General features: G+C 40.6%; 44 protein-coding genes and 1 tRNA gene (2 of these 45 running past the window's edge). 26 read left to right on the top strand and 19 right to left on the bottom strand.

What is annotated here, in order from left to right; genetic code table 11:
- On the top strand, window positions 1-2,057 hold the 3' portion of the coding sequence (locus ABJF11_RS16960; protein ID WP_348121269.1) for a M3 family metallopeptidase. Its footprint begins 1 nt before the window's first position; the window shows 2,057 of its 2,058 coding nt (coding positions 2-2,058); the start codon is cut by the window's left edge — 2 of its three bases fall inside, at window positions 1-2; the stop codon is at window positions 2,055-2,057.
- An 18-nt stretch (window positions 2,058-2,075) separates the two neighbouring features.
- Here ABJF11_RS16960 and ABJF11_RS16955 read toward each other — a convergent pair whose 3' ends face one another.
- A complete protein-coding gene (locus tag ABJF11_RS16955; RefSeq protein WP_348121268.1) occupies window positions 2,076-4,121 on the bottom strand; it encodes an OmpA family protein in 2,046 nt (681 codons plus the stop codon).
- Between the two features lie 192 nt (window positions 4,122-4,313).
- Here ABJF11_RS16955 and lon point away from each other — a divergent pair, with 192 nt between their 5' ends.
- From lon to ABJF11_RS16935, 4 genes are all read left to right on the top strand, one after another.
- A complete protein-coding gene (gene lon, locus ABJF11_RS16950; RefSeq protein ID WP_348121267.1) occupies window positions 4,314-6,788 on the top strand; it encodes an endopeptidase La in 2,475 nt (824 codons plus the stop codon).
- A 34-nt stretch (window positions 6,789-6,822) separates the two neighbouring features.
- A complete protein-coding gene (gene porQ / locus ABJF11_RS16945; RefSeq protein WP_348121266.1) occupies window positions 6,823-7,836 on the top strand; it encodes a type IX secretion system protein PorQ in 1,014 nt (337 codons plus the stop codon).
- Between the two features lies 1 nt (window position 7,837).
- A complete protein-coding gene (gene hslU, locus ABJF11_RS16940; protein ID WP_348121264.1) occupies window positions 7,838-9,232 on the top strand; it encodes an ATP-dependent protease ATPase subunit HslU in 1,395 nt (464 codons plus the stop codon).
- A 394-nt stretch (window positions 9,233-9,626) separates the two neighbouring features.
- The gene (locus ABJF11_RS16935) at window positions 9,627-12,644 is read left to right on the top strand and encodes a two-component regulator propeller domain-containing protein (RefSeq protein ID WP_348121263.1); all 3,018 of its coding nucleotides are present in this window, start codon (window positions 9,627-9,629) and stop codon (window positions 12,642-12,644) included.
- Here ABJF11_RS16935 and ABJF11_RS16930 read toward each other — a convergent pair.
- Complete coding sequence (locus ABJF11_RS16930) at window positions 12,641-13,186, bottom strand: DUF4494 domain-containing protein (protein ID WP_348121262.1); 546 nt, start codon at window positions 13,184-13,186, stop codon at window positions 12,641-12,643. The two genes, ABJF11_RS16935 and ABJF11_RS16930, sit on opposite strands and share 4 nt — an antisense overlap.
- Before the next feature lie 198 nt (window positions 13,187-13,384).
- Here ABJF11_RS16930 and ABJF11_RS16925 point away from each other — a divergent pair, with 198 nt between their 5' ends.
- Window positions 13,385-14,680 carry a hypothetical protein gene (locus tag ABJF11_RS16925; protein WP_348121261.1) on the top strand — a complete coding sequence of 432 codons (1,296 nt, stop codon included), beginning with the start codon at window positions 13,385-13,387 and terminating at the stop codon, window positions 14,678-14,680.
- 74 nt (window positions 14,681-14,754) lie between these two features.
- Window positions 14,755-15,360: a short chain dehydrogenase gene (locus ABJF11_RS16920; protein WP_348121260.1), complete on the top strand. Its 606-nt coding sequence runs from the start codon at window positions 14,755-14,757 to the stop codon at window positions 15,358-15,360.
- 5 nt (window positions 15,361-15,365) lie between these two features.
- Here the strand turns inward: ABJF11_RS16920 and ABJF11_RS16915 are convergent, their stop codons facing one another.
- Window positions 15,366-16,166, bottom strand: coding sequence for an energy transducer TonB (locus ABJF11_RS16915; protein WP_348121259.1), 801 nt, complete (start codon window positions 16,164-16,166; stop codon window positions 15,366-15,368).
- Between the two features lie 210 nt (window positions 16,167-16,376).
- Here ABJF11_RS16915 and ABJF11_RS16910 point away from each other — a divergent pair, with 210 nt between their 5' ends.
- Entirely contained in the window at window positions 16,377-16,787 is a 411-nt protein-coding gene (locus ABJF11_RS16910) for a hypothetical protein (RefSeq protein ID WP_348121257.1), read from the top strand.
- A gap of 2 nt (window positions 16,788-16,789) precedes the next feature.
- Here ABJF11_RS16910 and rsmG read toward each other — a convergent pair whose 3' ends face one another.
- The 3 genes from rsmG to ABJF11_RS16895 are packed head-to-tail and all read right to left on the bottom strand — an operon-like array spanning window position 16,790 to window position 19,158.
- Window positions 16,790-17,428, bottom strand: coding sequence for a 16S rRNA (guanine(527)-N(7))-methyltransferase RsmG (gene rsmG, locus ABJF11_RS16905; RefSeq protein ID WP_348121256.1), 639 nt, complete (start codon window positions 17,426-17,428; stop codon window positions 16,790-16,792).
- A gap of 36 nt (window positions 17,429-17,464) precedes the next feature.
- Entirely contained in the window at window positions 17,465-18,076 is a 612-nt protein-coding gene (locus ABJF11_RS16900; protein WP_348121255.1) for a sigma-70 family RNA polymerase sigma factor, read from the bottom strand.
- On the bottom strand, window positions 18,064-19,158 hold the full coding sequence (locus ABJF11_RS16895) for a glycosyltransferase (protein ID WP_348121254.1): 1,095 nt from the start codon (window positions 19,156-19,158) through the stop codon (window positions 18,064-18,066). Before ABJF11_RS16895 ends, ABJF11_RS16900 begins: the two co-directional genes overlap by 13 nt.
- Window positions 19,159-19,243: 85 nt before the next feature.
- Here ABJF11_RS16895 and tgt point away from each other — a divergent pair, with 85 nt between their 5' ends.
- Genes tgt through ABJF11_RS16880 form a run of 3 tightly spaced genes read left to right on the top strand, consistent with a single transcriptional unit; the run spans window position 19,244 to window position 22,408 of the window.
- Window positions 19,244-20,374 carry a tRNA guanosine(34) transglycosylase Tgt gene (tgt, locus tag ABJF11_RS16890; protein WP_348121253.1) on the top strand — a complete coding sequence of 377 codons (1,131 nt, stop codon included), beginning with the start codon at window positions 19,244-19,246 and terminating at the stop codon, window positions 20,372-20,374.
- Between the two features lie 10 nt (window positions 20,375-20,384).
- A complete protein-coding gene (locus ABJF11_RS16885; RefSeq protein ID WP_348121252.1) occupies window positions 20,385-21,461 on the top strand; it encodes an LptF/LptG family permease in 1,077 nt (358 codons plus the stop codon).
- Window positions 21,462-21,481: 20 nt separating this feature from the next.
- Window positions 21,482-22,408: a DMT family transporter gene (locus ABJF11_RS16880; protein WP_348121251.1), complete on the top strand. Its 927-nt coding sequence runs from the start codon at window positions 21,482-21,484 to the stop codon at window positions 22,406-22,408.
- Between the two features lie 168 nt (window positions 22,409-22,576).
- Here ABJF11_RS16880 and ABJF11_RS16875 read toward each other — a convergent pair whose 3' ends face one another.
- From ABJF11_RS16875 to ABJF11_RS16860, 4 genes are read right to left on the bottom strand one after another with little or no spacing between them, the layout of a single operon-like run.
- Window positions 22,577-24,475, bottom strand: coding sequence for a CocE/NonD family hydrolase (locus ABJF11_RS16875; RefSeq protein ID WP_348121250.1), 1,899 nt, complete (start codon window positions 24,473-24,475; stop codon window positions 22,577-22,579).
- 4 nt (window positions 24,476-24,479) lie between these two features.
- Window positions 24,480-24,854 (bottom strand): fluoride efflux transporter CrcB, encoded by a 375-nt coding sequence (gene crcB, locus ABJF11_RS16870; protein WP_348121249.1) that lies wholly within the window; start codon window positions 24,852-24,854, stop codon window positions 24,480-24,482.
- Entirely contained in the window at window positions 24,851-25,288 is a 438-nt protein-coding gene (locus ABJF11_RS16865) for a hypothetical protein (RefSeq protein ID WP_348121248.1), read from the bottom strand. The genes crcB and ABJF11_RS16865 overlap by 4 nt, the downstream gene beginning before the upstream one ends.
- On the bottom strand, window positions 25,285-25,878 hold the full coding sequence (locus ABJF11_RS16860; RefSeq protein WP_348121247.1) for an ACP phosphodiesterase: 594 nt from the start codon (window positions 25,876-25,878) through the stop codon (window positions 25,285-25,287). The genes ABJF11_RS16865 and ABJF11_RS16860 overlap by 4 nt, the downstream gene beginning before the upstream one ends.
- Window positions 25,879-25,941: 63 nt before the next feature.
- On the opposite strand from ABJF11_RS16860, the gene ABJF11_RS16855 reads away from it, so the two are divergent.
- Window positions 25,942-26,337 carry a TerB family tellurite resistance protein gene (locus ABJF11_RS16855; protein WP_348121246.1) on the top strand — a complete coding sequence of 132 codons (396 nt, stop codon included), beginning with the start codon at window positions 25,942-25,944 and terminating at the stop codon, window positions 26,335-26,337.
- Here ABJF11_RS16855 and ABJF11_RS16850 read toward each other — a convergent pair.
- Window positions 26,299-28,407, bottom strand: a complete 2,109-nt coding sequence (locus ABJF11_RS16850) for a ComEC/Rec2 family competence protein (protein WP_348121244.1) — start codon at window positions 28,405-28,407, stop codon at window positions 26,299-26,301. The genes ABJF11_RS16855 and ABJF11_RS16850 overlap by 39 nt on opposite strands.
- Window positions 28,408-28,475: 68 nt before the next feature.
- Entirely contained in the window at window positions 28,476-29,417 is a 942-nt protein-coding gene (locus ABJF11_RS16845) for a PhoH family protein (RefSeq protein WP_348121242.1), read from the bottom strand.
- A gap of 70 nt (window positions 29,418-29,487) precedes the next feature.
- Between ABJF11_RS16845 and ABJF11_RS16840 the strand changes: the two genes are divergently transcribed.
- From ABJF11_RS16840 to ABJF11_RS16785, 12 genes are all read left to right on the top strand, one after another.
- A complete protein-coding gene (locus ABJF11_RS16840; RefSeq protein WP_348121241.1) occupies window positions 29,488-30,276 on the top strand; it encodes an SAM-dependent chlorinase/fluorinase in 789 nt (262 codons plus the stop codon).
- Window positions 30,273-30,569 carry an antibiotic biosynthesis monooxygenase family protein gene (locus ABJF11_RS16835; RefSeq protein ID WP_348121239.1) on the top strand — a complete coding sequence of 99 codons (297 nt, stop codon included), beginning with the start codon at window positions 30,273-30,275 and terminating at the stop codon, window positions 30,567-30,569. The genes ABJF11_RS16840 and ABJF11_RS16835 overlap by 4 nt, the downstream gene beginning before the upstream one ends.
- A 109-nt stretch (window positions 30,570-30,678) precedes the next feature.
- Window positions 30,679-30,760 (top strand) — tRNA-Leu (locus ABJF11_RS16830).
- Window positions 30,761-30,848: 88 nt separating this feature from the next.
- Window positions 30,849-32,336: a hypothetical protein gene (locus ABJF11_RS16825; RefSeq protein WP_348121238.1), complete on the top strand. Its 1,488-nt coding sequence runs from the start codon at window positions 30,849-30,851 to the stop codon at window positions 32,334-32,336.
- Window positions 32,337-32,616: 280 nt separating this feature from the next.
- Window positions 32,617-33,051 carry a cupin domain-containing protein gene (locus tag ABJF11_RS16820; RefSeq protein WP_348121237.1) on the top strand — a complete coding sequence of 145 codons (435 nt, stop codon included), beginning with the start codon at window positions 32,617-32,619 and terminating at the stop codon, window positions 33,049-33,051.
- A gap of 57 nt (window positions 33,052-33,108) precedes the next feature.
- On the top strand, window positions 33,109-33,807 hold the full coding sequence (locus ABJF11_RS16815; RefSeq protein ID WP_348121236.1) for a DUF2490 domain-containing protein: 699 nt from the start codon (window positions 33,109-33,111) through the stop codon (window positions 33,805-33,807).
- 878 nt (window positions 33,808-34,685) lie between these two features.
- Window positions 34,686-36,416, top strand: coding sequence for a hypothetical protein (locus tag ABJF11_RS16810; RefSeq protein WP_348121235.1), 1,731 nt, complete (start codon window positions 34,686-34,688; stop codon window positions 36,414-36,416).
- A 137-nt stretch (window positions 36,417-36,553) separates the two neighbouring features.
- A complete protein-coding gene (locus tag ABJF11_RS16805; RefSeq protein ID WP_348121234.1) occupies window positions 36,554-37,219 on the top strand; it encodes a DinB family protein in 666 nt (221 codons plus the stop codon).
- A 586-nt stretch (window positions 37,220-37,805) separates the two neighbouring features.
- On the top strand, window positions 37,806-38,183 hold the full coding sequence (locus ABJF11_RS16800) for a carboxymuconolactone decarboxylase family protein (protein WP_348121233.1): 378 nt from the start codon (window positions 37,806-37,808) through the stop codon (window positions 38,181-38,183).
- Between the two features lie 541 nt (window positions 38,184-38,724).
- On the top strand, window positions 38,725-41,388 hold the full coding sequence (locus tag ABJF11_RS16795; protein ID WP_348121232.1) for a carboxypeptidase-like regulatory domain-containing protein: 2,664 nt from the start codon (window positions 38,725-38,727) through the stop codon (window positions 41,386-41,388).
- Between the two features lie 3 nt (window positions 41,389-41,391).
- Complete coding sequence (locus tag ABJF11_RS16790) at window positions 41,392-42,513, top strand: DUF4249 domain-containing protein (protein ID WP_348121231.1); 1,122 nt, start codon at window positions 41,392-41,394, stop codon at window positions 42,511-42,513.
- A gap of 265 nt (window positions 42,514-42,778) precedes the next feature.
- Window positions 42,779-43,576, top strand: a complete 798-nt coding sequence (locus tag ABJF11_RS16785; protein WP_348121230.1) for a hypothetical protein — start codon at window positions 42,779-42,781, stop codon at window positions 43,574-43,576.
- Between the two features lie 126 nt (window positions 43,577-43,702).
- Here ABJF11_RS16785 and ABJF11_RS16780 read toward each other — a convergent pair whose 3' ends face one another.
- Window positions 43,703-44,299: a luciferase family protein gene (locus ABJF11_RS16780; protein ID WP_348121229.1), complete on the bottom strand. Its 597-nt coding sequence runs from the start codon at window positions 44,297-44,299 to the stop codon at window positions 43,703-43,705.
- 177 nt (window positions 44,300-44,476) lie between these two features.
- Complete coding sequence (locus ABJF11_RS16775) at window positions 44,477-45,562, bottom strand: acyl-CoA desaturase (RefSeq protein ID WP_348121228.1); 1,086 nt, start codon at window positions 45,560-45,562, stop codon at window positions 44,477-44,479.
- Window positions 45,563-46,001: 439 nt separating this feature from the next.
- On the opposite strand from ABJF11_RS16775, the gene ABJF11_RS16770 reads away from it, so the two are divergent.
- Window positions 46,002-46,859, top strand: a complete 858-nt coding sequence (locus ABJF11_RS16770; RefSeq protein WP_348121227.1) for a hypothetical protein — start codon at window positions 46,002-46,004, stop codon at window positions 46,857-46,859.
- A 477-nt stretch (window positions 46,860-47,336) separates the two neighbouring features.
- The gene (locus tag ABJF11_RS16765; RefSeq protein ID WP_348121225.1) at window positions 47,337-48,830 is read left to right on the top strand and encodes an ATP-binding protein; all 1,494 of its coding nucleotides are present in this window, start codon (window positions 47,337-47,339) and stop codon (window positions 48,828-48,830) included.
- Window positions 48,831-48,941: 111 nt separating this feature from the next.
- On the opposite strand, the gene ABJF11_RS16760 is transcribed toward ABJF11_RS16765, so the two are convergent.
- The 5 genes from ABJF11_RS16760 to ABJF11_RS16740 all read right to left on the bottom strand — a co-directional run.
- Window positions 48,942-49,433 carry a hypothetical protein gene (locus ABJF11_RS16760; RefSeq protein ID WP_348121224.1) on the bottom strand — a complete coding sequence of 164 codons (492 nt, stop codon included), beginning with the start codon at window positions 49,431-49,433 and terminating at the stop codon, window positions 48,942-48,944.
- Window positions 49,434-49,442: 9 nt separating this feature from the next.
- Window positions 49,443-51,530 (bottom strand): DUF3352 domain-containing protein, encoded by a 2,088-nt coding sequence (locus ABJF11_RS16755; protein WP_348121223.1) that lies wholly within the window; start codon window positions 51,528-51,530, stop codon window positions 49,443-49,445.
- Between the two features lie 94 nt (window positions 51,531-51,624).
- The gene (locus ABJF11_RS16750) at window positions 51,625-52,395 is read right to left on the bottom strand and encodes an SH3 domain-containing protein (RefSeq protein WP_348121222.1); all 771 of its coding nucleotides are present in this window, start codon (window positions 52,393-52,395) and stop codon (window positions 51,625-51,627) included.
- Window positions 52,396-52,551: 156 nt separating this feature from the next.
- Window positions 52,552-54,849, bottom strand: coding sequence for a penicillin-binding protein 1C (pbpC, locus tag ABJF11_RS16745; protein WP_348121221.1), 2,298 nt, complete (start codon window positions 54,847-54,849; stop codon window positions 52,552-52,554).
- A 31-nt stretch (window positions 54,850-54,880) separates the two neighbouring features.
- Window positions 54,881-57,671 carry the 3' portion of an MG2 domain-containing protein gene (locus ABJF11_RS16740; RefSeq protein ID WP_348121220.1) on the bottom strand. The gene runs 2,630 nt beyond the window's last position, so 2,791 of the gene's 5,421 nt are visible here — the last part of the coding sequence; its start codon lies beyond the right edge, outside the window — the gene reads right to left on this strand; it ends in the stop codon at window positions 54,881-54,883.

The following is a 57,671-nucleotide window of genomic DNA, read 5'->3' as shown; positions in this document are numbered from 1 at the left end:
TGAAATTCTTCCTTCCCCTTTTGCTGGCAGTTGCTATTTACTCTTGCCAGCCAGCTGATGAAAAACCTGAAACGAACACAAATCCATTTGTTGGCTCTCTTAATGAGCCTGTAGATTATGCAAATGCTACTGCGGACGACTTGGAAAAATACGCCCTGAGTACATTAGAAGAGGCTGCCGACGATATGGAAAAAATCGCCAAAGTAGTGTCACCCACATTTGATAATGTATTCGCAGCTATGGATGATATCAACAATCAGCTCACCAAGGCATCCAACAATTGTTTTATGCTTTATTGGGTTTCACCCGATTCACTCACCAGAGTCAAAGGATTGGCAGGATATAAAAAGGTCGACTCACTGTTTACCATGATTTATTCTAACAAAGCACTTTATGATCAAATGGTTTCCTTTAGCCAATCAGAAAAATATGAATCACTAGAGCAGAAAAAAAAGAATCTGGTTGATGATCTTATAGATAGCTTCAAAAGGTCCGGAGTGAATTTAAATGCAGAAGACCTTGCCACATACAAAAGACTCAACAAGGATATTAATGATCTCACCGCCAGGTATTCCAATAATATGAATTCGTCTAGTGAGATATTAACTCTGGATGAAGCAGGCGCTAAAGGGTTACCAAAAAATTTCAAGAATACCTATGCTACAAGTGAAGGTGTCTATGAGGTGCCTATCATTAATGCGACGAGAGGGCCTGTGATGAAAAATGCCTCATCTGAATCGACAAGACGAGCGTACTATATGAAGTTCAACAATCGGGCGGCAGACAAAAATCTGGATATTCTCGATACGCTGGTACAGAAAAGATATGAGCTGGCACAGCTGATGGGATATGATACCTACGCAGCCTATAATCTCACTCCCAAAATGGCTAAAAATCCAGAAACCGTATGGGACTTCATCAATAATCTGGTAGATGCAACAAAAGAAAAGGCAAAAATGGACTTAGAGCTACTCGCTGCTCAAAATTTAAAAGATACGAATCAGACCAACCCTGGACTCGATGTATGGGATATTTCATACTATAGAAACGAACTTTTGAAAACAGAATACAATGTGGACTCGGAAAAAATCCGAGGATATCTGAGCATGGACAAATGCCTGGCTGGGATGTTCGCGCTATATCAAGACTTGTTGGACCTGGAGTTTAGAAAAGTAGAAAACGGATCTGTTTGGCATGAAGAGGTAGAGATGTATGAAGTATTTGAGAATGATAAATTGAAAGGCAGATTCTATCTCGATCTATATCCCAGGCCTAATAAAGAGTCCTGGTTCTATGGAGTGCCTATCGCAGATGGAAAACAAAAAGAAAATGGCTATGAAGTCCCGGTTTCCATGCTTCTGGGCAATTTTACACGCCCCACAGAAAGTTTGCCTTCACTATTGAGTCATGGTGAGTTGAGTACCTTGTTTCATGAATTTGGCCATATTGTAGATGGGATGTCTTATGAAGGAGAATTTGCACTACAAGCCGATTCGAAGTCAGATTTCGCAGAAGCCATGTCACAAATATTTGAAAACTGGATCTGGGATTATGAGACCTTGAGCTCGTTTGCCACACACTATGAAACCGGAGAAGTCCTGCCAAAAGAACTATTCGATAACATGGTCAGAGCAAAAAACATCTCTTCTGGTCTCTATGCAATCGGAAGCCTGCGTAGATGTATTTATGATTTGAACCTCTATGACCTATACGATCCGGCCAACAAAATACCTACTGATGATATCTGGAGAAAAATTGATAAAGAGATGGGTTTGATGGATTCGTTTGTAGAAGGTACACATCCACAGTCCAGCTGGATTCATATCAATACCCATCCGGTATACATGTATGGTTATCTGTGGTCAGATGTCTATGCGCAAGACATGTTTAGTGTATTCGAGAAGAATGGCATGCGGGATCAGGAGACAGGCAAGAGATATAGAAAACTTATTCTGGCCAATGGCACGCAGCGCGATGTGGTAGAAGCTGTAGAAGAGTTTCTGGGGAGACCTTCTGACAATTCTGCCTACATGAAAAGTTTGGGACTTGGAGATTAAAAAATGGCGATTGGTTGATTATTGATCTTCGAACTGACTGTCTATATTCTGTTCTTTGACAATGGCAGGACGGTAGATCTCAAATTCTACCCGACGGTTTAGTTTGCGATCTTCTTCAGTCACCTCCTCCACTATCGGTTGGCTGCTACCGTATCCATTGTACTCGACACGATTAGAGCCTACTCCTCCGAATATCACAATGTAATCTCTAATCGTCTGTGCCCGATCTTTAGAAAGCTGAAGGTTGAGGTCTTTTGATCCATACTTATCCGTATGGCCTGATATGCGTAAGTAAAAATCCGGGTTGTCGTACATGAAATTGATGATCTTGTTCAAATCACCATACATTTCCACCTTTAGATTGGCCTTGCCAGCATCAAACTCAATAGACTCAAACTTTACCTTACTCGCAATTGGCTCCGTCACCTCATGAAACTGAACAGGACCATCGAGGTAAAACATTTCTTCGATTCTGAAATACTCGTCACCCTGGATAATGAGCAAATAGTTTCTATGATTGATCAAGTCGAACTCAAAACTCCCGTCCGATTTTAGATATTTAGGAGCCACTGCGGTACCTTCATCGAGATCTATGACAGAGACGATTCCAGTGAATGGCTTGCCGGTCAGAGAGTCTGTCAACGAACCTGATATTTGAGTGAGTGCTTCGGGTTGCGCTTCCATTGGTAAGGGAAAAGAATATAAATCGAGCATATTTAAGTCTCTTGTAGCCGACCTTGAATAGAAGAGATCCTTGGATTCTGAGTCAATCGAAAAGTAAAACTCGCTTCCTCGTCCATTGACCAATGGACCAATATTGATGGGTTCGCTCCATTGATCATTTTGGTGATAAGTCTTATAAATGTCGAATTCTCCAAATTTGAATAACTGGCCATTAGAACTAAAAAATAGAACCTCATGATTAGGGTGATAAAAAGGGCTAACCTCGTTTTTACGAGTATTTACTACCGGCCCCAGGTTCTGTGCCGGCATCCAGGCTCCTTTTTCATTTTTGTAGGTAAAATAAATATCAGAAAGCCCAAATCCCCCAATTCGATCGGAGGCAAAGTATAGAGTATCTTCTGTGTGAGATAAACTTGGATGTGAATCCCAGCTCACACTATTCACCGAAAAGCCAATATTTTCTATATCAGTCCAGACACTATCTTCATTGAGTTTAGCGACAAAAATGTCGCAGTTACCCATAGAGCCGGGAGACTCACAACGTGAGAAATACAGCGTCCTTCCATCCTTGGAGATACAAGCCGAGCCTTCATTATATTGAGTGTTTATCTCTCTCAGGTCAGTACTTAAATCCCAATACCCATCTTTTTTTGTAGAGATAAACAGGTCTTCATTTTTTCGATATCTCAACCCTTGCAATTGCTCATTTCGCTTGGAGGTGAAAATCATGATCTCATTATTCATACCCAATGTAGGAGCATAGTCAGCCTGTCGCGAATTGATTTTCCTGCCCATATTCAGAAGAACCCCACGTGGTGGGCGGATGGTATCAATCGCCTTTCTGTGTTCTACCAATTTGTAGTAATAATCCAACGGTACAAAATTGTCCACCTCTTGGGTATTCAATGAATCATAGTATAGCTCAATTTCTCTAACATCTATGTCTTGATGATGATGTCTCAAGGAGAGTTTGTATAGCGAACGCGCCTCTTCTTCTGTGCCATATATCTCTGTCAATTTGGCCAGTCTCCATATCCAGTAAGTGTCAATGTAAAAATTTCTAATCCCAAACTGCATGACATATTCTTGCAACGCCGGGTAGAGTTCTGACCATCTCTTTTCTGCCTCAAGTTTTTTGATATGCTGCATCTTACCTTTGTCATAATATTCATTGATGACGTTGATATTTTTGAAATTGTAGACGCTAAATTGACCTTCAGTGCCGAGGGTATCTACTTGCAAAACAGCCGTACTTTCCTTCTTCTTGCCCAGAAATTGCCCATTCGAGGTATGGGATATCAAAATGGAAAAGAGGAGAAATAAAAAGATATTTTTGAATGAGAAGTTTATCAATGAAAATTCCTTTTTCGTTACAACCACATCAGCTATCTTAAGAAATCGTAGGATCGCACTGCGTTTTTCAAATTTAGTGCAGACAACTTGGATAACGAATTAAAGCTGCGAATAAATATACTTACTTTGGCATGCTCATTGTAATTTATGTAAGCCTAAAAAATATTGCGGTTGTCCTATTGCATTTGTGCCAATATGACAGCCTTGCTTGAATAGTCTATGGAGTTGAATAATTTTTATAATTCTTATCTTTTTTCAGAATTGGCAGATGAAGATGCCGAAGAACTCATCCCACTTGATCTGACAGGTGAAGACGATGAACTCGACCCGAAGGATTTACCTGACGATTTGCCAATACTTCCACTAAAAAATGCCGTCCTTTTTCCAGGTGTGGTGATTCCAATCACCGTTGGAAGACAGAAGTCGATCCGATTGGTGAAGAAAGCCTACCGTACGAATAAAATCATCGGAGTGGCCGCTCAGAAAAATTCTGAGGCAGAAGATCCGGGCGAAAAAGAAATATATAAGGTTGGTACTGTTGCCAAAATACTAAAAATGCTCGTGCTGCCTGATGGAAATACTACCATCATTATTCAAGGCAAGAGTCGCATGGAGATTCAGCAAGTCGTGCAGGAGAATCCGTATCTGACAGCCAAAGTGAATCTACTGGATGAGAACTTCGTAGAGGACGAAAATAAGGAAACTGTAGCCATCATTTATTCTCTGAAGGATGCTGCCAAGAAAATATTAAAGCTTAATCCGGAAATTCCTAAAGAGGCGCAGGTTGCCTTGGAAAACATCAATAGTTATAAGTTTTTGACTCATTTTCTATCTTCAAACATCAATTCTGAAGTAAAGGATAAACAAAAATTGCTTGAGATCAACGACGGCAACAAAAGAGCAGAGGCACTATTAAAATATATGCTCAAAGACATTCAGGTACTTGAGCTTAAGCACGAAATCCATAATAAAGTAAATACCGACATTGATCAGCAGCAACGTGACTACTATTTGCGTCAGCAGATGAAAGTCCTGCAAGATGAACTTGGGCATGGTGGTGTCGAACAAGAAGTGGACGAACTTCGATCCAAGGGACTAACAAAGAATTGGCCAGAAGAAGTAGCACAGCATTTTGACAAGGAACTGAGCAAAATAGAGCGAATGAACCCGATGGCGGCGGAATATCCTGTCGCTATGAACTATGCAGAATTGCTCATCGAATTGCCTTGGAATGATATATCCGAGGACAATTTTGACCTAAAGAGGGCAAAAAAGATTCTGGACAAGGATCACTTTGGACTTGAAAAAGTAAAGGACAGAATTATAGAATATCTGGCTGTAAGAAAACTGAAAAATGACCTGAGAGGACCAATACTTTGCCTGTTTGGACCTCCGGGAGTAGGGAAAACCTCTTTGGGTAAGTCCATAGCAAAAGCATTGAACAGAGAATATGTCAGAATGTCTCTTGGTGGAGTACATGATGAAGCCGAAATCAGAGGTCATAGAAAGACCTATATCGGAGCCATGCCTGGCAAAGTGATCCAAAATATAAACAAGGCCAAGACCTCTAATCCGGTCTTTGTTCTCGATGAGATAGACAAAGTTTCATCGGACTTTAGAGGGGATCCTTCTTCCGCGCTGCTTGAAGTACTGGATCCCGAACAAAATGAGTCGTTCAAGGACAACTTTCTTGAAGTTGAGTACGATCTCTCAAAGGTCTTGTTTATTGCTACCGCCAATTCTCTGGATACTATCCAGCCAGCCTTGCGCGACAGAATGGAAATCATTCAAATCACTGGCTATACCCTGGAAGAGAAGATTCAAATTGCTAAAAAGCATCTCCTGCCTAAGCAGCTGGAAGAGCATGGAATGAAATCTAATCAGCTCTCCTTGGATCAAAAAGCATTCGCAAAGCTGGTTGATGATTATACACGAGAATCAGGTGTAAGAAATCTGGAACGAAAAATAGGCGCGGTGGTAAGAGATGCCGCCAAGTCTATCGCAATGGAAGATGAATATGCCAAGAAAATAACAACTGAGGAAATTCGCAGAATACTTGGTGCTGAAGTCTTTGACAAAGAGCTATATCAGGACAATTCACATGCAGGAGTAGTGACAGGTTTGGCGTGGACTTCGGTCGGCGGTGAAATTTTGTTTATTGAATCAAGTTTGAGTCGAGGTAAGGGCAAACTCACCTTATCAGGCCAACTGGGCGATGTCATGAAAGAATCCGCGATGACTGCACTTTCTTATCTCAAGTCCAATGCAGACAGTCTTAATCTTGACTATAGAATCTTTGATAACTACGACCTTCACGTTCATGTGCCGGCCGGAGCAGTACCAAAAGATGGGCCATCGGCTGGTATTACCATGCTCACATCATTAGCGTCAGTTTTCACTCAGCGCAAGGTGAAGCAAAAGTTAGCCATGACAGGTGAGATTACCCTTCGGGGAAAAGTGCTACCTGTAGGCGGCATAAAGGAGAAAATATTAGCCGCCAAGAGAGCTGGTATCAAGGAAATTATTCTTTGTCAGAAGAATAAAAACGATATTGATGAAATCGATGAAAGGTATCTCAAAGGGCTTGAGTTTCACTTTGCGGAAACAGTCAATCAGGTGTTAGAAGTAGCATTATTACCACAGAAGGTGAAAAATGCGCTGAAGTTGGTGACTTTCGAGAAGAAGGAAGCATAGTTCAGTATTTGCATCAGCCATAAAAATTATTAATATGAAGAAACCTGCCATTGTTATTCTTATCTGGATACAAGCAGGGCTGTTGTTTGCGCAACTTGACAATTCATTTAAGTTTTTGAATATTCCTGCAGGGGCACGAGTGGCAAGTTTGGGTGGGTCAGCAATTTCTTCTACAGACTACGACGTCAACTTATTTATTTCTAATCCGGCTCTACTCGATTCGGCTGACGACAACCATGTATCTCTTAGCTATATGGGATTCTACGCTGACGTAAAGTATAGTTCCCTGGCCTATGCGAAAACCTTTAAAAAAGCAGGCACCTTTGGACTAGGAATACAGCATTTGGGTTATGGTTCAATAGATAGTTATGACCCTTCGGGTGTGGCAATAGGCAGTTTTAATGCCAACGAAACGGCTGTAGTTATATCTCACAGCCATCAGGTAAGTGTGTTTAAAATGGGAATTAATCTAAAATTTATCAACTCCAATATTTACACCTATAGCTCTTCAGCGTTTGCAATGGACATAGGCGGTGTTTTTAGACATCCGGAAAAAGAATTTATGGTATCTGTCCTTTTTAAAAATCTTGGGTTTGTGCTTTCTGATTTTACTGCATCGTCAGAATCCAGCCTGCCTACAGATTTGCAGATCGGCATTACCTTCAAACCCGAGCACATGCCCTTTAGATTTACGTTTACCGGACACAATCTTTTTAATCCGAATCAGGTCTACAATGCTCAGCTATTTGATGCCAATGAGAAAGCGGCAGGCATTGGGGATAAGATATTTAGCCATTTAAATATTGGGACTGAGATCCTCTTTAGTCGAAATTTTAATATTAGACTAGGTTATAACCATCAGGTCAGAAATGAGTTGAAACTGAGTGAAAAATCTGGATTGTCGGGGATATCTATGGGACTGATGTTTAGAATCAAAGCCTTTGAACTGGCCTATACACTGACGACCTATCATGTAGATAGCGGACGTAGTTACTTTACGATCACCAGCAATTTGAATAAAGTGTTTAAGAAAAAGTCAATCATATAAGATGTTATCAAAAGATCAATACCTGACCCCCAAGCAAATAGTAGCGGAGCTAGACAAATACATCATCGGTCAGAATGATGCTAAGCGCAATGTGGCCATAGCACTACGAAACAGATGGAGAAGAATGAATGTAAAAGAAGACATTCAGGGAGATATCGTTCCCAACAATATCTTGATGATAGGAGCTACGGGTGTGGGGAAAACAGAAATAGCTCGTCGACTAGCAAAAGTGGCCGATGCCCCATTCGTGAAAGTAGAAGCCTCCAAGTTTACAGAAGTAGGATATGTAGGTCGGGACGTAGAGAGTATGGTGAGAGACCTCGTAGAACAAGCCGTAAGCTTGGTGAAACACGCCAAAAAAGAAGAGGTAAAAGAGAAAGCAGAGGAGGTTGTAGAAAATATCATTCTGGATGCGCTCATTCCGCCAATTAAGAAGCCAAGCACAAACTTCAGTAGCCAGAATGACGATTCAGTGGCCATCCCGGTAGATGATGCCGAGCTCAACGAAAAGACCAGAGAGCGATTCCGCGATAAAATCAAGAGTGGAGAAATGGATGATCGTAAAATCGACATTAGCGTCAGTCAAACTTCAACCGGTGGCATTGGAATGGTCGGTGGTGGAGGAATGGATGAAACATCTATGATGAACATCCAGGAAATGATCGGGCAGATGATGCCGAAGAAAAGTAAGAAAAGAAAAGTCACCATAGCAGAAGCCAGAAGAATACTCTTCGAAGAAGAATCTTCACGTCTGATAGATATGGATGAGGTAAAAGATGAAGCCATTGCTAAAGCTGAGAATACAGGAATCATCTTTATAGATGAGGTGGATAAAATTGCGGTGGGCGCTTCTAAAAAAGGTGGGCCTGATGTTAGCAGAGAAGGTGTACAACGTGATCTCTTACCAATCGTAGAAGGCAGCGCTGTCAATACCAAATATGGAGTGATCAATACAGATCATGTACTGTTCATAGCGGCAGGGGCGTTTCATTTTGCCAAACCTTCCGATTTGATTCCAGAGCTTCAAGGCAGATTCCCGATCAGGGTGGAGCTCGAAAACCTGACCAAAGAGGACTTTGTTCGAATCCTTAGCGAGCCAAAGAATGCCCTGACCAAACAGTATAGAGCATTGATAGGAGCAGAAGATGTTGATATCACGTTCAATGATGAAGCCATAGATGAAATCGCCTCGATTGCCTTTGGTATCAACGCCGAGATCGAGAACATCGGCGCCAGAAGACTACATACCGTGATGAGTAGACTACTCAACGATATCCTTTTCGATATTCCGGATATCATAGGGCCAAATGCAAAAATAGTCATAGACAAAGCCAAAGTTCAGGAAAAACTCGACGGCATGGTTGAGAATAGAGATCTCAGTCAGTTTATACTCTAGGATGTATAGCTATTGGGAAATGAGAGGATAGTTGAATCAATGATATTTAGCCTTTTTGTTCAATTATTAATCAAATCCACTTCTAGCTCCATATTGTCCTATTCCATGGCATAATTGTAAAACTTAATCTCAGCCCATTTTTATTAAAGCAGAATTTATTTATCTTATTGATTAACTGAATTAGGTTGGAATGTGCTTAAGCGATAGATTACTTGTCCCAAAGCCCCTAAAAACCACCAAAGGCATCCAATTTTTTTCCTACCAAAAGACAATAGTCTTTGTTTTGGTTATTTTGTTTGGTGTATTTCCGGGCTGCAATGAAATGAGACAGGGTAGGGTAGACCTACCCCAACAAGACACATACGGGCTTTTCAAACCTGCCAATGTTGCAAGTATGCATAGTCCCCAGGAAGTCCAACTAGGAGAGTTGATTTCCACACCAGCCAGAGGCACGAAAGTAAAGGCGGGAAAACCTCAACGCAGGCCAATCACCCCATTTAACATCAAAAGTAAAGACCCCGAAATAATCCCTCTAAATAGGGCTCAATTTGATGTGATAAACTTCGATAGCACTGTGGATCACACCACCAAAATCGATTCAATCTTTCCGCAATTGATTTCACAGCCTATTCCCATCAAATCATTGCCCATGCGGTTCAAAGATGGAGCGCAATTTAACATTCAATATCTCGATGTAGAACAAGGAATATCTTCTTCTTTTGTCTATTCCATCTATGAAGATAAAAAAGGAAACCTTTGGTTTGGCACATATGGAGGTGGACTTTGTCGCTATGATGGCAAAAATGTCCATAACTATACCGATATAGAAGGCCTCTCAAATAATCGAATTCGCGTGATTTTGGAGGATCAGTCTGGCAACTTATGGATTGCTACTAATGGGGGAGGAGTCATAAAATACAACGGGCAAAACTTCATCAACTATTCTACAGACAATGGGCTGGAAGACAATAGAGTATACGCGTTATTTGAAGACAAGAAGGGAAAAATATGGATGGGCTTTGCCAATGGCAGTGTAAGCAGATTTGATGGAGATTCTTTTTTTACGCTGACCAATAAGGATGGTCTGGGTGGAGAAAGAGTATATGCCATACTTGAGGATCGAGGGGGAAATATGTGGTTTGGGTCTGATGGCGATGGAATTTCGATCTACAACGGTGAAAGCATTACAAGCTTCAAAGCCAAGGATGGGCTGCCAAGTAATCAAATCCGCGAAATCCTGGAAGATGAATTTGGGGATATATGGATCGCAACTAACAATGGTGGACTTTGCAAGTATGATGAGAAGACCTTGAGCTTATACGGCGAGGAACAGGGGTTGCCTAATGGAAAAATCCTCTCGATGATACAGGATAGCAACGGAAATTTTTGGATGGGTACTTATGGCGGTGGAGCAATCAAATTTGACAAGCAGCAGTTTAGCCACTACACCGAGACTGACGGACTGTCAAATAATACAGTCCTTAGCATTCTTGAAGATCGGAGCAACAATATTTGGTTTGGTACCAATGGTGGAGGAGTGAGCAAACTCAAGGAGAATTCGTTTAACAGCTATCTTGGCAAAGACATACTTGAAAACAATACTGTACGATCTATTATTCAAGACCGAAGAGGAAATATCTGGTTTTGTACAGACGGCGCAGGCATGACCAAGTTCAACGGCAGAGAGTATGAAACCTATAATGAGGAGACAGGCCTTCCCAACGGCAATATCTATTGTATGCTGGAAGACAAAAACGGTACCTTTTGGTTTGGAACTAGAGGTGGCGGAGTATTCTCGTTCGATGGCAAATATTTTGTGAACTATACTGATGAAGACGGTTTGGCAAACAACAACGTCAGGAGCATGCATGAAGATATCAACGGCAATCTTTGGTTTGGTACCTATGGTGGTGGTGTGAGCAAATTCGATGGACAATCCTTTACTACCATCAATGAAGAAGTGGGGCTGGGTAAAAATATTGTCAGGTGTATTACCGAAGACAAAAAAGGCAATTTATGGTTTGGTACAGATGGCGGAGGAGTGACACGCTTCGATGGTAAATCCCTCATGAATTTTACGGAAGAGTCCGGGTTGCCAAGCAACATCGTAATGACCATATTTGAGGATAGCAAAGGCAACATGTGGTTTGGAACCTGGGGCGGTGGGCTTTGTAAATTTGATGGTAATAATTTCGAACATTATACTAAAGAAATCGGGTTGACGCACGACTTAGTATTGTCTATAGTGGAAGATAGAAATGGCAATATGTGGGTAGGTACGGAAGCCGGAATAAGTGTACTTCAAAAATCAGATTCAAACCAATCATTTACACATACCAGCATGACCAAATGGGATGGGTTGAAGCGACTTGACCTTGCAGTCAACGCCATCTGTCTGGATAGAAGTAATCAAATCTGGTGGGGGCATGGCAAGGGGATTACCAAACTTGATCTTAATTCGTTTGCGGTGAGTGGCAAACAACCAGAGGTACAGCTCAACTATGTAGAAATCAACCAGAAATTCGTAGACTTTCGGAGACCATCAGATGATGACTGTCAGGATTGTATCAGTTTAGATCTAATGAGTGAAAAGGAACTCTCTGTAACCCCCTTCTACAATTATCCCGAAAACTTACGATTGCCACACGATTTGAATCATCTTACCTTTCATTTTTCTGCAATAGACTGGACCGCGCCACACAAACTTAAATATCAATATAAGCTCAAAGGATTTGATGAGTCATGGAGTTCGCTCAAGACCGATGGCGTCGCAGAGTATCGAAATATACCATCTGGGAGTTACATTTTCGATTTCCGTGCCATTGGCGAGTCCAATGTTTACAGTAAAACCCTTAGCTACGAAATAGAGATAGTAGCTCCGTGGTATGAAAGCCTGTGGGCCAAGTTGCTAGGAGCCATCCTCTTGATTGCCATACTTTATGGTCTGTTCAAATGGAGAATCAGACAACTAAGTCGTAATCAGAAAGTCTTAATGCAGATCGTAAATGAGCGCACAAAGGAGCTGACCCTTTTGACAGAAGAAATGAAACTGACCAATGTGAAACTTGTAGAAAAGAACAAACAAATTTCAAGTCAATCAGAAAAACTAAATACGGCCAATGAAGCCCTCAATTCAGTAAATACAAATCTGGAAAAAATGGTAAAGGACCGTACCGTCGAGCTCACCAACAAGAATAAAACCCTGTCAGACTATGCTTTTATGAATGCGCACAACCTGAGAGTGCCTGTCGCCAATATCAAAGGAATAATTCAACTCTTCGATTTTAATCTCAAGTCCGAGGAAAAAGACGAACTTATTCAAAAGCTCAAAGGTCAATCCAATGATTTGGACAAAGCTTTGATAGATATTACAAACCGACTGGAAAATGATGAAGGCAGCTCGCTGAGCTAGCCCAGCTCCTCCTCTTCCGTCGATATTTCACCTGCTTCTACCTCCTCTTCTACCTCTTGCTCGTCGTAGTCTTCATTCTCTGATTCCAGTGGTTTCAAGTTCGAAGGAATTTCATCGTCCATCTGCGGAAAAACCTCAACGATGTTGGTCTTGGCAATGCTCGAAATTTCAAACGGAACCAGCATGTTATCTAGACTTTGCTCTACCCTTTCGTATGCCTGTTTTACATTTTCAGCACTAGTCAATATATAGGTGGTGATTTTCACCTCTTTTTCTGAATCGCCATCCACTGTACTGTATTGTACTTTACACTTATACCAATAATCTGCATCCTCAAAGTTGATCACCTCGCCAATGTTGGTTTTCGCTATCGTCATGATTTGAAATTCTCCGCTAACGGTTCTTTCCATGGCACCGTAGATACGGGACTCAGCGTCGGTATAGGAAACAGCATCCACCAGATGCAATTCTGAGGTCTGCTTAAGGATTCCCTCATTGTTTTCTTTGGCGTATTTGGCCTTACACTGATACCAGATCTTCATAACGTTTTGTTTACTATTTATAAAATTTGAGGCGGCAAAATAGCTTTATTATCATGAAGTTTCCAACCTAATTCAGCAATCAAATTTTGAAAACAAAAGTTTATTTCCATTAACAGTATTCGATTTACCATTCTCATAATAAACTTGCATTTCTCTTTAGATATGAACTAATTGTAGATTAATTCATTAACACCTATTATGATGAGAATATTAACATCCTGTCTGCTATTGGCGCTACTTGCAATCGCTGCCTGTCAACCAGATTCGCAGAAGAAAGACTTAAATGATCTAGCCTTAGACTATGTACGTCTTGGCCTGGAAATTGGTGAATACGACCCTGTGTTTGTTGATGCCTACTACGGGCCCGATTCACTGAAGTACACGGGTGAGGTAGAAGAGTCCTTTCCCGTAGCGCGCTTTCGAAATCAGGTAAAAAAACTGAAGCTGTCGCTTGATGCCTTGGTCAGTGATACCAAATCTACCGAAGAGACGGTCATGAGGGCTCGATGGATATCATCACAACTTACCGCCTTTGATCGTAGAATCAGAATCGTGGCTGAAGACTACGGCACCTTTGATGAAGAAGCAGAAGAGCTTTTTGGTGCAAAAATACCTACATATGATTCCACCCATTTCATAGCCTTAATAAGCGAGCTCGACCAAGTGCTACCCGGCACCGGATCGTTGCAAGAGCGCCAAAAAGCACTGACTGAGAAATTTGCTATTCCCAAGGATAGAATGGATACGGTCTTTCAAGTCGCCATAGCAGCTGCACGTAAAATCACACAGGAAAAATTCGATTTACCTGCAGAAGAAAATTTTACCCTAGAGTATGTTCAGGACAAAACCTGGAGTGGATACAATTGGTATCAAGGCAATTACAAAAGTCTAATTCAGATAAATGTTGATCATCCGATTTTAGTAGACCGTGTGATAGACTTAGCTTGTCATGAAGGGTATCCTGGCCATCATGTTTATAATATGATGCTAGAAAAAAACCTGTACGTTGACAAAGGGTGGGTTGAAATATCTCTCTACCCGCTATTTAGTCCTCAATCGTTGATCGCAGAAGGCAGTGCCAACTTTGGTATTGATATGGCATTTCCTGGAGAAAAATATGATGAATTTGCCAAAGATGTACTTATGCCACTAGCTGGGCTCGATACCACAGATGCTGATGCCTACTTCAGCTATATTAGAATCAAAGAAAAGCTCAATTATGCCAGAAATGAGGCTGCCAGAGGTATCGTCAACGGTAATATGTCCGAGGATGAAATCAGCCGTTGGTTAGAAGACTACGCGCTCATCACCACTTCAGTACCGTTCATTAAAAAGTACAGGTCATATGTGGTGAACTATAATTATGGGAAGGATCTCGTAAGGAACTACATTGAGTCTCAATCTGAAACTACAGATGAGCGTTGGGTTCCTCTTGGCCGCTTGCTCAGCAATCCCGTATTACCTAAGGATATGATCTTATCAGAAAAGAATTAATTCACGATTATTAATATATTGCGAGTTAGGCATTTTAAGGTGCCTGACGAATTTTTTTATTAACTCAATTTGCTATGAAAGTAATAATAGTAGGAGGTCATGGGGCTATAGGACGTCGTGTGGTAGACGTTTTGTCCAAAAAACATGACATCATCACCGCCAGCCGATCCAAAGGAAATGTCAATGTAGACCTTATTGATGTCGAATCCATACGCGAGCTTTTCGAAACAGTTGGTGAATTTGATGCCGTTATTAGTATTGCGGGCGAAGCCAAATGGGCAGCGATGAAAGATATGAAAGAAGGCGACTATTATGTAGGCATTAGAAGCAAGCTTATGGGGCAGGTGAATCTGGTCAGGGTCGGTATGGAGTATATCAATCCAAATGGATCTTTTACGCTCACCACAGGCATTTTGGCTGACAAGCCAGTAGATCTCACCACAAGCGCCGCCATGGTCAACGGAGGTATTCATAGCTTTGTAAAGGCAGCTGCTTTAGAAATGACTAAAGGTATAAGAATCAATGCCGTTTCATCAGGGTTGGTGGAAGATGCAGTGGAGAAATACCAAGACTTCTTTCCTGGTCATAACGCCATACCCATGAGCAAAGTAGTCAATGGTTATATTGAAAGTCTGGAAGGCAAAAGTAACGGAGAGATCATCCGCATCTATGACAACTAAGGCGGCTATCTGAGATCAAACACGATGGGAAGAGTCATGTAGACTTTAACCGGTTGGCCACGTTGCTTTCCTGGGTTCCATTTTGGGGCTATTGCTAGCACTCGAAGCGCTTCTTCGTCACATCCGTATCCTATACCTTTAAGGATTTTGAAATTTGTAAGTGTTCCGTCTTTGTCCACTACAAATTGTGCGAAAACACGACCTTTGATCTGATTAGTTCTGGCCCGCTGCGGGTATTTTAGGTTCACGGTAATAAATCCATAGAATGCCTTAAGCCCACCTACTGGTCTTGGAGGTGTTTCGGAGGCGTAAAAAATCTCTTCCGCCTTTTCCTCTTCGATAGGCGCCAACTCATATTCTACGTCCTCAACCACCATATTTTCACTGGTTTCCACGTCGATCGTAATGTCGACTTCCTCGATGATCACCTCATCAGACACTTCTATAATTTTAGGGAGCTGAAGCTGCTGCGGTGGTGGAGGTGGTGTCTGCAGAGTTTGAGGGATATCCTGGATCTCTTCGAAGGCTGTCGCATCACCACCTTCTAATGTAATGATTCCTTGATCTTTGGCAAAATTCCAATTAAAAATGATGTATAAAAGGCCGAGAGCAATACTCAGTCCCATAAAGAAAAACATCCGGCCGCGCTCGTGGTCGAGATGAGCCTTATTGCTTTTGATTGCCATCAAATCAGCCATGTCATCAGCGGTAATTTTGAACTGAAGCGGCTTTTGATTGGCTCTTGCATGTTTCTGTTCTGCCCTTCTTCTTTCGGCAGGATTTGATATGTTGGTTATAGTTATCATGGCTTTAGGGTCTTGTAACTAAGTACGTTTATATTGAAGCCAATTAAAATGACTGGAAAGACCCTGAAAGTATGATTTTCGTCATGCGTTAGTATCAATCATTAAAATTCCCTGATGGCTTTTGAGTACAGCATCAAATCGGTAGGTTTGTTTATTGGTACGGTATTTGAAATACGACCCGTATTCTGAAGATCAAGTAAATTAGTAATTATGAAAACCGTTTTGTTAAAGTCCCTAAGCCTAACTGTTCTGCTTGCCGCTATGTCGTTTTCGTCATTTGCCGAAGCACCTAAAAGAAATTCGCTGCTCTTTCTTGAGATTGATGATTGGGTAGAAGTCTATGTTAATGGAGAAATGGTTTTCAAGCAAGCCGCTTCGGGAGGGGATCTCAATGAAGAAATTGAATTTGACCTCAATCCCTTTATTGAAGGGAAGATAGACCCCATCGTTGAGATTAAATTAGTAAATGCTCAATGCCACACCTGTGAGTCAGGAAATGGGTGGAAAATCGAATTTGAAGTATTTCAAGAAGATGAATCCGTAGACTATATTATTGAAGAAGGAGATAGTATCGGAGGTAGTGTCGTATTTACCATCCAGTATGAGTGGGGTTATATCTAGAATTATTGGCGAGGAATAAAAACCACTTTTTTAGTTTCGAAAAATTCTTCTTCAAAATAGTCTGTTAGATCGTAAAGTTTATATCTGAGTTTAGACTCCTTTAGCTCATCGGACAAATCGCCACCTTTTAAGTACAAAATGCCATTTTGGAGTTCGTGATTGGACTCCTTTTTTATTTTCCCCTTCGTCCAGGCATAAAAAGGCTTCATTCTTGTGACCGCTCTGCTTACGATAAAATCAAATGTTGTTGTGATTTGTTCCGCACGTGTGTGGACTCCGCTCACATTGGATAAACCAAGAGCCTGTGCCACTTCGTTGACCACACCAATTTTTTTGCCAATACTATCCACCAGCAGAAATTCAGTCTCAGGAAAAAGTATGGCTAGTGGAATTCCGGGGAAACCCCCACCAGTGCCGATATCAAGTATTTGAGCTCCAGGCAAAAAAGATTGTACTTTTGCTATTCCAAGAGAATGAAGTACATGCCGAAGATACAACTCTTCTATATCCTTTCTTGAAATTACATTGATCTTAGCATTCCAATCCTTGTACAAAGGCATCAGCTGACTAAACTGCTCCACCTGTTTATTGGTAAGATCAGGGAAGTATTTTTGAATGTGTTCCAGAGAGGTAATTGCCATATGGCAAAACTAAACAGATACCTGTTGCGAATGAGATTAGATGTGTTTCTTTTTATCCTTTACCAAATCGTACATAAGCTCACGAGCACGGTGGAGCTGAGCCTTCACAGTTCCCAAAGGTGCGTCGAGTGTCTTGGCAATTTCATCATAAGACAACTCATCGAAGTACCTGAGTCTTACCAAACGCTGATATTTGGGAGGTAGTTTGGAAACAAACATACGCACAAGTTCAATTTTTTGACCTTTGATTGTTTCCTCCTGAGGATTCAGGTTTTTGTCTTCCACATCTATGGTTACAGATTCTCCTCCATCATCAGTATAAGAACTGTTTAAACTAAACGTGTTTAGCTTCTTTTTTCTGATAAAGTCAATCGTGTTGTTTGTTGCGATCCGAAACAGCCAGGTACTAAAAGTGTAGTCTTTTTTGAATTTGTGCAGGTTTTTGAACGCCTTTGCAAAGGCCTCAATGGTTAGGTCTTCTGCATCATCTGTATTTCTGATCATTTTTAGGATCATGTGATAAACTGGTCTTTTGTATCGCTCCATGAGCTCAGCAAAAGCTTGTTCATCGCCTTCATTTACCGCATGATCTATGAGTTTGAAATCCTTAAGTGCCTTATCAGAAAACTGTTTTTTTATTTCTTCCATCTAACCTTCTTAGTCAATAACGCAATAACGCCAAAAATAGATGCATATCCTGCGTACAAAATGTCCATCATAGGTACAAGCCAAATGTTCATACGATAGCCGAACTTTTTGGATGTCAGTTCTACAAGAATTGTAATAAATACCATTCTAAAGACCAGCATCCCGGTTGGGATCAGGAAGTTATTGGTTTGCATGGCTAAAATAATCAATGCCAACCAGAAAACTAGATTTGAAAAATTTTGTAGGCCAAGTATAAATTTGTCCATCCATTTGTAATGACGTCCAACTGACCAATGGCGGATTTTTTGCCGATTAAACTCACTCCACGTCTTCTTTGGGATGGAATAGACAAGGGATCCAGCTCCTATGGCTACCTTAGTATTCTTTTTATTGGCATGCTCGTTGACAAGCAAATCATCATCCCCGCCAGTGATATGCTGGATTTTACTAAATCCCTTATGTTTCAGAAAGGAAGATTTTTTGTAAGCAAGATTTCTTCCCACACCCATATATGGATTCCCAGCCAAAGCAAAACCGATATAGTTCATTGCTGTCCAGTGTGTTTCAAATTGAATGAAATGATTCAACAATCCCGAGTCATTGTTATAGGGTGATACACCTAATGTATATTCTGTGTTTTTATCAAAATTGCCAGTCATTTCAGTGATCCAGTCAGCTGAAGATGGAATACAGTCAGCATCGGTGAACAACAATATCTCATGTTGTGCGGCTTTGATGCCAAGTGTAAGTGCAAATTTTTTGGCATTGATATGGTCGTGAACCTGATCTACATGCACGAATTTGAGCTGATCAGATTGCTTTTCTAGCATGTAGTCGTAGGTGCCATCCTCTGATCGATCATCTACGATGACCAACTCGAATTCGCTATGCTTTTGATCGAGTAGTGCCGGAATTAGTTTTTTCAAATTGCCCAGCTCGTTGTGCGCACAGACGATAACCGAAACGGGCACATGTTTTTTGGGCAGAGACTTGTGTCTAAGGATCTTTAGCAGCAAGATCATCCAATATATTGATAAGGTCCCAAGCGAAACTGAGACAGCTATTAATAGCAAATACTCCATTAAAACTCATTGTTAAAAACGGTGGCAAAGATATGCGTCTCTAGCAAAAGATTATTTTATAATTCAACCTATTTTTGCCGTCGACATGAATTTTCAATTACTTCAAAAAGATCCCAAGTCCAAAGCGCGGGCTGGCAAGATAAAAACCGATCACGGTGAAATCGAAACCCCAATATTTATGCCTGTGGGTACTGCCGGTACAGTCAAGGCCCTACATCAAAGAGAACTCAAAGAGGACGTAAAAGCTGAGATTATTCTTGGGAATACCTATCATCTTTATTTGCGCCCTGGATTGGATGTGATAGAGTCTGCTGGCGGACTCCATCGATTCAATGGATGGGATCGGCCTTTGTTGACCGACAGCGGTGGTTATCAGGTTTATTCATTGAAGGACAGGAGAAAAATCACTGAGGAGGGGGTTAAATTCCAATCACATCTTGATGGGTCAAAACATCACTTCACTCCTGAAAATGTGATGGATATTCAGCGCACGATTGGAGCTGACATTATCATGGCTTTTGATGAATGCACTCCCTATCCGTGCGACAAGCCATATGCTAAAAATTCTATGGAGATGACCCATCGCTGGCTCAAGCGATGCTGTGACCGATTCGACGCGACAGAGCCTAAGTATGGATACAGCCAAACACTATTTCCTATCGTACAAGGTAGCACATATCATGATTTGAGAAAGCAGTCGGCAGAAACTATCGCATCGTTTGAAAGAGAAGGTAATGCTATAGGTGGGCTCTCAGTTGGCGAACCTGCAGAAATGATGTATGAATCTACCGATCTGGTATGTAGCATATTGCCAGAAGACAAACCTAGATATTTGATGGGAGTAGGTACTCCTGCCAACCTGATTGAATGTATAGCACTTGGAGTAGATATGTTCGACTGTGTGCTGCCGACCAGAAATGCCCGCCATGGAATGTTATATACCTCTGAGGGAATCATTAACATCAAGAATGAGAAGTGGGAGAAAGATTTTTCTCCAATCGATCCTAATCTGGCAGGATATGTAGATACGAATTACTCAAAGGCCTATTTGAGACATCTGATCCGTACAGGTGAAATGTTAGGTGCTCAAATTGCAAGTATTCATAATTTATCGTTTTTTTTATGGTTGGTCAAAGAGGCTCGGGCACATATCTTGCAGGGTGATTTCGCTGCCTGGAAAAATGTTATATTGCCCAAAATTTCAAACAGGCTTTAATCATTAGCTGGTGAAACTGCTCGATAAGTACATACTCTCCAAGTTTCTAAAGACCTACGTGTTTGTCGTAGGGCTACTTGTGGTGGTCATCATGGTGATTGACTTCACCGAGAAGAATGAGAAGTATATAAAGAATGAAGTACCCGCTGAGGCTATTATACAATACTATTTGGCATTTGCTCCCTGGATAGCCAATTTGATCTCACCAATTACAGTTTTTATTACCACAGTGTTGGTGACTTCAGGCATGGCGGCTAAAACGGAAATAGTTGCTATTCTGTCTGCTGGTGTAAGCTTTAGAAGGATGCTGGTCCCATATTTAATTGGGGCCTGTCTGATCGCTTCTGTCAGCTTCTATGTCAACGGCTGGCTGATCCCCAATTCAAACAAGTACCGTATCGGCTTCGAAATAGAACACCTCAAGAAGCCTTTTTACTTCAACGAGCGAGATATTCATCTCAAGGTAGCCGAGTATGATTATATCTATATACAACGGTATAATAACAGAACTGAGACAGCCTATCGTGTCACACTCGAGCGCATCGTGGACAATAGAATGGAGGCCAAATTATTTGCCAAGAAGATGACATGGAATGATTCTCTGGAAACGTGGCATTTCCGAAATTGGGAATTGAGAGAGGTCAAAAATTTTACCGAGGTATTTACACGAGGCGAACATTTGGATTCTGCTGTAAACATTTCTCCTGGAGACTTTGAGACCAAATACCAACTCAATGCCACCATGAACATGAACGAGCTCAACGAATATATTGCACTGCTCAAGTCGAGAGGTTCGAGTGAAGTTGGGCTCTATGAAATAGAAATTTATATTAGGTATATGTTACCTTTTACGGCTATTATTTTGACTCTGATGGGCGTATCAGTGTCAGCCGAAAAATCTACTCGAGGCGGAGCCGGATTCAAAATTGCGTTAGGCTTTATCATTGCATTTGTTTTTATACTACTATTTGTATTAGTCAAGGCTATAGCCGAAGCTGGGTCTATGCATCCTCTGTTGGCGATTTGGATCCCTAATATAGTAGGGATAGTGGCTGCATTGGTGATGTACAGGTTTGTGCCTAAATAGACCTCGGTCTACCAGAATCAATGACAGAAAAAAAATCAGCATCCTTACTCAACGCTTATCTACAGCTCCATTTCATTGTTTTTATTTGGGGGTTTACTGCCATCCTGGGCAAATTGATTTCTATTCCATCGGTTGAAATAGTCTTTTATCGCACGCTACTGGCTAGCGTAGGATTGTATTTGCTATTGAAGTGGAAAAAACTACCGATAACTATGCCAAGAAAGCAAGCTTGGGCCATATTAGGGACAGGCGTTTTGATAGCCGTTCATTGGATACTATTCTTTTTGGCCGCCCATCTTTCCAATGTGTCTGTTTGTCTGGCTGGTATGGCTACCGCCTCTCTTTGGACCAGTATCATAGACCCTATTGTCAACAAGCGCAAGGTGAAGTTTTATGAACCCGTGGTTGCTGTGATCTCTGTAATTGGAATTGTGGTGGTGTTTCAATCAACTATCGATTCAGCAGATGGATTTTTAGTCGCTATAGCCGCAGCCCTGCTTTCTGCGATCTTCACGGTAATCAATGGCAGGCTGGTAGCCAAGCAAAATCATTTTACGATTACCTACTATGAGATGGTAGGTGCATGTCTTACCATCGTGCTGTTCTTTCCGATTTATGGTTTTTGGCTCACAGAAGATGGCTTGTCCTTGGTGCTCAATACAGAAGATTTTATCTACTTGCTGATACTTAGTATGGTTTGTACCGTCTATGCCTACTCCATAGCGGTAAAACTCATGCATAGACTCACTGCTTTTGCCATTAATCTTACGATCAATCTGGAGCCTGTCTATGGAATTACCGTTGCAGTTTTTCTATTTAGTGCCGACGAGAAAATGGATAGTAACTTTTATTGGGGCACTTTGATTATTGTCTTTTCGGTGATCATGTACCCTATACTAAGGAAGTATTATGAAGGAAAAAATATCCAGCGAGACATTGTGAGATAGAACGAAATCCTCAAATCCGACAGTAATTTTTCATTTGTCGAAGAAAACAGGCAATTCGTCGATGAAAAAGTTTGATTCCTCCGATTTATTTAATACTTTAGAATCACAAAATTCCAAAAATCAGACTGACCTAATTCAGTTTATGAAACCATCCCACCCAGGATGGTTTTATTTTTCCTCCTCCTCACTCAAAATACCCACTTCAATATAGGAGGGAGCAAGTCCTGATCTACCCACATAATGTTTGGCTTTCACAAAGTCTTCCGGCTGAGCTTCGAAGATATTTTCCACATAGGTTTGAGGGTTGATGTCTACCAGCGGAAACCAGGTGCTTTGCACCTGCACCATGATTTGGTGACCTTTTTTGAATGTATGAAGTACATCCTGCAAGGGAATTTGTACGACTTCTTCTTTTTTAGGTTCGAAGGCTTTTGGATATTCATAACTATTTCTGAATCTGCCTCTAAGTACTTCACTACGAACCATTTGATGATATCTTGACTTCGGTAAATCGGGCTGATGTGGAGAAGGTGGATGCGTACTGGAGTAGACATCTATTAGCTTTACGACCCAATCAGCCGCCGATTGATCAGTTTTTACAACCAGATTGGCAAGAATCGGCCCGGCAACTGTCAAGTCCTCCGTCAAGGGTGCAGAGAGATAATAGAGCACATCGGGCCTATCGTTGACAAAGCTTTGATCATCAGTCATGTAAGGTTTTGGCATGCCTGTATCCTCATCGTCAATGAAAGGCACTGGATTTTCAGGGTCGCTTACAAAAATATCCATTCCAAACTCATTCTCCTTTGGAGCAGTGCGTGATAGTTTCTTTTTGCCTTTGAAGTAGAATTTTACTTTTTGAACATTTTTTGGTGGCCACTCGTCAAAAGTTTTCCACTCGTTAGTCCCCGTTTGAAACATATAGGCTTCAGGCAGTTCATTTTCACCTTTCCCTTTTAGATGATAGGAGAAGAAAGGGTAGATGATTTCATTGTTGTAGAATTCTGATGTTTTTGATCCGAAATGAACGTTGCCCAAATAGTCGCCATCTGTACGCCTCCATCCGCCATGACTCCATGGTCCCATCACCAGCGCATTGAATATTCCAGCATTATTTTTTTCTACCGTCTCATATATTTTTAACGGACCGTATAGGTCTTCTGCATCATACCAGCCCCCTACAGTGAGTACGGCACATTTTACATTTTTCAAGTGGGGTAGCAAATTTCGCTTTTGCCAAAACTCATCATAGTTGGGATGTGCCACGATATCGTTCCAGAACTTGACACTGTCTTTCAAATACTTCTGATTGGCTAACGACAACGGTGTGATGTCTTTGAAAAACTTATATCCGTCGTCAGTTTCGTGGTTGAATCTAGGGTTTCTCACTGTAGTGAGCTCATGCCGAGGTAGTCCGAAGCTTGAAAAGAAGTTGAAAGTGTGAGGCAGAAAAAAAGCTCCATGATGATGGAAATCATCGAAGAACCAATCGGCTATTGGAGCTTGGGGCGAGACAGCCACTAGCGCTGGATGTGTATCAATCATGCCTGCGGCGGTATAAAATCCAGGGTACGAAATACCCCACTGGCCTACTTTTCCATTATGATTGTCTATATTTTCGAGGAGCCACTCGATGGTGTCGAAGGTATCTTTACTTTCATTGATACCACTGTTGTGTGGCGTCATATTAACAAAATTGCCTTCTGACATATATTTTCCCCTTACATCCTGATAGACGAAAATATATTTGTCACGAGTCATTCTCATATTAGGGCCGAGGTCAATCTTGTATCTATCTTCTCCATACGGACGTACCGAATATGGCGTTCGAAGCATGATCATTGGATAGGCCACATCAGTATCCTTCGGCGAATAAATGGCTGTGAACAGTTTGGTGCCGTCACGCATGGGTATGTAGACCTCTTTTTTATCGTAGTTGTTATAGACAAAAATTGAATCCTCTTCCGGTGTAAACGGAACATATGTTTCTTTTTCAGATCCACATTTGCAGAGTAATAAGAGTATTAAAACTCCCAGAGTAATCTTACTATAAAATGAGTTGGTCATGATTTTATGCTAAATACAATTTGCCAAGATACCATCCGCAACCTGCAGCGGCCAGGCCTAAAATTAAACTAAGTGAGATGTATAACAGTGCGGACCCCAGATTGTTGGTGAGGATCAGATCGATGTTCTCTACACTGAAAGTGGAAAAAGTGGTGAATCCACCACAAAATCCTGAGGTCAAAAGTAGGTAATAAGACCGATCCATTTTACTGACGGTATGAAACAAAAGTCCGAGAAGAAACGAACCTGCGATATTGATCAGCAGTGTTCCCATAGGAGCAATACCTGGAGTGATTTTCAACACCCATTGTGAAATGAGAAACCGGAGCATACTGCCTATCATACCTCCCAATCCAACAAATAATGTGAGTCTGATCATTTTTGCAGTTTTTTGAACTTCTTCTTTAAGTAGTTTAGAGTCTTGTCGTATTCCGTATTTTCCTGTTTGCTCATGGCAAGTTTTTTGCCGGATTGTAGGGCTATTGTTAGTTCCTCGTACAACCCACCATAGGTTTTGATGGAGGTATGAAACCAGTGGTCTATTTCCTTGCCACTGAAGTCGTATTTTTGAAATTTAAAAGGAAACCTGACTTCGAATCGCTCCTTAGAAATTTTTATAGTTTTGAGTGTAAAGAGAATTTTCATCAGCACCAATAGACCGATAGGCCCAGAGGTATAAACCAGCACATACCACCAGGTGCGATCACTCGCCTCGCGTATTTGTATCAATCCATAGATGAAAAGAGCGAACGCCAGGAAGATAAAAACGCCTACGGAGAACAGTGTACCTATTTTTGGTTTTGAAATGATCATTTGTTTATTATTTCAGCGGTAAAATTATGGATATGGCCCAATATTTCTTCAAAAAACCGTTGAAATTCATCTTCGTATTGTTCGTATTCAGCCTCAAGGTTGCTCAAAGCTTTTTCCATTCCAGATTCGAAAGAGGTACGACGTGACATTCCGCTAAGGGTAAACTGAATGCCTTCCAAAAACTGATAATTGTACAGCCAGTCTCCCGCTTCCATATAGCTGAGTAGGTATTGACACCTATCCGGAAGCAAATCAGTATTGTTGTTGAGCAGTTGGTAATGTCTTGTGCTGAATGATTTGAGTTCTTCGTCACTATAATTCGACCAATTTTTGGCTAAAAAGTGATCATAGTATACATCCATGATCACCCCCGCATAGTGTCGGTAGTCTTTGACTAGTCTTCTTTTGCCTTCCAGAAATATGGGATGGGAGTCCGCATAACTATCGATTTCTCTATGGATTAGTATGCCGTTTTGCACCCCTATTGGATAGTTGAGATACTTCTTGCCTTTCACAAAATCAGCCATGAAATTTCCTAAGGTTATTTCAATATCACCAAAAGAGAGGTACAAGTGCGATAGATAGTTCATTGAATATAATATAGGCCTTTTATCCTGATTTCTTATATTTGTTTAAATCAAAACCAGCGCATTATGTCAAAAGCCCATCTCAATATTCTAGTCCAACTGGCAAAAGTTGATGGTATCGTCGTCCAGGAGGAGGTGGATCTCATCAATGAAGTGGGCAAAGCCAACGGTATGACTGAGGAAGAAATAGCTTCGTGCTTCGACGAGGAGCTGCCCATTGGTGATTTATCTAGCCTGGTAGATGACGAAAAATACGACCTCATCTATTCGATAGTACAGCTTATGAAGATCGATGGCAAGTTATACAACGAAGAGATCAAATTTTGTGCAAAAATGTCGGCGAAGTTAGGCTATGAGGAAGATGTGTTATTCGAGCTTATGCTCAAGATATATGCTGATCCAGATCTCTGTGCCGATAAGGACTCACTTAAAAAACATATTCAGGAATATCTGATTCCTTGACAAGGACACCCTATGGTACTTCTCTTTTAGATTGATCACAGTCATTCCCAGCGAGGAGGCTTCATTTTTTATATTATCTATGTACCGAGCACCATTGCTGCTATCCAGTATGATCTGTTCGCAAGAAAAGATTTGAGAGAGTTTGTCAGGGTTATCTATACATTGATTAGAAATCACAACTATATCCGCTTGGAAAGGTTCTGAAATTTGACTTGTGTCAAATCGCTGATTCAGGAATAGTATTTTCTTCCCAGCTATCACTTGCATATCAGCAATGGCTGCTAGCGGAGTACTTTCTGATTTGATATCCTCGGGAAAGGGAAGCAAATGCTCTCTTCTAAACGGCGTGATTTCATACTCGTGATGCTCAATATTGATAAGCGAGTCAGTGGAGACGATTTGGGCATGAAGCCCATTTACATTGTCCAGAATTAGATTTTTTCGGGTTGAATAAAATAGCAGCTCATTTTGTTCGGCTTGATTCATCAGCCTGAAGCTCTGATCTCCGGCTATGCCTATTACGGCAAATAGCATAAGCCAGGCATAAGATGTCCTTTTGAATTGTAGTAGAGCCGTAGCGGCAAGGATCAGCGTATATAATAATAGCGCTTGGCTGGAGGAGATGTAGATCCAATCTATGGAGCTGCCGTCGAGTAAATGTATTTGCTCTACAAAATAATTCAGCGCCGAGACCACTTGTTTCAATATCCATCCGATTCCGTCGTGCAGCCACCCAAACGAGAGCAGCCCTATGCCGAGTATCATCACGATAAAGGCTCCTGGGATCACTACCAAATTGGTGAGTAGAAAGTAAGTTGGAAAGCTATGGAAATAATAAAGACTGAGGGGAAAGGTGGCCAGCTGCGCAGCCAGTGACACACAGGTAATTTGCCAGATCGCTTTGCCAAGTCGATTATGTATCGTCCACAAGGCTGATATTTTAGGATAGAGATATAAAATCCCGCCAACAGCTAAAAATGAAAGCTGAAATCCCACATTGAACAAATACTTTGGTTCGAGAAGGAGCAGAATAAAAGCTGCCAAAGACAGAGAGTTGAATACATGTGCACGCCGATTAATGGCCTGAGAAAGCAAGACTATGGTGAACATGGTAGCCGCTCTGATAATAGAGGGGGAAAAGCCCGTGAGTAAAGCATAGGACCACAGCGCTATGATTGAGAGGATGGGTGTAAGAAATCGCCTCAGTTTACCAACAGGGAGCAGCTTGAAGATCCAGTTGAGGATCAGACAGACCACGGAGACATGGAGGCCAGATACTGCAAGTATATGCATGGCTCCTGCGGCTGCATAGCTGGCCTTAGTCTCAGGGTCTAAATCACTCTTGATGCCAAGCAGAAGGGCTTTTATCACGGCTCTTTCTTTTGGGCTATCAATGCTGCTGGATATTACTTGTTCGAAATGACGACGAAGGCGATAGATGTGAGCCAAAAATTTATTGGCTTGCCAGTGGGAAACCAGATTGATTTGTGTGGGTTCTACAAACTGCTGCAGGAATATGCCCTGATCTGCCAGGTAAGCACTATAGTCAAATGCACCCGGGTTTCTGTTTCTAGAGATTGGACTTGGCCGACCCTGTACAAGAATCTGATCACCATAGCTTAATACGGATCGGCTGCTGTCAGACCTTTTGACGTAGACCAAAATTTTAGATTGACCATCAATGATGAGTGTATCGCTGATGCCAGAATTTACCTTTACCTCATAGACCAAATGCTTACTCTTCTCTATTGGAAATGAAGAAATCACCCCAGTCCAAGCCTTACATTCAGCCCATTTGATTGTGCAAAGGCCTTTGGCTATGAGGTCAGTTTCTTTTTTCATCTGTAGCAGTCCAAGGAGGAATACGAGTATCAGAAGAAGGTTGCCTATTAATGGGTGACTTACACGTCGATAGGATAATTTGAGAATAACGATGCCTGAGAATAGGGCAACTATATGGAACGGCTGGAGGTGTATGAAAACTGCCAAATCGGAGTACCGAGCAAGTAGGATGCCGATGGCAAAGGCCATAAAAAGTCTAAGAAAAGGGTAGGTGGTCCAAAACAACATTTCACTTAATTTAAGAATGTTGTTTACTCAAATGTAGTGCAATCGAACCGTAAGACTAGCTAAAGGGCTTAGCCATTTTCATCTTTGTCGTAAGCCTCTATGATAGAGCGAACCAGTTTGTGACGAATTACATCCTTGCCATCCAGCTCAACGAATCCTAAACCTTTCACAGTTTTTAGAATTTTGAGTGATTCAGCCAGCCCTGATTTTTGTTTGACAGGTAGATCTATTTGTGACATATCACCGGTGACGATGACTTTAGAATTGGGCCCCATCCTGGTCAAAAACATCTTGATTTGCATAGGAGTCGTGTTCTGAGCTTCGTCCAGCAAAATAAAAGCATCGTTGAGCGTCCGTCCGCGCATATAGGCTAGTGGTGCTATTTCTATTACCCCGTTCTCCATATAGTACCGCAGTTTTTCTCCAGGCACCATGTCATGGAGGGCGTCATAAATTGGGCGTAAATACGGGTCTATTTTTTCTTTTAGGTCACCGGGAAGAAACCCGAGATTTTCACCAGCCTCGACCGCTGGGCGAGTGATGATTATTTTCTCTACATCACGATCTTTGAGTGCCTTTACTGCAAGTGCTACAGAGATATAAGTTTTGCCGGTACCAGCAGGACCTATCGCAAATACCAAGTCTTTCTTTTGTACTGCTTCTACCAGCTTTTTTTGATTTTTGGACTTGGGAGCTATTTTGAATCCCTTAGTGCCATATACCAAAACGTCGGTTTCGGCATCGACAAACTTGTCTTCTTCCTGGTTTAGATAAGTTTTGACCTGCTCGTGTGTAATGTTGCCATATCTATCATAGTGCTGTACCAGTGAGTTTAGAATCTCATTGATTTTTATGATCTCTGGCGACGAACCCTGAATACGGATCTCGTTGCCACGAGAAATAATCTTCGACTTTGGAAAAGCCGTGGCGATTTCATTGATGTTTTGGTTTTCAACACCCAAAAATTCGTTGAGTGGAATGTTCTCTAGGGTAATAATTTTTTCTACCAAATGAAGTACCTAATTTGCGGTCAAATTATATTTTTGCTAGACAAAATAAACAGTTTTTTCAATAGCTTGTATGGCCATCGTTACATTTCTTTCTGATTTTGGAGAATCCGATCATTACGTAGCAGCGGTGAAGGCAAGCATATTGAAGGAGAATCCAAATCTCACCATAATAGATATATCTCATCAGATATCAGTGGGTGACATTGGGCATGCTGCTCATGTTTTGGGGTCTGTGTTTAGGGATTTTCCAGAAGGTACGGTACATCTGATCGCCGTGTCCAATACCATAAAACGAAACGCAAAGAACATAGCTGTCAAATTAGAGAATCATATTTTTATAGGAGAGGACTCCGGTTTAGTGTCCTTGCTGAGCGAAGAAGTTGCAAGTGCTATTGTAGATATCAATGGTGTGAAGCCAGTCCGATCTCCATTTATAGCAAAGACACTTTATGGCCCCCTTGCCGGGAAAATAGCCAGCGGAAAAGACATTCAGGACTTTGGGAAGCGAATGGAAGAGATGGATCGACTGATGCCGACTCGGGCCAAAGCTACCAAAAAACAGATTGCAGGCAATATTGTACACATCGATCACTACGGAAATCTCATCACCAATATTTTGAAGACTGATTTTGACGCTATTTTGAAGCTCAACGATAACTTTCCCTATGTCATCAATTTCAGAAGAGAGAAAGTGTTGCAGCTGCATGGACACTATTCTGAAGTCAATTCTGGGGAGTGCTTTGTGATGTTTAATTCTATGGGTAACCTGCAGATTGGAATCAATCAGGGCAGAGGTGCGGAGTTGCTGGGGTTGATGATAGGCGATCAGGTATTTATAGACTTTACGATGGACTCATGATCATACGGGTAGTAAGAATGACTTTCAAAGAAGAGGCTGTGGAGCAGTTTCTTGAGATTTTTGAAAAGAGCAAGGAGAAGATTCGTGCCTTTCCCGGCTGCATACATTTGGAGTTGTTGAACGATGCTGAAAAACCCAATGTCTACTCTACTTATAGCATGTGGGAGAGAGAGAGTGATTTGAATGTCTATCGTCACTCAGAGCTGTTTGGTCAGGTATGGCCAGAAACTAAGCGATTGTTTAGCCAAGCACCAGAAGCACATTCCTATATTCAGAAAATAAAATTGGATTGATATCTCATTTGGATATTGATTTCTTGATAATCTTTAGATATGTTTGCATCCCTTTTGAAAGAGAGGATACCAGATCGCAGCTTTTTAGTATTAAAAAGCTTGCCTATTTGCCCAGGTGGCGGAACTGGTAGACGCGCTAGACTCAAACTCTAGTGGCTTCGGCCGTGCCGGTTCGATTCCGGCCCTGGGTACTCAGACCCCTGATAATCTATTGATTGTCAGGGGTTTTGTTTTTAAGGGTGACAGTAATGACGGCAAAAAAAATATTATTTTAGGCGTATGAAATTACATTATAGTTTAGCCGCGCTGAACACCTCGTTTCAGAACATCACCGAAAGCACTATTAATAATGATATCTCATTCGGAATGTATAAACACTCATTTATTGCTGTTAACGGAAATTTGGTCATTTCTAATATTCAATTTGAATCTCAGGTTGAAATCCGAAATGGTTATGACATAAAATTCGTTGATTGTGTTTTTAACAATGGAATAATACTTTCAGTAGGAATAAATGCGGATGTGATGTTTGACAGTTGCTTTCTTCTGGGAGAAATAAACTTTTCAGGTCATCAACAAAAAAATCTGGTAGTTAAATTCCATGAGTGTAAAAGCGATGTAATGAAGCTAAAACTTGCTATCAAATTCGCAAATGTTCAAATAATTCATAGTGAATTCAGTGAGGTCGAATGTATTGAAAAATCTACAAGTTTACTCATTGATAATTGCGAAATAGACAAGGTAGAGGTTGATAGTGAATCGCATAAAAACCTAAAAATTTTAGATTCAAAAGTAACTAGTTTAAGAGTAACGGAGTCAGAAAACGCTATAGTAGAACTAATTTGTTCGGAAGTCTCAGAAGTGTTTATGTCAAGTTTTTTCTCTCTATTTGAAATACTTTCTAGTAAAGTTGACAATATCCATTTAAAATTAATAAGGAAAAAATCTGTATTAAGATTGAGTGGCAAAAGTGAAATTGGATTACTTCATTTAAGTAATTGTAATGGAATTCATGTAGATATGAAATATGCTTATATAAATGAATTAAAACTTGATGAAATTCATGGAGCTTCAGATTTATCTATCCGAAATATTAAAAAATTGGAGTATCTCGAGCTAAATTCAGTTTCTGTGCCTGTAAGACTTAGTCACTTAATGTTAAAGAAACTAGCTATTTCAAATACTGAATTCCAGAAGATCAATTTGAGTCATATTCATTGGTCAAATAGATTCGAGCTTTTGAGTGCTCGAGCTCATTCCAATGAAATGGAAAAATACTTGGACTTGGTCGAAACCAGTAGAGAATTAAAGCAGTACTTTACAAAAAAACAGAATGAATTCTATGCTGAAACATTTAGAATAAGTGAGTTGAGATCACATTTTTATTATCTAAAATCACTAATAGTTTCAAGGCATTTTAATTTTTTGCAATTTGTTGATTGGTTAGTATTAGGTACGAATAAATGGTTTTCTAATTTTGGAACAAATCCTTTGCTTTCTATTAGTTATCTGCTTGGGTTTCATTTTCTATTATTCTTACCGTTATTAATTCTTTTCAATCCGAATTTGGGTTATTCTTTTTGCTTAAATCCATTTGATGAGAATTGCTCAATTGCCTTTTCACTAAATTTGCTGAACCCAATCCACTCTCTATCTGACATAGACGGCAATAAAGTGTATTCTGTGGTAGATTTTTTTATGAGGTTATCATCGGGGTACTTTATTTATTACTTTTTAAGAGGAACACGAAAATTTGGGAGGTCATAAGACCTCCTAATCTGATCCAATTGATTGATAACCTAATCTTTATGAATTCCTTCGAAAAATGATTTACCATGTTTTAAGTCTGTTCTAAGGGGGAAGGCTACAACAAGAATGGATAGGTTACACCATAAGGAGTTCGAATTGCCCGAGTCACACATAATATCTAGAATCATAAAAAGTGTTATTACACCTTACACTCGTTTAGCTTTTTTGTACGTGATAATTTATCTTCACTGAAATGGGCACCTATTACGCTGGCGATCCTGATATTAATTAAATGGAAATGAAAGAGAAAGAAATAATACTAAATGGTGAAGGGGACAACTATAATTATTCTCAAGATCATTGCTTCATCAAGCTTTCTTCGCGTCAGACCGATGGTGAACTAAGTTTTGTTGAAGACAGGCTGAAACCGGGCTTCTTCCTTGCTCGACATCATCATAAAATCATGACTGAAGTATTTTATATTTTGGAGGGTGAGGTAGAATTGATTTTTGATGATGAAACTATCACTGCCAAGGTAGGCGACACTGTGACCGTCCCTCCAAATGTTTGGCATGCCGCAAAATGCGAAAAGGGAGGAAAAATGCTCACCATCTTTAAAAACGGGCAGTTTGATTTGTATCTGGAAAGACTCTCAAAAATGACGGATGACGACTTTGCCGATTCCAAACTTATAAAACATGTATCTGAAAAGTTTGATATCTATGAGGCGTAAGTGAATAAATCAATGCAATTTGTTTGATAGAAAATGTAGTCTGAAAATTTGATAATCATGAAAAAGAGTTTGCCATTACTTGTAATGCTTTTGTCTTTCTTCTTACCTGGGAGCGGAATTGCACAAATAAATGAAGACCAAATGGGCGCCTGGTACATGTACTTTTTCAATACTACATTTAAAGAAAGCTCATGGGGTGTTCAAGGGGATATTCAATACCGGAATTGGAATATTGCTGGCGATCTCGAGCAAATAATGTTGCGTGGAGGGATTACCTATAAGCCAGAAAAAATAAATATTAAACTGACCCTTGGCTATGCACACGTGACCACAGGAAGTTTCGGGTCAGATAATTCCACTACGGCAGAGAGTAGAATCTATCAAGAAGCACTTGTGCCTGTGCAAATTGGCAATCGATTCTACACCAACCACCGTGTTCGCTTCGAACAACGATTTGTTGATAATCAGGATTTCAGGACACGATTTAGATATAATTTGTTTTTAAATATCCCTCTGAACAGGGCAGCCATGGAAAAAAATACCATCTATCTGGCACTATACAATGAACTATTCATCAATGGTCAACGAAATATTGGCGACAACAATAGAGTCGAAATCTTTGATCGAAACCGTTTCTATTCAGCTTTCGGGTATGTCATTAGAAACGGACTCAATGTTCAACTAGGTATCATGCGCCAAACAACAGAAAACTGGAGCAAAAATCAGTTGCAATTCAGCCTTCATCACAAGTTTTAGTGCCAATCGACTTAGATCCTTCCAATAAATCAAATTGGCATTGTGTCAAACCAAATTTTCTATAGACATTATGGAATCTAATATAATCTTCAGCTAGGAGGTAGATTTGTTGTGTTTCATGCTCCAGATTTATGCAAGTGCTTGTTTGGAATTTATTACCCTGATCATGGATAATATTTTTGGAGTCTTATGTTTATCAGTTGCTTTACAATGCACTTCTATGACAGTCCAATCTTTCCGTGACATCCTTGATGGAACATCGCCTGTCATCTATGGCTGAATCCTGCTCATCTATATAGTTCTTATCTAATTGTTGCATAATCCCAATATCTATCCAACGAACAGACTGGGCCCAAAAAGTACTGATATAGGTCAAGTATGATTTAGTCGATAGTCCTTTTACAGATTGAATCTAAACGGTAACAAGCCTCTCCAACTCAAAGGAATGACAATAGAAAGAAGACATTTCGACAAGGAGTTTAAACTGAAGGAAGCTAGCTTGGTTATTTGTGATAAAGGGGGTCTCATACAGAAAAAGTTACCAATGTGTAAGTTTAAGTAACCTCATTGATAGTTCGAAAATCCGCCTGTTTATAGCTTTGTTTATGTAAAAGTAATGAGTATTGGATTTAATTCCTGAACCTAATTACTGTTAAGATCATGGTGATCAACGTCGGTTTTGGATGTCGGTCCAAAGTGGACGGTTAAGGTGTTTTTCTTGTAGAAGAAAAACCTTTTTAAAGAAATAAAAACAAGAATACAAGACTTGATCTGATTTGGAAGAATTGGTGAAAATCAACTAATCAGCAATTGGTCTTTATGATTTGAGATGAATATCTAAAGATAATAATTGTCATTTTATAATAATTCAATAATACATGAAGGCCCTAATTTCTATTATAATAATCTTAGCTTTTTCCTTAGTAGGTTATGTTTCAACGTCCCAATTAGCATGGGAAAGGAAGTCAGATGATTCAGAGCAACTAGATCAAAAGTTTGTTAAATGCACACCGGCTAAGTTTTTACTTACAGATGTAGATTCCACAAAACAAATTTCTCCATTATTTGATGACCTGGGAGATGTATCCTTCAGTATTAGCACGTCCAATGAGATGGTACAAATATTTTTCGACCAAGGATTAAAATTTGCGCATGCTTTTAATCATGCAGAAGCACATCGCTCCTTTATGGAAGCTTCACGTTTAGATCCAAACTCAGCTATGACCTACTGGGGCCAGGCTTTTGTTTTGGGGCCAAATATAAATGATGAACTGCCGTCAGAAGAGCGGAAAGTAAAATGCAATGAAGCAATCACTGAAGCCAAAAGGCTGATGTCGACAGCCAAGCCAAAAGAGCAAGCCTTAATAAAGGCGTTGTCAGCCAGGTATAGCGAGGATCTTACCAAAGATATAAAGGAGCTAAACATGGATTACATGAATGCCATGAGCGGAGTAGTAAAAGAATTCCCTAATGATGAAAATATACTGATCCTATATGCAGCTGCAATAATGAATACCACTCCCTGGAATTACTGGGACAAAAACGGTAATCCTTCACCAAATATCAGCGAGGCCAAGATGTCGCTTGAGCTTGCTATGAAAATTAACCCTAATAATGCCGGAGCACATCACTACTATATTCATATGGTAGAGCTTGTTAACCCAGATCTAGGCGTTCCAAGCGCTGAAAAATTGGAAACTCTAATGCCAGCAGCAGGACATATAGTACACATGCCATCACATATTTATATTCGAGTAGGAAGATACAAGGATGCTGTGGAATCAAATCAAGCTGCAATTTTGGCTGATGAAGATTATATTTCTCAATGCTATTCGCAAGGCCTGTATCCGCTTGGGTATTATCCTCACAATATACATTTTCTATGGTCTGCAGCTAGTTTATTGGGAGATAGTGGGCTTGCGATTGAAGCAGCAAAAAAAACAGCTGAGAAGGTGCCTGCTGGAGAGCTGATTGAAATGCCTTTTCTTCAGGATTTTGCCTCGACACCGCTTTTAGCATATGCAAGATTTGGTAAATGGAACGAAATTTTAACTATTCCAGCACCAAATGCCAATATAAAACATCTAGGACTTATAAGACACTATGCTAGAGGTCTTGCATTTATAAGAAAAGGGAATGCTTTTGAAGCAAAGGAAGAACTAGAGGCCATTGAGATACTCATGCAAGATCCCGAATTGGAAAACTTAATAGCAACGCCGCATAACTCAAGTCTATCTATTGCTAAAATAGCCTACGAAGTCGTGGCGGGTGAGTTGGCTGCTTTAGAAGGTGACCTCGCAGGAGCCATAGAACACCTTGAAAGTGCAGTTATTTATGAAGATCAATTAGTCTATACAGAGCCGGCGGCATGGCATATACCAACAAGACAAAACTTAGGAGCGATCTTAGTAGATGCTAAACAATACACGAAGGCGGAACAAATATACAAGGAAGACTTATCGGAATTAAGACAGAATGGATGGTCCCTTATAGGTTTATATAATGTTTATATGGCACAGCAAAAAACACATGCGGCTCAGAAGATTAAACAAGAATTTGATAGTGCCTGGAAAGATGCCGATATAGAATTAATTAATTCAATATTGTAACGTCCAATTATTAAAAATATATGTTGTGAACGCAACAATCAACCAGTCTTTAAGAGCATATATTTTTCCAGATTCAAACTTGCCAGAAGCTACTATTTTGAAAAAATAACTCAACAAAAAAGTATTACATCAATATTATGAACCAACTCGAACCTAATAATCAAATTAATACAAGAAAAAACAGAAGGAGATTTCTTAAGAAATCAGCCTTTTTTACTGCAGGGCTCACCACTTCTGTGTTAGCTAGTTTGGCCGGTACTGTTCCAGCCCAAACCGACGATAACCTTTATATTATTGGCGAAAAAAAAGGGTATTCGCCCAAAATTGGAACACTATTGTCCATGATGACAATGATGAGGGAGTGGGTGATTGAAGTAGTAAAGGGTTTAAGCATAGAACAATTGGATTTTCAAATTGACGATCAATCCAACTCAATAGGAGCCATGTTAATGCATCTGGCGGCTACCGAAAGATACTACCAACTAAACACATTCGACGAAATGGAGTGGGGTACCTGGGGCGAAGAAATAAAAAAGGAATGGGACGTAGCTAGCGGTTTAGGGGAAGAAGCCCGAATGCAAATTAAAGGAAATGATATCGACTACTATCTGTCGGCTCTGGAGAAAGTGAGAAGTGTCACCAAAAAAGAATTTGCTAAGAGAGATGACGAGTGGATTATGAAATCAGAGCCATTTTTTGATGGCCAGCTTACAAACAACTATTGCAAATGGTTTCATGTATGTGAGCATGAATCAAATCATTCCGGCCAAATGAAATTTATATTCAAAAGGCTTCCAAAGTAACCATAAATTCAACGATGCAATATGATATTTTCTAGTGAAAAACATAGAAATATGATATTAGACTAAAGCCTATTGAATGACTCAATAAATAGGAAAGATTGTTTTTAGAAATATTGGTCTTTTTGGTTTTTGGGACAGGCTGTTGCCCAGCAAACGAAACCAATCTAAAAAACAGATCACTAACATTCGACATTTTAAATTATCAGAATCGGATGGAATGGCGAAAATGAAAATTTTCCGTCTTACATAAAATTCAGGTTCGCCAGCTCTATAGGAGAAAAAGTGTTAAAACAGCCAGATTCTTTCTGTTATATATGATTTGGTGAAGGATAATGAAATCAACAATAAACGCAGTAAAAGCAGCACGCCACATGAGGATATTAAAAGTGATAATGTCCGTACAAATTGTCTGGTTTTGGCTGTCTCAAACCTTAATTCTTAGAGCCGATTATTATCTGATCTCGATTTGTGAGTAGAATATCTTCGGGTTGTAAACAAGCAAGAGACTGACCAATACTGCCATTTACAGTTTGGATATTCGGCTAAAAATGGAAATGTAAATTTTAAACTAATATTAAAATAAATTATGACAAGCGATCAAATTTTCAAAGAAATCGAAACTAAGTTAGGTAGTGTGCCGGGTTTTTTTAAGGCCATACCTTCCGAATCGTTGGCAGCTGAATGGGAGCTGTTCAAAAAAGCCACCCTTGAGACGGATTCCCCGTTGGACGCGAAGGTGAGAGAGTTAATAGGAATATCGGCAGCTGCTGCAAGGCTATGTTGGTATTGTGTGAACTTTCATACAGAGCTTGCAAAACTGCATGGAGCGTCTGAAAGAGAAATTCAGGATACTATTGCACTTTCTCGATTTGGAGGTAGCTGGAGTTCCTTTTTGAATGGTATTGACTATGATAAAGATGAATTCTCAAAGGAGTTGGGTGAGGTAGTGGATTTTTTGAGTTGAAGCAAAGCACCTGAAATGAAGAGAGATTTGGTGAAAATTACCACAATCTAAATTAGAGTGAAGTTGCGGTGTATCAAAAGGTGCACCGTTTTTTTGTGCTCTTTGCAGAATCCCAATTGTTATCGTCTACTCATTGGTTTACTGAGTTAAATCAAGTAAGAGGTTAATCTGAGAAATGAATTTGGACTTACAACAATATTAGAATTCTTTAATCACTCTGGAAAATGCCACCATTTTAGTTGTAAGTGACCAATCGCAGTGTTTGGAAAGCGATGAAGACTTATTAGTAAAGTGATTTTTAGGAACGTTGCTGATTAGCGGACTCCTACATAACCGCTTAATGATTCAGCTCAATTTGTGGCCTAAATCCAGAGAAATTGTATTTTACAACCGCACCAATATTTATTGCCCTGATCATGGAAAATATTTTTAGGGGTCTTATGTTTATTAGTTGTTTCATTCTGGTCTGGTGGTTATAGCCAAAAAAAACCAATTACGTAAATTATTTATCGCCTTCATGGTCATATTTCCTGCATCTCACTTGAAACGATTAATTTTATCAGTATGCTTTTTTTTATATCTCGGAACTCTCTATTCCCAAGATTTTAAATCGGTTTACATAAACCCCTCTGATAACGGTATAGGGATAAAAGACTATCTGTCAAAAATAGAGCAGGACTATGATGTAGACTTCATTTATGATGATAGTAGAATTGGAAATTTTGGTATTAATGGAGTAGTCTTTCGGCGAAAGTTATTAGACTATTTGGATATATATTTTGAAGCGTTTGAGCTAAAGGTAGTTGTCGTTAAATCTAATGTCGCTTTAATCTTACCAAAAAATGTCGCCAACCAATTTAACTCAAAAACAGACTATTTTGTAGTCAAACCTGCACCATCCGGAAGGATCAACCTCATTGGAGAAATCTATGATACAGATTTAAATGAACCATTAATCGGAGCTCAAGTTGTCGTCGAATCGATAAATGCAGGAGGAGTTACTAATCTTCAAGGGGAGTTCTCTATCAGTTACGAGACTAACGAGGTCTATAGTGTAGTCCGTACCCAATACAAGGGCTTTGATACAATTTTGCAACTTATAACATTCAGTGAATATGGTGATGAAAAAATGCCTCGGACCTTGCTATACCCGTCAGTAACAAAACTGGAAGACGTTATTATTCGTGCTCAGAGTATTGACAAAAATGTTAGCGGCAAGTTAACCGGAATTGAAAACCTGGGCATTGAGAGTATAAAGTCACTACCTACCTTTATGGGTGAGGTCGATCTTATCAACGGATTAACAACACTACCAGGAGTAAGTACTGTTGGTGAATTGGCGTCAGGATTTAACGTCAGAGGTGGAAATTTGGGCCAAAATTTGATACGCCAGGATGGAGCAATAATTTACAACCCATCACACCTTTTTGGTTTTTATTCAGCCTTTAATCCTGACATAGTGGATGATGTGACCCTCATCAAAGGCGGTGGAAATGCCAGATACGGTTCTAGAGTGTCCTCCACCATGGATGTCACCTTACGGAGCGGAGAAACGAGAGACTACCATGCTACTGGCGGGCTAGGTATCGTGTCGAGTCGATTGACCTTGGAAGGGCCTCTGGTTAAGAATAAGTCATCATTTATCTTGGGAGGTAGGATATCCTATGCCGACTGGGCTCTGGGAATTACAAAAGATCTTAAATTGACTCAAAGTTCGGCTGATTTTGGTGACGTTACAGCCAAGCTTTTTCAGATGATAAATGAAAATAACTTCATTTCATTATCAGCATATAGCAGCTTTGACAGTTTTTCACTAGCCAGCGATTCCCTTTTTACCTGGGGCAATAAGAGTTTGGCTCTCAAATGGGGTCATAATTTCAGTGCGAACACAGGTTCACAACTTACACTTGCGGTAAGTGCCTACAATTCAGAACTACAAAACAAAGATGCAATTGAAGGATTTACTTATGAAAATGGAATTACCAGTACCAATTTAATCTACAATGTAGATTCCAAATTTTCGGATGACAAGCAAATCAACTTTGGTGTTGAAGCCAACTACTCCCAGATAAACCCTGGTGAATCGCAGAATATCATTGAACGAAGTAATGTTTTGGAGTTCGATATAGATGAACACAAGGCCTTGGAAACGGCGGCTTTTGTACAATACAACTGGGATATCACTCCGAAATTTGCTGTATCAGCAGGTTTGCGTTATTCTCAGTTTTATCGCTTTGGCAAAGGCCTCGTCTACGATTATAACTATAATATCGTCGATTCTCAATTTCCTGAAAGAGGAGATTCTATAAATTATGATACGAATGAGCTGATTGATTTTAAACATGGACTTGAGCCAAGGGTTTCATTCAGATACAAATTAGATATTTCGACTTCTCTAAAAGCAAGCTACTACCGTACCTATCAGTACATTCATTTAATCTCAAATACTACCTCATCCAGTCCGCTTGATTATTGGCTATCTGGAGGGCCAAATCTAGAACCTCAAAGAGGGGATCAATTTTCTCTTGGAGTTTTTAAGAATTTAAAGGATAATAAATACGAACTATCGGTAGAAGGGTATTATAAAGATGTTAAAAATACTATTGATTATATAGAAGGAGCTGAAGTTAAACTTAGTGAGTCAATAGAGGGCAATTTGATTCAGGGAAATGGGATTTCCTATGGGATTGAATTTTTAGCCAGAAAAAATACCGGTGCTTTAAACGGTTGGCTTTCCTATACTTATTCGAGAAGCCTTTTACGGTTTAACTCAGATTTTGATATCCTAACTGTAAACCAAGGAGATTTATACCCATCACAGTATGATCAGCCACATAATCTATCTGTTGTAATGAATTATGCTGCCAATGAGATCTTGTCGTTTTCAGCAAATTTTAGTTATTCAACTGGTCGGCCGATCACTGTTCCTATTTCAAAATATTCGTATAATGGGTTTCCTACTGTAAACTCCTATTCTCAGCGAAACGAGTTTAGAGTACCGGACTATCATAGATTGGACTTGTCAGTCACATTGAAAGGAGAGCATCCTGAAAAAAGATTTCAGGGAGAATGGGTGCTTTCAATTTTTAACGTCTACGGAAGAAACAACGTATTTGCGGTGGCTTTTGATGAATTCGGCCGAGCAAGTAAGGTGTCGATAGTCGGTAATATGTTCCCGTCATTGTCATATAATTTTAAGTTTTAAGGAATGAAGAGAATTTTTATTATCCTACTGTTATTTACAGCATGTGTGGAACCTTTTGATTTCGATCGAAACAATCTAGATCCACAACTGGTAATCGAAGCATATGTTTCCGATATATCCTACAATGAATCATTGGAAGCGCCCTCCAACGGGAGGTACTTTACGGTAAAGTTAAAGTGGACTCGGTCGGTTGGTTCAACCGTTCAAGACAGGATTACTCCATTTGCCGATGTCAAAATTATTGATGACGAAGGCAACGAATGGGCTTATTTTGAAAATTTCAAAGAGTGGGGAACCTATGTTCTTCCTGATAGGGATTTCAAAGCGTGCGAAGATAGGATGTATAAGCTGCAGGTTACCACTCGTGACGCTCTGGTCTATGAATCAAACTGGGAGGAATTGCCGTCAGCAACACCTCCTGTAGAGGATGTTTGGTTCGAAGAAGAAGAACGAAAAGTATACTATTATCCGGCAGGAGAAGAAAAAATAAAAGATCAAAATTTCATCAACGTATCAACGACTCTCCCAACCAACCCAGACGGACAGACACGATATTATAAATGGGAATATTCGCCTATGTGGGTTTATGAAGCCCCATTAGCCACGGGTGCCTTTAGTCCTTTTAGGACGTGCTGGATTACGAACCCTGAGTATCTTAGCGAATACGCATTGCAAGAAGATGTGGTCGGTCAGACTCAACAAGAGTTGTTTAATATTAAAATCGACGATAACAATCGTCTTTATGAGAACTTTTCGGTTTTGATTTTCCAACAAAGCATTTCTAAGGACTATTTCTACTTTTCTCAATTGATGCAAGAGCAAATTAAACCTAATGGAATCTTCGACACTCCGCCAGCTAATTTGCCTTCTAATTTCACTTGTATAAGTGATCCTACAAGGACTCCTGTAGGCTATTTTGGAGTGGTGAGTGAATCTGCAAGACGTTGGTACTTCAACAAAGACGATCTGTCATATGTTGTGGTAGATGATCTTCAGGCCGAATGTCTTGCGAAATTTAACAGGCCTCAGGATCCACCGGATCCGGCACCAGAATGTGAGGTGTGCTTAGCCTATACTGATGGAATCGCCACTTTGACCAAACCTGATTGGTGGGAAGAAGATTGATTAGAAGGAGCGAGACTTATGAATGTAGAAGACACCTTTAACCGGCAACATATTAAGTGTAATGAACGGAGCTAAGAAATTTATTGTTAATAGGAATATTAAATATTATCTCCAGAGCAATGAATATATGACCTTGATAAACGAATGACGTTGGAACTTGAGTTCAATCAAGAAATACAAATTTAGTAAGTAAAATCAATCTTTCTCTTGGCCTGTAATGATTAGGTCATTGTAGAATAAAGCTAGAATAAAAGAATAAAAGAAGATGAGAACGACTGTACTACTATTAGTGATTGTGGCCAATACATTGATAATGGTTGGATGCGAAGAGAAGCAGGATGAGATATCGCCATTTACATGGTCGTGGACGGATACAGAGCAGTCTTTTGCTGAGATCGATATATCACCAGGTACTACCACAGATGTGATATTAGAGATTCCTGATCCTCCGTATGAATATGCATTTAGGGTGATTGCACCTAAATCCATTGATGAAGAAAATGGCAACCCACTTGTATTTTCTATTCATGGAGGAGTTGGAGGAGCCGGTCGAGAGGCTCATAAAAGCACTGACTGTATTGCACCTGCGCTCGAAGAAATTAACGCTTTTGTAATAAGTCCAAATGCTGATAAAGTCCAATGGTATGAGGTTTATAATCAAATAAAGATGGCAAATCTTATCACAATGGCCGTCAACAATTGGCCGATAGACACTACCAAGATAGTGGCAACAGGGTATAGCGACGGAGGAAATGGTACTTGGTTTCTTGCAGAGAGATATCCTAATGTATTTTCTGCTGGTATAGCATTGGCAACTTCATATAATACACTGACAACATCTGGTGACGCTCGTAAAATTGATATTCCGCTCTATGTCATTCATAGCACTGGAGATGAGCTTTTCCCATTGGATCAGACCCAATATTGGGTAGATCAAACCATTGCTGCCGGAAGTGATATAAATTTTGTTATTGCTGATGGGCTTTCTCATTATGCACCATGCGATTATACAGACCATTTCGAAGATGCAGTACAATGGCTGGAGGATGAAGTTTGGGAATGATATAAAGATCGAATGGCTTGCAAAAATAATAGACTGAATCGCTCCTGTTCTTTTTGCTAGGTTAGATTCTAAAATCTATGTTGTGAAAGACTCAAGCACTTTTTTTGAATTAATACAATAATGAATTTAAGGGTAATCGGTAGCGAGTAGGCTTTGCCCTGTGACATAATTGTATCCATCGACAATGAGTTGAAACGTTACGTCAAGTTCGTCAAGGGTCTGTGGCGTATAGAGCATGACAAAGCCATCATATCCTTCTAATCGCTGTACTGCAAACGGATGTAAAACTGCCCAACAAGACTCCACAGCTTCATTGCTCCGGGATGGTTCTAAAAAAATATGCAAACTGCCATCATTGTGTATGTGAGCAAATTCTCGATCACCAATCAATGCTTCAGGAACAACCACAGATACGTCTTCGGTGATCCATATTCCTTGCCATCCGGCCACAACAGACGGACGCTCCTCGATTCCAGGGATAGAGTATACTCTTCGATTTAATTCTTCGTTGACCTCGGGTACCAATTCTACATCAATCTGAACGTGTGGGATGTCCGTAGTAGTTTCGGGACGTGAACCAGCCCGCTTGGGTAATTCCACTGTGATTACTTCATCAGCGGTATCGTCTGCAGTATCATTAACCATTTCAGGATCATCGTTTTTGCATGAACCCACCAGGAAGAAGGTCAGTGCCACTACCCATATATGAAATCCACTTTTCATTGGCTTGTGAGGTAAAAGGAACGATAATTTAGGAAGCTCTAGTGTACATAAAGATACTCCAAATCCAACGGTCTCACAATTAATGACCGAAACTCTATTCAAAGACAGGATAAGGCAATTTTCTGAAGTACCGGTATTTACTTAAGATAATACTCGCGTTAAATAGGCAATATGTCGCTATTCCTTGCCAAGACTATGCAACATCCTAAAATGGCTTTTGATGGCGCACAAGAAAGTGGGATATTCTAAATATTGGATGTCGTAATCTTTGGCAGTACTACGCACGATATCAGAGATTGCGTGGTAGTGGACATGACAAATAGTTGGAAACAGGTGATGCTCCACTTGATAATTGAGACCACCAATCATCCAGGAAAACAGTTTACCCTTTCGTGAGAAATTTGCGGTTGTATTCATTTGGTGGATTGCCCAGCAGTTGTCTATACTCCCCTTTTCATCAGCGACGTGAAAACTAGTATTTTCTAATACGTGAGCCGACTGAAAAACCAGTGCCAATATCAGACCACAAATAAAATGCATAGTCAAAAACCCTATCAACACCTGCCACCATGGCAAATCAATCAGAATCATAGGCAAGGCTAGTGTAGCTCCAAAATAGAGTATCTTGTTGATAGAAATTTGAAATATCGCCTTGCTCAAAGTCAAACCCTCAGCAGCCAGCAAGCGTTTTCGATGAAATCTGGCAATCTGCTCAAAATCTTTACTTAGTGTCTTGTATAACGATAGTAGTCCATAAAAAAATGGAGCATAATACGCTTGATATTTGTAGAATCCACGCCGTTTCTGATTAGGCGAAAACCGCATCACCTGATTGTCTAGATCTTCGTCAAATCCATGGACATTGGTAGACGAGTGATGAAGGACATTGTGTTGGATCTTCCAGGTCACATGATATGAGCCTATCACGTTGAGCAAGAAGCCCAATGCTAGGTTGACGTTTTTGTTTTTGGAATAAGCGCCATGGTTGGCATCATGCATGATCGCAAGTCCGATACCACACATCCCCTGACTCATAATGGCCCAAAGCAGCATCATGGAACTAAATGTTTGTACGATACCAGAAAGTAAAATTATGAAGGGTGTAAAATACAAACACAGCATAAATACTGTTTTAAGTTGCATGTTTGAGTTTCCAAATTTTGATAAATTCTTTTCAACGAAGTACTCATTCACCCTTTGTCTCAACTCAGTCACAAAATCGATTCCTTTCTCACGATTGAACCGCACTATTGACACCTCCATATTATCTCTTCTCCATTATAAATCTTTGGAAGATAGGTAAAAAACAACTGATAACTTCAAGGCATGGATGATGAAAGTCAGCAATTAATTTTGAGCCACCCGGAATTAATGAAACTGTTAGCTTGATTAATAGTCAGATACTTGCATTTCCACTCATTCCCAGGTGAGGAATGGAAAGGTTGGCTGAGTTCGTTTAGCTTATAAAAAGTTTTCGATTTATTCATGATGTGCAATAATTGATTAAAAGAATTTATGACTAAAAATGAAGAAACCGTCAAGTTATCAATGAGAGAAATGTTGGTTATAACAATAAAAGGCCACCCGTCGTTAGCCATTATTTAAAGTAAAGTATATGAATATCAAGCGTTGTTTTTTGTCACTGGTTGGACTTGCAATTATTTTACAAAGCTGCAATACTAGCATCACCTCTAAACCTTATATGGATCAAAACCTGCCGGGCAATACACCTCAATTGTTTGCACCATCAGTAGTCAATACAGCAGAAATAGAAATTAACACGGTATTTAACTCGTCATTTACCGAATTGTTTTTTACAAGAATTGTTAATGGAAGCTTTATCATATACCATTCTGAATTAGTCAACAATAGTTGGTCTAAGCCTAACCCCATTCAAATGTTTGATAATAAGCAGGCAAAATCCGTCGCTATAGATCCAACTATTACAAAAGAAGGAGACACGATGTATTTTCTTGGGGTCAACCCTGAAGATCATTCAAATAGCACTCCTCCAGACATCTATAGCAGTCAAAAAGTAGATGGAAAATGGCAGATTGCTACAAGGGTTGAATTCCCGATATCGACGGATGAATACGCTGAATCATATCCTGTCGTCGTCGCTGATGGTAGCTTATACTTTGAGTCCGATCGGCCAGGAGGGTTCGGAAAGCGAGATATTTATCGTGCCCAATATTTGGAAGAAGGAATGTTCGACATACCAGTAAATATTGGTCCAGCAATAAATTCTGAAAAAAGTGCTCGCAGCACTTTTGTGGCATCAGATGAGAGTTTTCTTATCACCTCAAATATTACTGAAGAAAAGGGTTTTTTTATTGCCTTTAAAACAAACAACGAATGGCAGACCCCAACAAAATTTGAGCTAGGTGAATTACTGGATGACGAGTGGATATATTTTTGCCCTTATATGTCTCCAGACAATAAGTTTTTTTTCTTTTCGAAAAGATACAACGATCCCGCAGTGAGTGGATGGAAAGGAGTTACCAGAGGAGAAGTTTACTGGCTAGAAGCAGGTCATATTCTTGATCTAAATACAAAATAGAAAGCTAATTGGTGTTTTTCCCAAATACAATTCACAATTCTACCTTGCACAAAAGGGGTACATCTTGTGAAGAGCCACATTTATCTAACATTCACAAAGTTCGCATCCAAAACTCCATATCAATAGTTGAAATATTTGTCATCACAAGGTCAAGAGAGTAATGGACAGAGCAAATAAAAATCTACGCCCCAGATTTAGGGAATGTAATTTTTCCATTCCGAGGTCAAAGATATTTGGTTCTTTTTAAGTGTCCGTTCACTTTGCAGAAATGGCCGATTCATGGCCCATATAGAGATTATCTTGACACTTTAAATTCAGGAAATGAAAATCACAGCATTTTCTTAGTCAATAAGTATGAACATTTCTCAATTTCACTCATTTCTAGTATTCTTAAAAAACGTTCTTACGCTTGGGTTGTTTCTTTACTTGTTATGCACACCATTATTTGCACAACCCAAATCTATAAACAATCAGAAATTGGATAGCTTAAGAATCATTGATCAGGCTATAATCAGCTATGACATTGAAGAAGATAAAAATGAACAGCTTCTGATACAGAGTAAGCCAGAACTGAAATCAAAGGAACGCAGGCAACAAATTCAAATATTAGAACAGAGCAGAAAAATTCGAACATTATCGCTCATAGGGCTGATTTCAGGCCTTTTACTAATATCAGCTATTGCCTTATTAATCTATTTTCTTCTTTCAAATCGTGCGCAGGCTAAAAATCAGCTTATCGAACAAGAGTACCAGTTGGATCAAATGAAATCTGACCTCTTTCTCAATATTGCGCACGAATTGCGTACTCCGATGACACTGATCCTTGGGCCGCTCAGCGAACTAGAAACTAATGATAACTTGTCAGCAAGGGAGAAGCGCTGCTTTAAATTGATTCGAAGTAACAGCGAACGCTTGGTCGTCATGGCTGACGAAATTTTACAAGTATCCAAACTGGGACAAGAAAAGATGGTAGTCTCGCTTGAGCGTATTCCACTGAAACTCACCTTACATCAGATATGGGCAGGATATCAGACTCTGGCTGACAAAAGGTTAATTGCCTACAAATTTGAAGTAGCTCTGGATCAGGATTTATGGATTAAGGCTGAAAAGGTAAAACTTGAAAAAATTCTTGGTGAGTTGATCAGCAATGCTTTAAAGTATAGCGAAAAGAATGACCAAGTTGCGGTTACAGCTAAAATATACAATGGACAACTTGAAATTACCGTAAAGGACTCAGGGCCTGGTATTGACCCCGCAGAACAGCAACAAATCTTTAAGCGATACTATCAGTCAAGCAAAGCCGGAAAGCGCAAATTAGGAGGTGTAGGACTAGGACTCTCCATAGTCAAAAGTATGGTCGATGGGTTGGAAGGGTCGATTCGTGTGGAAAGTGAATTAGGGGAAGGGACCTCATTTATTGTACTTCTTCCAATTACCCTATCTGATGATGCAAGTGATGACGAAACCTATTCAAACTCATCCACTATAAATTTACCAGACGTCCAGAGCAATAAAGAGCATACACCAACGATTGCAGCTCTATCTAAACGCAATGAAGAAGATGATCTTAATCGACCAACTGTACTAGTGGTTGACGATCAGGTCGATATGCTCGACTTTATTTGCGATATCCTTTACGAAGATTATCATGTGCTCAAGGCTATGAATGGAAAGAGAGGATTAGAAATTCTTTTATCAGGTGCCTACCGTGTAGATTTAATTGTTTCAGATATTATGATGCCCGAAATGGACGGTTTGGAGATGCTGGATTACATCAAAAAACAAGAAGAGTTAAAATCTATTCCAATTATTTTTCTGTCCGCATTTCCAGAAGATGAGCCTCGAATAATTACCTTGTCAGAAGGTATTAACGATTTCATATCAAAACCTTTCAATCGTAATTCACTGTTGCTTCGGTGCCATAAGGTGCTGTTAAGAGTGAACGAAAAGAGCATCAAAGACATGGTCTGACTCATTCTGCTACCACTATTCCTTAGAAAACCTAAACATGCTGACTTTTCAAATTGGTCTCAGCCATTATTTTTGAAAGAGACATAGAATCCAATAGTCTTCAAACGTTTGCTATTGGTCGACCGGTCTGTATATCGAACTTACGATGAGTTTGTATTGCTCCAATCTCTCAGCCAGTTTTTTTTCTTTTTTGTCTGTATCAAGATGAATTTTTTCACCTGTGTCCACTCGAAAAAAGGCCTTGTAGACACTGCTTTTAATATCGTATTTCGCCCCTGTTCTGGTGCTCAACTGTGCTTTTTCTGTGACCTGATTGATATAAAATTTTTCTATACAATCAAATTTCTCAGGCGTCCCTACTTTAAATCCTAACAGTAAGGTGTAAACCGTATAGGTCCTTTGATCTATATTGATTTTTAGCCCGTATCGTGCAGAGAGGATCAATATTCCAATAAGCAACAGAACTAAGGAGGTAATACCCCTGACAATAGTGACAGAATCGGCACTGCTGATTGCCAGTATGGCACCAATGATCAAAATGATTCCGAAAAATTTGAAATTCTGGGGAAAGTAGGATTCCTGCTTTATATCTAGTTCTTGCATTCCACGATGTTAGTCAACCCGCTCGCCTTTTTTGTACTTTTCCTTACTTTCCAGCTTACCATCTACAGTATAGTATTTCCAGGTGCCTTCTTTTAGGTCGTTTTTGTACTTTCCTTTCGTTTTTAACTCACCAGAAGGGTGATATTCAAAATAGCTACCATGTTTAAGGCCATCTTTTATTTCCAGCTCGTACTTAGGAGATCCTTCTTCGTACGCTTCCGTCTGTTTTTTGGCGGCCAAATCTTCTACTTCTATTTCCTGAATGACAATTTGCTCTCCCGGGTCCATTTGAAAGAGGCTATCAAGGTTGATCTCCAAGCTAGGAAATGGAATGGCATGAGCGAAAATATTGTCCGGGTCAAACCCTTCAATCGAAAGCAACAATTTCGTTTCAAACATTTTTCCAGCTGGAGATATGTTGAATCCAAACTGCGGAAAATGAGAAATCATATTTCGTTTGGACTGAAGCAGCTCTACTGTTTCACTATCCAGGATTCCTCCATTACTCTTGCCCAGCAATTCCAACTGCATATAGAGAAACGCACTGTGTTGGGTACCCAGCAGGTCAGAGAACTCCTCATAGGCAGGCACGTTGGCCAGCGTGGATTCATCGAGCCATTGATCAATCATTCTCCTAAGTACTTTGGGTCGATCAGAAAATATCACAAACTGATCGATGATGGCGTAGTAGGGGCGGTCATACTTTGTAAAGAGCTTGCCCAGGATCAGGTTAAATAAACCTTTGACCGCCATATAATTGATTTCATGATTACGGTAGCTCACCGTTTTAAAACGCACCGGAGTTTTTCTTTTTATCTGATGACTGAGAAAAGACATTTTCTCCTTGGCCAGAGTAGCACTTTTGGCCTTGAGGATGAAGGCAGTTTCTGACTTGTCGTTCATTTCAAACTGCACCAGAGCCAGCTCATCATCTATCCAGCCTGCGAGGTCCTCTTCAAGGGCAATTCCTAAAAACTTCTCAGTTCGGGCGGTATACGACTGATACGTCTCACCAGACTCAGGATCATTGGACAGCTGGTCGACTAAGGCTACATAGAATTCTTGAAACGAATCGAATCCGAGGCTCATGTAGACCGACGTCTTGGCTGGTAGTACTTTGGCAATGTCCGTCCCTCCTGTACCTGCTTGCGGGAATAGATTGAGGTAAGTAAATAGGCTGTCGTTGTAGTTGGAATACCCTTCGAGCAGCAGCGATTCCTTGTCCACATTGAAATAGAATCCGCTGTAGCGAAACGGGAGTGATTCTTTCAAACTCTTAATTTCGTCCGGACTCACGATTTTCCCAAGATGGGTATAAAGCGATTCGTAGTTGACATAGATCCGTACCAAACCTTCACCGAGCACCTTTTTTCGAATATCTATAAAGTCGAAAGTTCGGGTAAGTGATGCTTCATTTTTCGATAAAATCGACTCCTCCACCAGGGTATGGGTAAAGGAGGCGATCAGGTAGTTGTTTTCGAAGGCAAAGTACAAAGTCTCCTTTGAGTCCAGGTCTAGTTTTTCATAAATCACATTTTCTTTGAATGAGCGCTTGGAGACATGATCCAGACTGGTCATCCAGGTTTGAATTACCCCCAGACCTTCCAGGTCAAATACGAAAAGCAGATCCGTTTGATCGGATCTATACGGGTGCCCCGATATATATATGGTGCGATTGGTCAAAAGATCCAATGCCTGGTCAAAGTCTGTCAACGTCTCTTCTAGTTCGGTCATCATTTGCCCATACTCCTGCCACTCCTCATCACCTTGTAGCAGATCCCATATTCTGGTTTGATTTACTTCAGACCAAAGTTTGTAGGGCTTGTCTGTCTCCAGGATATAGAGTGCATTATCAGGAATTAGCCCTAGTGGGTGGATTCGTGGCCCGGCTACTTCCGGATTGATCAGCTTATAGACCTTCCATGCACCAAGGAGGAGGGCTGCCAGGATTATTAACCAAACTATTTTTTTGACAATACTCTTCTTTTTTTGAACAGGAGTAGAGATGGGCTGAGTTGAAGATTGATCTTCTACCGATCTGGAGTCAGTAGGCTCCACTGGCTGAGAGTCGTCTTGGGGTTCGTTTTCTTGATTCATTTTTCAGCGCTGGTAGGTGAGCATAAAGTAGGCTCCATACTTGAAGTTAATTCTTATATGGAGCCTTGATTTTGTTTAATCGGTCCGGTAGAGACTAGTTGATAGAGTCGGTAGATTCTTCTTCAATGGCTACATCTTCCAACTCAGCTTCTACATCCTCTTCTCCTATGCCTTCCATTTCCATAAGAGTGGTCTCTAGCTCCAGGATAAATTTAGAGCCGGACAAATCACTATTGTTGATGATATCGTTGAGCGCTTCCCTTCTTTTGTCCTCGTCTTCTATGGCCAGCGCCTCAAGTGCGAATTTTGCTCCAGCGATGTCCACTGCCTCGAAAGAGATATTTTCTGACTTTACCCAGCCTTCGTCCATCCACTTAGCGCCAGATCTTCGTCCTTTGATTTTCATCCAGTCTTCTTGTACTTCGATACTCGATACGATATCCATCATTTTAAATACTTTCTCTGTTTTGGTCAGTAGGTCAGGTCTGGAATACATGTTGATGTCGGTGACAACTACGGCAGGCTTGGCATTGTTGACTATGAAGTCACTAATAGCCCAGCCTTCTTTTCCATCATTGAGCAATACATAAGCGTATGTTTTTTCATCTACAGTCGAATCTTTGCCCAGATAGGTCAACGACTCCCCTACGCTCAATCTAGTTACATACTTACCATCTTTTGCAGGGGTGGCACGCACCACTATTTTGTCCCAGATACAGACTGCTGGTGAGGTTAGAGGTTCGGTCACTTCCTCTACAGAAGCGTCTTCTGTAGCAGCAGTAGTAGAGTTCTCAGTATTAGATGAGCAGCTCATGAGAAAGAAAAAGGAGGCTGTGAATAAGGTACTTAGAATATTTTTTGTCATAGTTCTGTTGAAATGATTAGCTAATAGCCCCAAATATATAGACTGTATCACTAATCCACCAATTGCGAAAATGTAATTGACAATAATGGGCTAAAGATGCGGAAGTGTGACAGCGAGATCGATCTGCCCAAACTATTGATTTTGAGAATTGAATCTTCAATTCAGAATGACTGAAAAATCAACTTGATCCCTGTTTCCTTCTGCATCCACCACTGTGAGTTTGTGACGACCAGAAGTTAGACCCAATGGAAATGTAGGTTTGCCAATGGTGCTGCCCAGATAGGCTTCATCGAGATACCAAAAAAGCTCCCTTTTAGGGAATCTGGAAGCAACTTTACCTACTAGCGGTTGATACCCTCCATCAAAATCCTTTGGAATAAATACATTGGCCCTAGCTAGGGGGTAGATGATTTGGAGGATATTATGTTCTTGAGCCGTAGGACAATTGGGATTGTGCTGTGGGATATTCGGAAGTAGGGTACCCTTATTTCTCAAATAGTGTCCCACATCCGGCGGATAGATCAAAACCTTGCTTTCGATATGATGACGGGTCCAGCAATGCGAACAAACTGCATATTTATCGTTTTTATCAGTAAAAATGGTCTTATGATAAGGGCACGTTTTTAATGGTTTCATCTGCCTTGGCGCAGTTGCCATTTCGGGGTTTGGACAATTAGACGTAGCATAAAACCCAGTTTCACTGCAGATTTTGACAGTTGTTCCGTATCCTGTGTCAAACCATTTTTTCTTTGGGTTGGTAGGCAAACTATTGAGGATATTGAACATCAACGGCCCTGCACTGCGCATACCTGAAAGCGCTTTATTCGAAGAGCCATCAAAGTTTCCTACCCATACGATAATGGTCCAGTGAGGCGTGCATCCCGCAGCCCAAGCATCTTTATGGCCGTAGCTGGTACCGGTCTTCCAAGCAATTGGTTTTTGTGAGCTGTATTTTTTCCAGTAGAATTCTAGCCCAGGACGAATCAATTCTTTCATCTCATCCAATACCAACTGACTGGCAGTAGCACTTATCAATTTATTCCCAGATTCAGGAACACGGCTTGGCAAATAACTGATAGATTTAAAATTGCCTGCATTGGCTAGACCCATGTAGAGCTTGGCCATGTCCCACGCTGACACTTCTGCGCCTCCGATAATAAGGGGTAGCCCGTAGTCGTCTGGATTTCTGAATAATGAGCTTACACCTGCAGACTCCAGCTGATTATAAAACTTATTGACACCATAGGCATTCAGCAACCTGACTGCAGGAATGTTAAGTGAATGAATGAGCGCCTGAGAGGCTGGCACTATTCCTGAAAACTCCTCGGAGGCATTGCTTGGAGAGAAGCTGCTGAAGTAGGTCGGCACATCTTTGATAAGCGTCTGGGGTAAAATTAGCCCATCGTCGATAGCAAGAGCGTAGAGATACGGTTTGAGGATGGAACCAGAAGACCTAAACGCTCGCACTCCATCTACTCGCCCGAGGTTAGGCAAATCATCGAAATCTTGAGAGCCCACATAGCTGACCACCGAGGAGGTGGTATTGTCGACGACCAGTGCACACACATTTTTCACACCGAGCTGCTGCATTCTGCTTGCATGCTGTTTTACAAAGAAGTTAGTTTCATATTGGATGACTGGATCTATAGTGGTGATGACTACATCCTTCTGGTTTTCGGCATGGATTCGCTCGGTCAGGTGTGGCGCTGCCAAAGCGAAAGGTATAATTTCGCGTGGGACCTGCTCAAGCAATGATAATTCATAGGTCTCCTCATCTATGAGTTCTTTTTGAAGCAGTTTGAGCAAAAGGAAGTTTCTCTTGTGTTCTAGCCGGTCGTCATTCTTTGATGGAAAAACCATGCTAGGTGCATTGGGTAACACGGCAAGAGTGGCCGCTTCGCTCCAGGTGAGTTGTTCTGGCTTTTTTCCAAAAAAACGATAGGAAGCGGCGGCATATCCACGAATGTTGCTTCCATATGGTGCATGGTTTAAATAATCTTTTAAAATGGAAGTCTTGGATTGTCTTACTTCAATTTTTATTGCCAAAAATATTTCGGCTAGTTTATTAATGATTGTGCGCGGTTGATTTCTTATCATCCTAGCCAGTTGCATGGTGATCGTGCTACCGCCACTGACTACTTTTTGATGTTTAGTATTGAGGTAAAGTGCTCTGCACAGCGCATAAAGATTGAAGCCTGGGTGGTAGTCGAAATACTGATCTTCGAAGGTCAGAGCGGCTACCTGTAGCTTTTGTGGAATCTCCTGCTGGAGATGAGGAGGCAGACACCACTGCTCATCATGATTGAGAAAGACACGTAGTATGGAACTGTCTTTAGCCAGAATAACCTGACTATAGTCTCGTGATAGTCTGCTGTCCCCTAGTGGAAGGAGTAAGTAGATACAGAAGATCATCAAACCGGTAGCCGGGAGCGAGTATGATAGTTTCCTTCTCATGATTTCATGATCTTCTGCAGCTTAGCATTTTTTACTGACCTTCCACTACTTTCACTGGTATGGTCGGTCGAGTAGCTATATAGTCATTGTCATACATGGCTTCGCAGCGAGCACCAGGTAGCTGATAGCTGCCCTTGGTGATGGCATTTACCTTTACTACGAAATCGAGTGGGCGCCCTTTTGACAAGTCAAAAAACCACATGATTCTATCATCTCTGATGTCTAAATAATCTTCATAGCCTGTGTTCCAATTTCTCATCCAATCGGGCAGGATTTCATCTGACAATCGTGTGTTTTCTATCTCCCATCCTGAAGGTAGTAGCTGCAAAAGAGCCACTTCATCGATTCTTGGGATAACGCTTTCATTAGAAATCTTATAGTGGCCATAGAAGGTCATGCCTTGAGTCACCTCGCCGATTTTGATGTTTTCTCCGTCTTCGTTGTACCAATTGACAGACATCGAAATGTTGTTGTGTTGATATCCTGTGGTATCAATCATAGGCACTCCATTGTACGACAGTGTGGCATATAATTGAGGGACGGTGAGATCTTTATCCAAGGAGACCGTCAGCTGTTTTCCATAGCCTTTGTTGATGTAGTATTGATATTTATTCACTGATTTGATGGTTTCCTTTTTGCCATTAGGAAGCAGAAGTTCACCTTCAATAATTAAATCTTCGGCTGCCGTAATTCCAGCATAGTTGAAATAGCTGCCTATACCGAGTAGCATTTGTCCAGTGGATTGAGTGGAATACCAGTGATTGCTGGATAAAGTTTCGGCAATATATTTAGCCATGAGAGCTGCATTTTCATCTCTCTCAAGCAGAACTAAACATTTTAGTATGAGGCCTAAGTCGCGATTTTGGGAACCATAAGTATGGCTAAATTCTTTGTATTCTTCTACATTAGTACCGACACTATCAATCAGGTTCTGCACTTTGTCTATTGCCCCTGCGAGCTTGTAGGAAGTAATGAGTTGCCATTTCTGAACATTGTTCAAGTCCTGATAGTTGTTTTGCTTTATGAGATTCATCTCTTGCAGAGGAGCCTTATTGGCTTGTGCCAAAACAAAGCACCTGTTTACTCGAGTCATAAGATGTTTCTTTTCTTTATTGGGGTAGCGAGCGGCGCGTTCCATATAGCGAATAATTCCGTCGTACATCGCATCAGAGACCACATAACCTTGGTTTCGGGCCTCTATCAAAAACTGACCAGCATAATTGCTTCCCCAAGCCGATGCTTCCGTACCACCTGGCCAATAACTAAATCCTCCATCTGCCAGTTGGAATAGCCGGAGCCGGTCTATGCCAGCATTGATGTTTTTATCTATCTCCGCTGCTCTGTGCCGGTCATAGCCCAAAAGACTCTTCAGGGCAAGCTGAGGAAAGACCGATGAGGTGGTTTGCTCGATACAGCCATATGGATACCTGATGAGATACTCAAGACGGTGCATAAAATCCATATTGGGAAAAAGCGAAAGATTTATTCTGGCATTATTGGTACCATCCATGCCCATTTTTGGAAGATCAAAAGTGACACTTTCACCAGATTTGACAATCTTTTCAGATTTGTCGTAGATTCTGGGTGCACTTGGAGAAACCGGGACATCTGCCTCGAAGAAGCTTTCAGCAGTGGCTCCTTTGCAGCTCACCATTATTTTGGCTTGGCCTACAGCTGCTTTTACTTTCACTTTAAATTTGAAGAGCTGATCGTCCTCTGTATTGAAGGTGTGTTTTATTGATTTTTTGCCGATGACTTCCAATGGACCTTCAGTAGTCATAGTAATATCCACGTTTCCGATGTTCTCCTTGGTCGCAAAAACATTCACTGGTATTTCAAACTCATCACCAGGCTTCAAGGCACGAGGGATGGTAGGTTGTACTATTAGGTCGCTTTTCACAGGCACAGTTTTGTCCGCTGTACCGTATTTATTTCCATTGGCGGAGATGACCATGACTCTGACTGAACCTACATAGTTGGGCATTTCAAAGTTCACTTTTGCCTTTCCGTTACTGTCCGTCATGAGCGGGCCTTTAAACATGCAAATAGGTTTGAACCGTTTTTTCTTTTTGAATGGATCTACTTGTGACTCTCTGTAGTCCATATCACCTCCAATGGAAAATGTTTTGAATACATCGCTCTCGTTTGCCCCTATGACATGACCGAACAAGTCGTAAGTTTCTACTTCGAGTCTGATTTTTCTAAAGAAGGTTTTCCATGGATTGGGCGTTTGAAAGTTGGTCAGGTCAAGTAGCCCCTCATCGACAACCGCTACAGTGAATTGTGTTGGTTTGCCATCATGGGTACTGATATTTACATCGAAGAATTCTTTAGGTTTCAATTCATCGACCATGGCGATATGGAGGCCCTGTTTAGTGTCGGGATTTATGACTTGCAGTGGCAGGATGCCAAACATTCGAATCGGACGGTCATTTTTGGTCTGCGAATGTTCTTGCAATACTGTAATTGTAACATAGGCATTTGGCACCATCGACTTGGATATTTTGAGTTTCACTCTCATTTCTTCTTGTTCAGAAGGCGTGATCCACTTATTGATCAAAATCTTGTTTCCACGCTCTACAGTCATCAAAATATTGCCTTGTTTCGGCGAGGGGAAGGTGATAAGAGCCTCGTCACCTACCTCATAAGTCTCCTTCTCTGTTCTGAGAGCCAGTGTACCTGCATTCAGATCGCCAGATGGTATGCCTCCGTAGGGGTATGCGCTTACGAACATGCTTGAAATATGTCCTTGATTAGTGGCGTCTTGAACCTCTATGAGATACTGCCCTCGTTGTGAAGGTTGGAAGGGAATAGTTGTGTTG

This window comes from Reichenbachiella sp. (assembly GCF_039941815.1).
In the GTDB taxonomy this organism is placed as follows: domain Bacteria; phylum Bacteroidota; class Bacteroidia; order Cytophagales; family Cyclobacteriaceae; genus Reichenbachiella.
The sequence above is the reverse complement of the archived record's forward strand: the minus strand, read 5'-3'. Positions and strand labels throughout refer to the sequence as shown.

Coding starts and splice junctions, on each gene's coding strand:
- lon (WP_348121267.1), top strand. CDS start 4,314: ATGGAGTTGAATAATTTTTATAATTCTTATCTTTTTTCAGAATTGGCA.
- porQ (WP_348121266.1), top strand. CDS start 6,823: ATGAAGAAACCTGCCATTGTTATTCTTATCTGGATACAAGCAGGGCTG.
- hslU (WP_348121264.1), top strand. CDS start 7,838: ATGTTATCAAAAGATCAATACCTGACCCCCAAGCAAATAGTAGCGGAG.
- ABJF11_RS16935 (WP_348121263.1), top strand. CDS start 9,627: ATGCATAGTCCCCAGGAAGTCCAACTAGGAGAGTTGATTTCCACACCA.
- ABJF11_RS16930 (WP_348121262.1), bottom strand. CDS start 13,186: ATGAAGATCTGGTATCAGTGTAAGGCCAAATACGCCAAAGAAAACAAT.
- ABJF11_RS16925 (WP_348121261.1), top strand. CDS start 13,385: ATGATGAGAATATTAACATCCTGTCTGCTATTGGCGCTACTTGCAATC.
- ABJF11_RS16920 (WP_348121260.1), top strand. CDS start 14,755: ATGAAAGTAATAATAGTAGGAGGTCATGGGGCTATAGGACGTCGTGTG.
- ABJF11_RS16915 (WP_348121259.1), bottom strand. CDS start 16,166: ATGATAACTATAACCAACATATCAAATCCTGCCGAAAGAAGAAGGGCA.
- ABJF11_RS16910 (WP_348121257.1), top strand. CDS start 16,377: ATGAAAACCGTTTTGTTAAAGTCCCTAAGCCTAACTGTTCTGCTTGCC.
- rsmG (WP_348121256.1), bottom strand. CDS start 17,428: ATGGCAATTACCTCTCTGGAACACATTCAAAAATACTTCCCTGATCTT.
- ABJF11_RS16900 (WP_348121255.1), bottom strand. CDS start 18,076: ATGGAAGAAATAAAAAAACAGTTTTCTGATAAGGCACTTAAGGATTTC.
- ABJF11_RS16895 (WP_348121254.1), bottom strand. CDS start 19,158: ATGGAGTATTTGCTATTAATAGCTGTCTCAGTTTCGCTTGGGACCTTA.
- tgt (WP_348121253.1), top strand. CDS start 19,244: ATGAATTTTCAATTACTTCAAAAAGATCCCAAGTCCAAAGCGCGGGCT.
- ABJF11_RS16880 (WP_348121251.1), top strand. CDS start 21,482: ATGACAGAAAAAAAATCAGCATCCTTACTCAACGCTTATCTACAGCTC.
- ABJF11_RS16875 (WP_348121250.1), bottom strand. CDS start 24,475: ATGACCAACTCATTTTATAGTAAGATTACTCTGGGAGTTTTAATACTC.
- crcB (WP_348121249.1), bottom strand. CDS start 24,854: ATGATCAGACTCACATTATTTGTTGGATTGGGAGGTATGATAGGCAGT.
- ABJF11_RS16865 (WP_348121248.1), bottom strand. CDS start 25,288: ATGATCATTTCAAAACCAAAAATAGGTACACTGTTCTCCGTAGGCGTT.
- ABJF11_RS16860 (WP_348121247.1), bottom strand. CDS start 25,878: ATGAACTATCTATCGCACTTGTACCTCTCTTTTGGTGATATTGAAATA.
- ABJF11_RS16855 (WP_348121246.1), top strand. CDS start 25,942: ATGTCAAAAGCCCATCTCAATATTCTAGTCCAACTGGCAAAAGTTGAT.
- ABJF11_RS16850 (WP_348121244.1), bottom strand. CDS start 28,407: ATGTTGTTTTGGACCACCTACCCTTTTCTTAGACTTTTTATGGCCTTT.
- ABJF11_RS16840 (WP_348121241.1), top strand. CDS start 29,488: ATGGCCATCGTTACATTTCTTTCTGATTTTGGAGAATCCGATCATTAC.
- ABJF11_RS16835 (WP_348121239.1), top strand. CDS start 30,273: ATGATCATACGGGTAGTAAGAATGACTTTCAAAGAAGAGGCTGTGGAG.
- ABJF11_RS16825 (WP_348121238.1), top strand. CDS start 30,849: ATGAAATTACATTATAGTTTAGCCGCGCTGAACACCTCGTTTCAGAAC.
- ABJF11_RS16820 (WP_348121237.1), top strand. CDS start 32,617: ATGAAAGAGAAAGAAATAATACTAAATGGTGAAGGGGACAACTATAAT.
- ABJF11_RS16815 (WP_348121236.1), top strand. CDS start 33,109: ATGAAAAAGAGTTTGCCATTACTTGTAATGCTTTTGTCTTTCTTCTTA.
- ABJF11_RS16810 (WP_348121235.1), top strand. CDS start 34,686: ATGAAGGCCCTAATTTCTATTATAATAATCTTAGCTTTTTCCTTAGTA.
- ABJF11_RS16805 (WP_348121234.1), top strand. CDS start 36,554: ATGAACCAACTCGAACCTAATAATCAAATTAATACAAGAAAAAACAGA.
- ABJF11_RS16800 (WP_348121233.1), top strand. CDS start 37,806: ATGACAAGCGATCAAATTTTCAAAGAAATCGAAACTAAGTTAGGTAGT.
- ABJF11_RS16790 (WP_348121231.1), top strand. CDS start 41,392: ATGAAGAGAATTTTTATTATCCTACTGTTATTTACAGCATGTGTGGAA.
- ABJF11_RS16785 (WP_348121230.1), top strand. CDS start 42,779: ATGAGAACGACTGTACTACTATTAGTGATTGTGGCCAATACATTGATA.
- ABJF11_RS16780 (WP_348121229.1), bottom strand. CDS start 44,299: ATGAAAAGTGGATTTCATATATGGGTAGTGGCACTGACCTTCTTCCTG.
- ABJF11_RS16775 (WP_348121228.1), bottom strand. CDS start 45,562: ATGGAGGTGTCAATAGTGCGGTTCAATCGTGAGAAAGGAATCGATTTT.
- ABJF11_RS16770 (WP_348121227.1), top strand. CDS start 46,002: ATGGATCAAAACCTGCCGGGCAATACACCTCAATTGTTTGCACCATCA.
- ABJF11_RS16760 (WP_348121224.1), bottom strand. CDS start 49,433: ATGCAAGAACTAGATATAAAGCAGGAATCCTACTTTCCCCAGAATTTC.
- ABJF11_RS16755 (WP_348121223.1), bottom strand. CDS start 51,530: ATGAATCAAGAAAACGAACCCCAAGACGACTCTCAGCCAGTGGAGCCT.
- ABJF11_RS16750 (WP_348121222.1), bottom strand. CDS start 52,395: ATGACAAAAAATATTCTAAGTACCTTATTCACAGCCTCCTTTTTCTTT.
- pbpC (WP_348121221.1), bottom strand. CDS start 54,849: ATGAGAAGGAAACTATCATACTCGCTCCCGGCTACCGGTTTGATGATC.